The 55015-nt window shown below is 72.6% G+C and carries 56 protein-coding genes (2 of these 56 running past the window's edge); 42 read left to right on the top strand and 14 right to left on the bottom strand.

Translation table 11 applies throughout. The features are described from left to right. Positions 1 to 867 carry the 5' portion of a cytochrome P450 gene (locus ACIBNE_RS34675; RefSeq protein WP_399278811.1) on the bottom strand. It extends 390 nt beyond the left edge of the window, so the window shows 867 of its 1257 coding nt (coding positions 1–867); it begins with the start codon at positions 865 to 867; its stop codon lies beyond the left edge, outside the window. 111 nt (positions 868 to 978) lie between these two features. Next, positions 979 to 1953 (bottom strand): NAD-dependent epimerase/dehydratase family protein, encoded by a 975-nt coding sequence (locus ACIBNE_RS34670; RefSeq protein ID WP_399278809.1) that lies wholly within the window; start codon positions 1951 to 1953, stop codon positions 979 to 981. Between the two features lie 163 nt (positions 1954 to 2116). On the opposite strand from ACIBNE_RS34670, the gene ACIBNE_RS34665 reads away from it, so the two are divergent. Next, positions 2117 to 2878 carry a glucose 1-dehydrogenase gene (locus tag ACIBNE_RS34665; RefSeq protein ID WP_399278807.1) on the top strand — a complete coding sequence of 254 codons (762 nt, stop codon included), beginning with the start codon at positions 2117 to 2119 and terminating at the stop codon, positions 2876 to 2878. Between the two features lie 106 nt (positions 2879 to 2984). Here the strand turns inward: ACIBNE_RS34665 and ACIBNE_RS34660 are convergent, their stop codons facing one another. Beyond that, the gene (locus ACIBNE_RS34660; RefSeq protein WP_399278805.1) at positions 2985 to 4058 is read right to left on the bottom strand and encodes a ScbA/BarX family gamma-butyrolactone biosynthesis protein; all 1074 of its coding nucleotides are present in this window, start codon (positions 4056 to 4058) and stop codon (positions 2985 to 2987) included. 233 nt (positions 4059 to 4291) lie between these two features. On the opposite strand from ACIBNE_RS34660, the gene ACIBNE_RS34655 reads away from it, so the two are divergent. From ACIBNE_RS34655 to ACIBNE_RS34600, 12 genes are all read left to right on the top strand, one after another. Continuing rightward, positions 4292 to 4936, top strand: a complete 645-nt coding sequence (locus ACIBNE_RS34655) for a ScbR family autoregulator-binding transcription factor (RefSeq protein WP_399278803.1) — start codon at positions 4292 to 4294, stop codon at positions 4934 to 4936. Between the two features lie 141 nt (positions 4937 to 5077). After that, complete coding sequence (locus ACIBNE_RS34650) at positions 5078 to 6718, top strand: class I adenylate-forming enzyme family protein (RefSeq protein ID WP_399278801.1); 1641 nt, start codon at positions 5078 to 5080, stop codon at positions 6716 to 6718. Continuing rightward, positions 6715 to 7185, top strand: coding sequence for a hypothetical protein (locus ACIBNE_RS34645; protein WP_399278799.1), 471 nt, complete (start codon positions 6715 to 6717; stop codon positions 7183 to 7185). Before ACIBNE_RS34650 ends, ACIBNE_RS34645 begins: the two co-directional genes overlap by 4 nt. Positions 7186 to 7310: 125 nt before the next feature. Beyond that, positions 7311 to 7625, top strand: coding sequence for a LysR family transcriptional regulator (locus ACIBNE_RS34640; RefSeq protein WP_399278797.1), 315 nt, complete (start codon positions 7311 to 7313; stop codon positions 7623 to 7625). A 15-nt stretch (positions 7626 to 7640) separates the two neighbouring features. Beyond that, a complete protein-coding gene (locus ACIBNE_RS34635) occupies positions 7641 to 8549 on the top strand; it encodes a LysR family transcriptional regulator (RefSeq protein WP_399278795.1) in 909 nt (302 codons plus the stop codon). Between the two features lie 184 nt (positions 8550 to 8733). Next, on the top strand, positions 8734 to 9078 hold the full coding sequence (locus ACIBNE_RS34630; protein ID WP_399278793.1) for a hypothetical protein: 345 nt from the start codon (positions 8734 to 8736) through the stop codon (positions 9076 to 9078). 32 nt (positions 9079 to 9110) lie between these two features. Further along, positions 9111 to 10211 carry a hypothetical protein gene (locus ACIBNE_RS34625; RefSeq protein ID WP_399278791.1) on the top strand — a complete coding sequence of 367 codons (1101 nt, stop codon included), beginning with the start codon at positions 9111 to 9113 and terminating at the stop codon, positions 10209 to 10211. Positions 10212 to 10296: 85 nt separating this feature from the next. Beyond that, positions 10297 to 10833, top strand: a complete 537-nt coding sequence (locus ACIBNE_RS34620) for a flavin reductase family protein (RefSeq protein WP_399278789.1) — start codon at positions 10297 to 10299, stop codon at positions 10831 to 10833. A gap of 5 nt (positions 10834 to 10838) precedes the next feature. Further along, positions 10839 to 12377: an FAD/NAD(P)-binding protein gene (locus tag ACIBNE_RS34615; protein ID WP_399278787.1), complete on the top strand. Its 1539-nt coding sequence runs from the start codon at positions 10839 to 10841 to the stop codon at positions 12375 to 12377. Between the two features lie 49 nt (positions 12378 to 12426). Beyond that, complete coding sequence (locus tag ACIBNE_RS34610; RefSeq protein ID WP_399278785.1) at positions 12427 to 13242, top strand: class II aldolase/adducin family protein; 816 nt, start codon at positions 12427 to 12429, stop codon at positions 13240 to 13242. A 130-nt stretch (positions 13243 to 13372) separates the two neighbouring features. After that, entirely contained in the window at positions 13373 to 14749 is a 1377-nt protein-coding gene (locus ACIBNE_RS34605; RefSeq protein ID WP_399278783.1) for a 3-deoxy-7-phosphoheptulonate synthase, read from the top strand. Then, the gene (locus tag ACIBNE_RS34600) at positions 14746 to 15855 is read left to right on the top strand and encodes a hypothetical protein (protein WP_399278782.1); all 1110 of its coding nucleotides are present in this window, start codon (positions 14746 to 14748) and stop codon (positions 15853 to 15855) included. Before ACIBNE_RS34605 ends, ACIBNE_RS34600 begins: the two co-directional genes overlap by 4 nt. 97 nt (positions 15856 to 15952) lie before the next feature. Here the strand turns inward: ACIBNE_RS34600 and ACIBNE_RS34595 are convergent, their stop codons facing one another. Further along, positions 15953 to 17212 (bottom strand): histidinol-phosphate transaminase, encoded by a 1260-nt coding sequence (locus ACIBNE_RS34595; protein WP_399278780.1) that lies wholly within the window; start codon positions 17210 to 17212, stop codon positions 15953 to 15955. A gap of 467 nt (positions 17213 to 17679) precedes the next feature. Between ACIBNE_RS34595 and ACIBNE_RS34590 the strand changes: the two genes are divergently transcribed. The 5 genes from ACIBNE_RS34590 (at position 17680) to ACIBNE_RS34570 (ending at position 22612) form a co-directional block, all read left to right on the top strand. Continuing rightward, positions 17680 to 18645 carry an AraC family transcriptional regulator gene (locus tag ACIBNE_RS34590; protein ID WP_399278778.1) on the top strand — a complete coding sequence of 322 codons (966 nt, stop codon included), beginning with the start codon at positions 17680 to 17682 and terminating at the stop codon, positions 18643 to 18645. Then, positions 18642 to 19454 (top strand): class I SAM-dependent methyltransferase, encoded by an 813-nt coding sequence (locus ACIBNE_RS34585; RefSeq protein WP_399278776.1) that lies wholly within the window; start codon positions 18642 to 18644, stop codon positions 19452 to 19454. Before ACIBNE_RS34590 ends, ACIBNE_RS34585 begins: the two co-directional genes overlap by 4 nt. After that, positions 19451 to 21151, top strand: coding sequence for an AMP-binding protein (locus ACIBNE_RS34580; RefSeq protein WP_399278774.1), 1701 nt, complete (start codon positions 19451 to 19453; stop codon positions 21149 to 21151). Before ACIBNE_RS34585 ends, ACIBNE_RS34580 begins: the two co-directional genes overlap by 4 nt. Positions 21152 to 21296: 145 nt before the next feature. Then, a complete protein-coding gene (locus ACIBNE_RS34575; protein ID WP_399278773.1) occupies positions 21297 to 22004 on the top strand; it encodes a ScbR family autoregulator-binding transcription factor in 708 nt (235 codons plus the stop codon). 41 nt (positions 22005 to 22045) lie between these two features. Further along, complete coding sequence (locus tag ACIBNE_RS34570) at positions 22046 to 22612, top strand: DsbA family protein (RefSeq protein WP_399278771.1); 567 nt, start codon at positions 22046 to 22048, stop codon at positions 22610 to 22612. 119 nt (positions 22613 to 22731) lie between these two features. Here ACIBNE_RS34570 and ACIBNE_RS34565 read toward each other — a convergent pair whose 3' ends face one another. Beyond that, a complete protein-coding gene (locus ACIBNE_RS34565; protein ID WP_399278769.1) occupies positions 22732 to 23190 on the bottom strand; it encodes a MarR family winged helix-turn-helix transcriptional regulator in 459 nt (152 codons plus the stop codon). 132 nt (positions 23191 to 23322) lie between these two features. Between ACIBNE_RS34565 and ACIBNE_RS34560 the strand changes: the two genes are divergently transcribed. Continuing rightward, on the top strand, positions 23323 to 23940 hold the full coding sequence (locus ACIBNE_RS34560) for a TetR family transcriptional regulator (protein WP_399278767.1): 618 nt from the start codon (positions 23323 to 23325) through the stop codon (positions 23938 to 23940). Positions 23941 to 24071: 131 nt separating this feature from the next. Here the strand turns inward: ACIBNE_RS34560 and ACIBNE_RS34555 are convergent, their stop codons facing one another. Beyond that, the gene (locus tag ACIBNE_RS34555; RefSeq protein WP_399278765.1) at positions 24072 to 24770 is read right to left on the bottom strand and encodes a TetR/AcrR family transcriptional regulator; all 699 of its coding nucleotides are present in this window, start codon (positions 24768 to 24770) and stop codon (positions 24072 to 24074) included. A 108-nt stretch (positions 24771 to 24878) separates the two neighbouring features. Between ACIBNE_RS34555 and ACIBNE_RS34550 the strand changes: the two genes are divergently transcribed. From ACIBNE_RS34550 to ACIBNE_RS34500, 11 genes are all read left to right on the top strand, one after another. Beyond that, positions 24879 to 25814, top strand: a complete 936-nt coding sequence (locus tag ACIBNE_RS34550) for a DMT family transporter (RefSeq protein ID WP_399278764.1) — start codon at positions 24879 to 24881, stop codon at positions 25812 to 25814. 22 nt (positions 25815 to 25836) lie between these two features. Beyond that, entirely contained in the window at positions 25837 to 26664 is an 828-nt protein-coding gene (locus tag ACIBNE_RS34545; RefSeq protein ID WP_399278762.1) for an MBL fold metallo-hydrolase, read from the top strand. Positions 26665 to 26829: 165 nt separating this feature from the next. Next, the gene (locus ACIBNE_RS34540; RefSeq protein ID WP_399278760.1) at positions 26830 to 27519 is read left to right on the top strand and encodes a DsbA family protein; all 690 of its coding nucleotides are present in this window, start codon (positions 26830 to 26832) and stop codon (positions 27517 to 27519) included. 263 nt (positions 27520 to 27782) lie between these two features. Continuing rightward, positions 27783 to 28952, top strand: coding sequence for an aminotransferase class I/II-fold pyridoxal phosphate-dependent enzyme (locus tag ACIBNE_RS34535; protein WP_399278758.1), 1170 nt, complete (start codon positions 27783 to 27785; stop codon positions 28950 to 28952). After that, entirely contained in the window at positions 28942 to 29580 is a 639-nt protein-coding gene (locus ACIBNE_RS34530; RefSeq protein WP_399278756.1) for a DUF6190 family protein, read from the top strand. Before ACIBNE_RS34535 ends, ACIBNE_RS34530 begins: the two co-directional genes overlap by 11 nt. 11 nt (positions 29581 to 29591) lie before the next feature. Continuing rightward, positions 29592 to 30380 (top strand): dihydrodipicolinate synthase family protein, encoded by a 789-nt coding sequence (locus ACIBNE_RS34525; RefSeq protein ID WP_399278754.1) that lies wholly within the window; start codon positions 29592 to 29594, stop codon positions 30378 to 30380. Next, positions 30377 to 31252 carry an iron-containing redox enzyme family protein gene (locus tag ACIBNE_RS34520; protein WP_399278752.1) on the top strand — a complete coding sequence of 292 codons (876 nt, stop codon included), beginning with the start codon at positions 30377 to 30379 and terminating at the stop codon, positions 31250 to 31252. Before ACIBNE_RS34525 ends, ACIBNE_RS34520 begins: the two co-directional genes overlap by 4 nt. After that, complete coding sequence (locus ACIBNE_RS34515; RefSeq protein ID WP_399278750.1) at positions 31242 to 31589, top strand: Rieske (2Fe-2S) protein; 348 nt, start codon at positions 31242 to 31244, stop codon at positions 31587 to 31589. The genes ACIBNE_RS34520 and ACIBNE_RS34515 overlap by 11 nt, the downstream gene beginning before the upstream one ends. Positions 31590 to 31681: 92 nt before the next feature. After that, a complete protein-coding gene (locus ACIBNE_RS34510; protein ID WP_399278748.1) occupies positions 31682 to 33166 on the top strand; it encodes a purine-cytosine permease family protein in 1485 nt (494 codons plus the stop codon). Between the two features lie 166 nt (positions 33167 to 33332). Beyond that, the gene (locus ACIBNE_RS34505; protein ID WP_399278746.1) at positions 33333 to 34295 is read left to right on the top strand and encodes a PDR/VanB family oxidoreductase; all 963 of its coding nucleotides are present in this window, start codon (positions 33333 to 33335) and stop codon (positions 34293 to 34295) included. Between the two features lie 278 nt (positions 34296 to 34573). Beyond that, on the top strand, positions 34574 to 35725 hold the full coding sequence (locus tag ACIBNE_RS34500; protein WP_399278744.1) for a PQQ-dependent sugar dehydrogenase: 1152 nt from the start codon (positions 34574 to 34576) through the stop codon (positions 35723 to 35725). A 16-nt stretch (positions 35726 to 35741) separates the two neighbouring features. On the opposite strand, the gene ACIBNE_RS34495 is transcribed toward ACIBNE_RS34500, so the two are convergent. After that, a complete protein-coding gene (locus ACIBNE_RS34495; protein ID WP_399278742.1) occupies positions 35742 to 36512 on the bottom strand; it encodes a GntR family transcriptional regulator in 771 nt (256 codons plus the stop codon). After that, complete coding sequence (locus tag ACIBNE_RS34490; protein WP_399278740.1) at positions 36509 to 37054, bottom strand: GntR family transcriptional regulator; 546 nt, start codon at positions 37052 to 37054, stop codon at positions 36509 to 36511. The genes ACIBNE_RS34495 and ACIBNE_RS34490 overlap by 4 nt, the downstream gene beginning before the upstream one ends. 156 nt (positions 37055 to 37210) lie before the next feature. Here ACIBNE_RS34490 and ACIBNE_RS34485 point away from each other — a divergent pair, with 156 nt between their 5' ends. The 5 genes from ACIBNE_RS34485 (at position 37211) to ACIBNE_RS34465 (ending at position 42926) form a co-directional block, all read left to right on the top strand. Beyond that, the gene (locus ACIBNE_RS34485; RefSeq protein WP_399278738.1) at positions 37211 to 37630 is read left to right on the top strand and encodes an ATP-binding protein; all 420 of its coding nucleotides are present in this window, start codon (positions 37211 to 37213) and stop codon (positions 37628 to 37630) included. A 71-nt stretch (positions 37631 to 37701) separates the two neighbouring features. Next, positions 37702 to 38346: an HAD-IA family hydrolase gene (locus ACIBNE_RS34480; RefSeq protein WP_399278736.1), complete on the top strand. Its 645-nt coding sequence runs from the start codon at positions 37702 to 37704 to the stop codon at positions 38344 to 38346. A gap of 135 nt (positions 38347 to 38481) precedes the next feature. Further along, on the top strand, positions 38482 to 39978 hold the full coding sequence (locus tag ACIBNE_RS34475) for a multicopper oxidase family protein (RefSeq protein ID WP_399278734.1): 1497 nt from the start codon (positions 38482 to 38484) through the stop codon (positions 39976 to 39978). Positions 39979 to 40067: 89 nt separating this feature from the next. Next, a complete protein-coding gene (locus ACIBNE_RS34470) occupies positions 40068 to 41339 on the top strand; it encodes an MFS transporter (protein WP_399278732.1) in 1272 nt (423 codons plus the stop codon). 150 nt (positions 41340 to 41489) lie between these two features. Beyond that, positions 41490 to 42926, top strand: coding sequence for a hypothetical protein (locus ACIBNE_RS34465; protein ID WP_399278730.1), 1437 nt, complete (start codon positions 41490 to 41492; stop codon positions 42924 to 42926). 43 nt (positions 42927 to 42969) lie between these two features. Here the strand turns inward: ACIBNE_RS34465 and ACIBNE_RS34460 are convergent, their stop codons facing one another. Next, on the bottom strand, positions 42970 to 43449 hold the full coding sequence (locus tag ACIBNE_RS34460) for an SUKH-4 family immunity protein (RefSeq protein ID WP_399278728.1): 480 nt from the start codon (positions 43447 to 43449) through the stop codon (positions 42970 to 42972). A gap of 65 nt (positions 43450 to 43514) precedes the next feature. On the opposite strand from ACIBNE_RS34460, the gene ACIBNE_RS34455 reads away from it, so the two are divergent. Then, positions 43515 to 44153: a LysE family translocator gene (locus ACIBNE_RS34455; RefSeq protein ID WP_399278726.1), complete on the top strand. Its 639-nt coding sequence runs from the start codon at positions 43515 to 43517 to the stop codon at positions 44151 to 44153. A 148-nt stretch (positions 44154 to 44301) separates the two neighbouring features. Next, positions 44302 to 45558, top strand: a complete 1257-nt coding sequence (locus ACIBNE_RS34450; RefSeq protein WP_399278725.1) for a GNAT family N-acetyltransferase — start codon at positions 44302 to 44304, stop codon at positions 45556 to 45558. Between the two features lie 93 nt (positions 45559 to 45651). On the opposite strand, the gene ACIBNE_RS34445 is transcribed toward ACIBNE_RS34450, so the two are convergent. Further along, a complete protein-coding gene (locus ACIBNE_RS34445) occupies positions 45652 to 46032 on the bottom strand; it encodes a VOC family protein (RefSeq protein WP_399278723.1) in 381 nt (126 codons plus the stop codon). Between the two features lie 181 nt (positions 46033 to 46213). Between ACIBNE_RS34445 and ACIBNE_RS34440 the strand changes: the two genes are divergently transcribed. Then, on the top strand, positions 46214 to 46342 hold the full coding sequence (locus ACIBNE_RS34440) for a hypothetical protein (RefSeq protein WP_399278722.1): 129 nt from the start codon (positions 46214 to 46216) through the stop codon (positions 46340 to 46342). A 46-nt stretch (positions 46343 to 46388) separates the two neighbouring features. Here ACIBNE_RS34440 and ACIBNE_RS34435 read toward each other — a convergent pair whose 3' ends face one another. Beyond that, positions 46389 to 47168 (bottom strand): helix-turn-helix domain-containing protein, encoded by a 780-nt coding sequence (locus ACIBNE_RS34435; RefSeq protein ID WP_399278720.1) that lies wholly within the window; start codon positions 47166 to 47168, stop codon positions 46389 to 46391. A 237-nt stretch (positions 47169 to 47405) separates the two neighbouring features. On the opposite strand from ACIBNE_RS34435, the gene ACIBNE_RS34430 reads away from it, so the two are divergent. Continuing rightward, a complete protein-coding gene (locus ACIBNE_RS34430) occupies positions 47406 to 48074 on the top strand; it encodes a DUF4097 family beta strand repeat-containing protein (RefSeq protein WP_399278718.1) in 669 nt (222 codons plus the stop codon). Positions 48075 to 48257: 183 nt separating this feature from the next. Next, positions 48258 to 49385 carry a methyltransferase gene (locus tag ACIBNE_RS34425; protein WP_399278716.1) on the top strand — a complete coding sequence of 376 codons (1128 nt, stop codon included), beginning with the start codon at positions 48258 to 48260 and terminating at the stop codon, positions 49383 to 49385. On the opposite strand, the gene ACIBNE_RS34420 is transcribed toward ACIBNE_RS34425, so the two are convergent. Beyond that, positions 49361 to 50767 carry an MFS transporter gene (locus ACIBNE_RS34420; RefSeq protein ID WP_399278714.1) on the bottom strand — a complete coding sequence of 469 codons (1407 nt, stop codon included), beginning with the start codon at positions 50765 to 50767 and terminating at the stop codon, positions 49361 to 49363. The genes ACIBNE_RS34425 and ACIBNE_RS34420 overlap by 25 nt on opposite strands. A gap of 65 nt (positions 50768 to 50832) precedes the next feature. On the opposite strand from ACIBNE_RS34420, the gene ACIBNE_RS34415 reads away from it, so the two are divergent. Next, the gene (locus ACIBNE_RS34415; RefSeq protein ID WP_399278713.1) at positions 50833 to 51828 is read left to right on the top strand and encodes a helix-turn-helix domain-containing protein; all 996 of its coding nucleotides are present in this window, start codon (positions 50833 to 50835) and stop codon (positions 51826 to 51828) included. 8 nt (positions 51829 to 51836) lie between these two features. Here the strand turns inward: ACIBNE_RS34415 and ACIBNE_RS34410 are convergent, their stop codons facing one another. Both ACIBNE_RS34410 and ACIBNE_RS34405 read right to left on the bottom strand, forming a co-directional pair. After that, positions 51837 to 53351, bottom strand: a complete 1515-nt coding sequence (locus tag ACIBNE_RS34410) for a serine hydrolase domain-containing protein (protein WP_399278711.1) — start codon at positions 53349 to 53351, stop codon at positions 51837 to 51839. 149 nt (positions 53352 to 53500) lie between these two features. Next, the gene (locus ACIBNE_RS34405) at positions 53501 to 54613 is read right to left on the bottom strand and encodes a zinc-dependent alcohol dehydrogenase family protein (protein WP_399278709.1); all 1113 of its coding nucleotides are present in this window, start codon (positions 54611 to 54613) and stop codon (positions 53501 to 53503) included. 112 nt (positions 54614 to 54725) lie between these two features. On the opposite strand from ACIBNE_RS34405, the gene ACIBNE_RS34400 reads away from it, so the two are divergent. Beyond that, positions 54726 to 55015: the start of a winged helix DNA-binding domain-containing protein gene (locus ACIBNE_RS34400; protein WP_399278707.1), read on the top strand. 928 nt of this gene lie beyond the right edge of the window; 290 of the gene's 1218 nt are visible here — the first part of the coding sequence; it begins with the start codon at positions 54726 to 54728; its stop codon lies beyond the right edge, outside the window.

Below are 55015 nucleotides of genomic sequence, written 5' to 3'. Positions count from 1 at the left end.
GTCCACGACGTCCGCCCAGGTGGACTGCGCCGTACGGACCAGGGCCAGCTGGTACGGGTGGGTGAGGACGTTGACCACGGCGTGCCCGAGCAGGTTCACCACGGTCTCGTGGCCCGCGCATATCAACAGGAGCAGGCTGTCGCGGAGTTCGTCCTCGGAGAGGCACCCGCCGTTCTCGTCGCACGTCCCGACCAGGGTGCTGGTGACGTCCGTGCCGGGTTCGGCGCGCTTGACCGCGATCAGCTCGTCGATGAGTGCGTAGGCCGTACGGGAGTTGGCGGCGGCCTGTTCCGTGGTCAGATCGGTGTCGAAGATCCCGTCGGCCGCCTCGCGGAACGCGTCGTGCATCGAGTCCGGCACGCCCAGCAGCACGCTCAGCACGTGCAGGGGCAGCCGCCAGATGAAGCGTTCGCGCAGGTCGACCGGTTCTCCGGGCGGGAGGTCGGCCAGCTCGTCGAGCAGCTGGTGGGCGATGCGCTCGACCTGCGGGGAGATGGCGCGCGCCCTGCGGGCGGTGAACGCGGCGCCGATCAGCCGCCGCAGCCGGGTGTGCTCGGCGCCGTACGAGGTCAGCGCGTTGCGCACGTCGACCCAGATGCGCAGCGGCCAGCTGTCGGGTATCTCGCCGCGGATGAAGTCCGGCCAGTGGCGGTACGCGTCCTTGGAGACCCGCGAGTCGATCAGCAGCCGCTTCGCCAGCGCGGTGTCGGTGACCGCCCAGGCGCGCACGTCCCCGGGCAGGGCGACGGGCGTCGCGGGGCCGCGGGCCCGCAACTCCCTGCCCTCCGCGTGGATGTCAGCCCCGGTGGCGTCGAGGACGTAGGGACACCTGGCGGTGCCGAGCTCGGGGCGAGGTGTGGTGTTCATGACTCTCCGATCCCGTGTGCCGTAGCCGTGCATGACTCTCCGATCCCGTGGATAGCGGTGCGCGGTGCACACCGGTAGACGCGTGCGTGTGGGGGCGGGGTGGGTGGAGCGTCAAGCCGGGTGGTCCGGCGGGAGGTGGCGGCGGTACCAGGGCAGCGCGTCCGCGAACCGCGCGCCGAACTCCTCGGCGGGGCAGGAGCCGAGAAGCTGCCACAGACGTGACGAGTCGTACCAGCGGTCGGTGGTGAGCGAGTCGAGTCTGCGCCGCCACACGGCCTCGTCGGGCCCGGCGCCCAGCAGTTCCAGGGCGTCGGCGGACCGGACGGAGCCCCGGGGCTGCGGCAGCGCGAGCCCGTGGGCGACGGCGGAGAGCAGTTCGCGGACCCGTACGGGCCTGGGGTGCGCCGCGTGCAGCGCGCTGCCCGACGGCAGGGCGGGGCGCCCCGCCAGCTCGGTCAGCGCCCAGGCGAGGTCGTCCACGTGGATGAGCGACAGCCTGGCGCGGGCGCCGTCCACCCAGTGCGGCACGGCGGTGAGCAGCCGCACCAGGGAGGGGACCACCCAGGTGTCGCCGGGGCCGAACACCAGGTGCGGGCGGACGACGACGCCGCCGGCCGCGAGGACCTGGCGCTCGCCTGCGAGCCGGGTGACGCTGGTGACGGAGGCCGGGCCGAAGGGCAGCTCGCCCTCGGCGGCGCCCCGGTGGACCCCGTCGCGGTACACCGCGGTGGTGCCCAGCTGCACGATCCGGGAGACCCCGGCGCGCGCGGCCTCCGCGAGCAGCGCGCGGGTGCCCGCGTCGTTGACCGTGCGGCACTCCTCCTGGTCACCGCCGATCAGCGAGGCCAGATGGAGCACGGTGTCCACGCCGTCGCAGATGCCGCGCAGCGTCGAGGGGTGCGCGAGGTCCCCGCGTACGGTCTCCACCGCCCCCGAGCGCACCAGCTCCTGCCGCACGCCCCGGCGGTGGAGCAGCACGCGCACCACCGGGTCTGCGTCGTCCCGTCCCGGTGCGGTGAGCCGGGCCACGACGCGCGATCCGACGAATCCGGTGGAGCCGATGACGAGAACGCGTCTCCTGGCCATGTGCTCGTCCCCTTCCGTGGGCGGTGGTCGTTTCTTCGTGGTGGCCCCGCTCCAGCGGCGATCGGCCAAGCCGTTCACCCCATCGGGGATCGCAATGGGATGGATCGAGACAAACTCGTTCCCGGAAGATCAACTGCAACTGTTCCTCCATTACGTTGCTGTCATGGCGACAGATCTTCTTGCGGGTAAACACGCCTTGATCACGGGAGCGAGCAGCGGCATCGGGGCCGCGGCCGCCCGGGTGTTCTGCAGAGAAGGAGCGGCCGTCACCCTCGTGGCACGTAGGGAGGAGCGCCTCGCCGAACTCTGTGCGGTGCTGCGGGCCGAGGGGCACGCGGCGGCGTACGTGGTCGCCGACGTCGCGCGCCGTACGGACGTCGAGCGGGCCGTGGACCGGGCAGTCGCGCACTTCGGGCCCCTGGACGCGGCGTTCAACAACGCGGGCACCGGCGGCCGTCAGACGCCGATGCACCTGATGACCGACGACGTCTACGACACGATCATGGACACCAATGTGCGCGGGGTGTGGAACTGCATGCGCCTGGAGATCGCGGCGATGCTCGGCCGCGGCGGCGCCATCGTGAACAACGCCAGCACGGCGGGGCTCGTCGCCACTCCCGTCGCCGCCCCCTACACCGCCTCCAAGCACGCCGTCCTGGGTCTGACCAAGGCGGCGGCCGCGGAGTACACGGCGCACGGGATCCGGGTCAACGCGGTGGCGCCGGGTACGACGCGCAGCGAGCTGGTCGAGGAGTGGCTCGACCAGGACCCCGTGATGGAGCAGCAGTTGCTCGCGTCGGCGCTGATGCCCCGTACCGCCGCTTCGGAGGAGATCGCCGAAGCGGCGGCGTGGCTGTGCAGCGATCGCGCCTCATTCGTGGTGGGCGCGACGATGCCGGTGGACGGCGGATGGACCGTCCGGTGAGCCGGGTGCCTGCGACGTACCCGAGCACTGTTCGGGGTGGGGGCGGGCGCGGCCCGTGCGGCGGCCCGGGAGCCGTCGTACGGGCGGTCCGCGGTGGCGGTCCTGTTCAGCCGGCGGTGGGGTCGCCGTCGAACTGGGCCGTGAAGAGCGAGTTGCCGTCCTGGAGGCCGGTGACCCGCAGGCCGCCGTCCCCCGTGGGCTGCGCCTCGATCCGGATCGGCACGCCGAACTCCGCGTAGCGCGTGAAGGAGAGTTCGGACGAGCCGGGTACGAAGGGGGCGCGCAGGGCGAGCGACTGGGCCGCCTGGTGGGCCGCCTCGACCAGGACCATGCCGGGTATGTGGTCGTTGGCGTGGTCGAAGAGCGAGGGGTTGCTGGTGTCGGCGCGCAGCAACCACTGCCCTTCGCACTCGCCGGGCGACAGGACGACGTCCCGGTGCTCCTTGCGGCAGACCGAGGCCGGTTCCACCGCCGTGGGCAGGTCCTGGGGGAGCGGCGCGGGCAGGTCGAGCGGCACGGCGCCGCCGCGCATCCTGCGGTAGGCCGCGGGGGACATCAGGGAGTAGCGGGTGCTGCCCGCGGCCACGATCCGCTCGCCCCTGCGGAGCACCATCTGGAGCGTGACCTCGCCGGGGGAGCCGCCGCGCATGCGCAGGTCCGTGACCTGCACCTCGACGTCGATCATCGCGTCGGTGCCGCCGGTCAGCAGCCGCCTGGGCCAGGCGCGGTGGCGCAGGTCCCACATGACGAAGTGGTGTCCCGTGGGCACGCCGAGCTCGGCGTACGAGAGCAGGAGACCGCACTGCCTGATGGTCTCCAGGATCAACTGGGAGGAGTAGCGGCCCTCTTGCGGGCCGAAGTAGCGGTGCTTGAGCGGCCAGCGGACGCCGACCGTGAACTTCGTGTCGCTGTGGCGTTCCCACCCGACGGGCAGCACGTCGGCCGCGCGGGTGCGGTTGACCAGGGACTTCTCCACCGGCGGGCGGAGCCGCTCGGCGGGTATCTCGACCGGTATCTCGACCGCTATGTCGAGGGGTATGTCGAGGGGCATGGCGAGTGGAACGGCGCCCGGGAGGTCCACCGGGGCGCCCAGCGGAGCGTCCAGCGTGATCACAGCAGGCTCCTCCGTCGTCGCGGAGCGTAATTGCTGCGGAAGCACGGCGTGGGTGTGCAGGGTCATGTCTCCCCCTCCGAGAGGCCGCCTGAATCGGCCTCAGAAGAACCACTGACGACTGAACAACTCATGTGCGGGTGTTGTGCGCATGGAGCATGACGGTCTTCGTGCTCTGGCCGTCTTGACGGGGCAGGCAGTAAGATACGTGCTTGCGGGTTTGTTATTCAATGGCAACCCTGTCATTGCACGGTAAAGCCGCCCGCGGGGCGGCGGTGGGCAGGATGGGAGTGGGAGTCCGCATGGCACAGCAGGAGCGTGCGGTCAGGACCAGGCAGGCGATCCTGGAAGCGGCGGGGGCGGTCTTCGCGGAGCGGGGTTACGGCTCCGCGCGGATCTCCGACGTCTACAAGCGGGCCGGGATGACGAAGGGCGCGTTCTATTTCCACTTCACCTCCAAGGAGCAGCTGGCCCAGGAGGTCCTCGACGGGCAGGTGTCGCAGCAGACGACCTATCTGCCGCTGTACCCCCGGGAGGTGAAGCTCCAGGAGCTCGTGGACTCCGCCCTGCTCGTGGCCCACAGGCTCACCTTCGACAGCCTCTTGCAGGGCAGCATCCGGCTCTCCGTGGACCAGGGCAGCGTGCTCGACAGGCGCCGTCCCTACCGGTCGTGGATCGACTTCCAGGTGGCCGTGCTGACGGAGGCGCAGGAGCGGGGCGAGCTGTTGCCCGGGGTGGACATCGAGGTGACGGCCGAGGTGCTGGTCGGTGCCTTCTCCGGGGTGCAGCTTCTGGCGGAGGTGATGACGGGGCGGACCAACGTGGAGGAGCGGATCGCCGATCTCTATCGGGTGATGATGGCGTCCCTCGCCGTTCCCGAGGTCTTCGCCAGGCTCGACATCTCCCCCGACCTGGGCAAGCGGTTGATGGCCGAGGGTCTTGCCTGACGGTCCGTCAACTCACCTGTGGGCATCGGATCTTCCGATGCCCATTGATAACAGGCACTCGGGTTTGTTTATATCGAGTGGGCTCCCAGCGGGAGCCGCGGACAGCGGACAACGGGTGGCCCTAGCCGAGGGAGCAGTCACATGATCAAACTTGACGACATCCGGCGTCATGCGGCGGGCGACCCGGACCGGATCGCCCTCGCTGCCGGTGGGGCGAGCCTGACCTGGCGGGCGCTCGCCGACGTCGTCGAGGGCGCGGCGGCCGGCCTCGTGCCCGCGCTGCCGTCCGACCGCCCCGCCCGCGCCGTGCTCCTCACCTCGGAGAGCGGCTGGGAGGCCGTGGTCGCACTGGCCGCCTGCGCCACCCTCGGCATCCCCTGCGCCCCGCTCGACCCCGGCCTCGGCGAGGCCGAGCTGGGGCGGCTGCTCGGCCGGATCGAGCCCTGCGCCGTCTTCGTCGGCGGCGGGGCGGGACGGCTGCTGGAGCGCTGCGCCTGGCCGGGCGGCGACGGGGTGTTACGCGTCTTCCTCGACGAGGAGTCCGCCACCGACCGCAAGCCCGCGCCGTCCGCGCGGCAGCCCGTCACCTTCGCCTGCCTCCAGGCGGCCGAGCCCGTCGGGCAGCTGCCGCCGCCGCAGCCGTACGAGTCCCTGAGCCTCGCCCCCTGCGGGGAGACGAACCGGATCGCCGTACGGAAGACCTCCACCGAGGGACGCCAACTCATCGACCTGGTCGACGAGTTCGGCTTCGACGCCGACGACGTGCACCTCTTCGCCGCACCGCTGTGGGAGCCCGTCGCGCTCGGCCTGGCCCGCGCGCACCTGGCCCTCGGCGCCACGGTGGTCCTCGCCCCCCACGACGACCCGGCCGGTCTGGCCCGCGCCATCGGGGACGAGCAGATCACCACCGCGGTCGTCGCGCCCGACACGCTCACCGCGCTGCTCGCCGGGCCCGCGGGCAGGCCGGTCGCCGAGTCCGCGCGGCTGCGCTGCGTGCTGACCCTCGGCCGCCACCTGGGCCGCTGGGTCGTCAACACCGCCTGGGAGCGCCTCGGGCCGGTGCTGCACCTGGTGCACGGCACGGCGGAGACCGGGCTCAACACCGTGCTGACGCCGGAGGAGTCGCTGGTCGCGCCGCTGCGCTCGGGGCGGCCCACGCTCGGCAACACCTTCCTGGTCGTCGGCGACGACGGCGAACCGCTGCCCGAGGGACAGGCCGGCAGGATCGCGCTCGCGGGCTACCGGCTGATGGACCACTACCTCGACGGGGACGCCGAACTGCCCCGCGTCGAGGTCGGGTCGGCCGGGTCCGCGCGGGGCGGCGGGGCGGGGGAGCGGGAGCCCTTCCGGCTCACCGGCGAACTCGGCCGCATCGACGAGCGCGGGCGCCTGGTCGTCACGGGCCGCACCGCCGAGGTGGTCGCGCTCGCCCGCGACTCGGACGCCGACACCGCGCTGTTCCGGCTGGAGTCGGACCTGCTGAACCTGCCGTGCCTGCGGGACACCGCCGTGATGCGGGTCGACCTGCCCGAGCTGGGCGACGCCCTCGTGGTGCCGTTCATCGCGGTCGCGGTCGGCCGCGAGGTGACCGGGCGCGCCGCGCTGACGGCCGCCTGCGCCCGCCGGGTGCCCTTCCTGCCCGCGCACGTGATCCCGGTCGACACCATCCCGTACAGCCCGACGGGCCGCATCGACACCGCCGAGCTGCTGGAATCGGTGCTGCCGATCATCACGCTCAACCTCCAGTTGGAGAAGGCCGTCCAGCAGGAGGTGTCGGCATGAGCTGGTACGCGAACGAAGGGTACGAAGAGCACGGAGAGTACGGGGGGTACGGAGGGTACGGGGAGCACGAGCCGTACGGCCCCGGGGGCGACGGGATCGACGAGGGGCGGTTCGGCGGCGCCGAAGGCGGCCCCGGCGGCCTCGAAGACGGGTTCTTCGCCCTGGAGCGCGAGATCCTGGAGCTGCCCTGCGTCCGCGAGAGCGCCGTCCTGCTGACCTCCCTGCCCGACCTGGGGGAGACGGTCCTGGTGGCGTTCGTACCGCTCGACCCCGACCAGGAGGCGGCCGGGCGGCGCGCCGTCCTGGCGGCCTGTCAGCGCCTGCTGCCCTGGGTGTTCGCCCACGCGCTGGCGACCGACGAGATACCCCGCAGCGCCACGGGGAGCGTACGGGCCCCGGCGCTGCTCGACCGGCTGCTGCCGCAGATCGCCCGCGACCTGATGTCCCCCGTGGCCATGTCCGACTGACGATCCCCCTCCGCGCGGAAGTTCCGCGCGGAGGTCTGCCGCAAGAACATACCCGCTTGCGGGTTTGTATTCATAGGACACGTACAGGGCCGAGCGGCCCAGGAGCCGCAGGAAGGAGCCGCGACATGCAGCTGCAGCAGCTGCGCGCGTTCTGCGAAGTGGCGAGGGAGCAGAGCTTCACCCGGGCCGCGCGCAACCTCCACTACGCGCAGTCGAGCGTCACCGCCCAGATCCAGAACCTCGAAGTCACCGTGGGCGTACCGCTCTTCCACCGCGGCGGACGTCACGTGACGCTCACCGAAGGCGGTCACAGCCTGCTGCCGTACGCCGAACGCATCATCGAGGTCGCCGAGGAGGCCCGCAGGCGGGTCACCGAGGCCCCGCGGGCGCCCGAGCGCCGCGCACCCCGCCCGTATCCCACCCCCAGCCGCGCGGCCTGACCCGCGGAGGAACCCATGGACATCCGGCAGCTCACCACGTTCCAACGGGTCGCCACCCTGCTCAGCTTCACCAGGGCCGCGGCCGAGCTCAACTACGCCCAGTCCAGCGTCACCGGGCAGATCAAGAGCCTGGAGAACTCGCTGGGCGTCCTGCTCTTCGACCGACTCGCGGGCGGCATCAGGCTGACCCCGGCCGGGCTGCGCCTGCTGCCCTACGCCGAACGGCTGATCGCGCTCGCCGAGGAGGCGCGCGGCGTGGCGGGCGGCCAGGGCCTCTCGGGAACACTGACCATCGGCACCACGGAGAGCGTCATCTCCTACCGGCTGCCGCCCGTCCTGGAGTTCTTCCACCGGCGCTTCCCCCGGCTGCGCGTCGTGGTCAGGGACGGCAACTGCCTGGACACCCTGCACGGGCTGCGCCAGGGCACGCTCGACATCGGGCTGCTCACCGTGCCCGACACCGACCACGCGGGGCTGCACACGGCCGTCCTGGGCCCCGAACCGCTCGTGGTGGCCGCCGCGCCCACGCACCCGCTCGCGACGGCCGGCCCGATCGGGCTCGACCAGCTCGGCCAGGTGCCCGCGCTCGCCCCCGACGGCGGCTGCCGCTGCTACCGGGAGCTGTTCGAGTCGACCCTGTGCGAGCACGGCACGACCCCGTCCCTGGTCCGCGGATTCGGCAACATAGAGTCCACGAAGCAGGGCGTGGCCGCCGGGCTCGGCGTGGGGCTGCTGCCCGCCGCGGCGGTGGCGTCCGAGATCGCCGACAAGTCGCTGGTCGCCCTCGACTGGCAGCCGCCCTTCGAGCTCTTCGCCCAACTCGTGTGGCGCCGCGGCCAGGGACTGCCCAGGGAGCACCAGGTCCTCGTGGACCACACCATCGCCTTCATGACCTCGGAACAGCCCCGGCTGGTCGCCGCATAACCCCGGCGGACCGCCGCACAGCCGGTGCCCGATTCCCGCGAACAGCGCCATCATCAATTCCCAATCGGGCTGTCCGATTTCCCGATTCGCCGAGGCCAATGGGGTATTCATTGACCTCGCGGCGGCCCGTCTGGTCGACTGAAACCCGTTGAGAAACGGGCCTGAGACGAGGAGACGAGTTGTCATGTCGGACCCCGCAGCCACCAGGCCGGCGAAGGAACTTCTCGAACGGCTCTATGCCGACGACACCGAGCGCGACGCGGATTTCGACGCCACCGGGGATCCCGTGCTCATGCGGTTGCGGGACGCCTGCGACACGGGCGACGAAGCACTCCGGATGTTGATGTCCAACCTCGCGTTCACCAAGTTCACCGGCGACACGGACGAGGCGGCCAAGGTCGCGGCGGCCCTCGGCGCGATCATGCAGTACATGGTCAACGAGGTGCTCGACGGACTTCCGACCACCACCGTCGCCGATCTGCGCGACGCGGCCGACGCCGCCGGCTGGGACATAGAGATCCTCGGCTGAACGGCACATTCAGGCACGGGGAGAGGGATATCGTGAGCGAGCAATTCTCCATAGGCCAGCTCGGCTGGCAGGAAAACGCGCGGACCGGGGCGGGAAACTCATCGTGCGCCGCCTACTTCCCCGGACCGCGCCCGGCCGCACTCGTCTTCCACGGCGAACGTGAATTCAGCTACGGACACTACGGAATTCACCTCGGCCAGGCCGACGTCCTCACCTTCATGGGCCCGGCGCAGCAGCGGATCACCGGCACCTTCATCGACTGCCGCGCCGGGTCGCCCACCGCGGGCACCCTGGAGCGGCGGGAGTTCACCCCGTCCGTACGCCGTGCGCTGCGCATCCCGCCTGGCGTGGCGCACACCTTCGAGGGCCTGGAGCACGTCCACACGCTCAACACGTACGAGCTGTACCTGCCCGAGCCCGAGGAATGGGTGCACGGGGAGCTCCAGTGGCGGCCCGACGCGGACATCATCAACGTCCCGTTCGGCGTCAAGCGCGACGAACTCCCGTACTTCACGCCCAATCCCCACCCGGCGGGCGCGCTCTGGTACGAGATCGTCGCCGCCAGGCAGCGCGAGATGATTCCCAGGCTCGCCCACGCCTACCCGCTCACCCGCGAGCTGCGGTTCGACGACGGCGACGTCCGGCGCATCGAGTTCCGCCGCAGGCTCGACCGGGTCCAGGCGGCGGGCGGGGACGGCTGGCAGCCCGTCGAGGGCATCGACGGCGTCGGCTGGGGGAGCCACCCGGTCGTGCGCAGCGGCCCGCACTCGGGCCTCAGCGCGCTCCTGGACCCCGAGCCGATGTACGTGGCCGACCACTCGGCCAACGCCCCCGAACACCGGGCCCACCGCGTCCACCTCGGCCAGGAGGACCGGCTCACCTTCCTCGGCCCGAGCCACCACCGGGTGACGGCACACCTCCTCGACACCCGGCCGGATTCACCCACGTACGGCATCGAGACCACCCACGTCTTCGGTCCCGACCCCGAGCGCTACCTGCTGCTGCCCCCGGGCGTCGGCCACTTCTTCGAGCACCCGGAGCCGGTGCACACCGTCAACCGGCCCCACGTGCTCTCCCGCACGCCGGACGCACCGCACGTGTCGTTCGAGCGGGCTTTCGAGTCCATCCAGTAGCTCTCCGCACCTCCGCACTCCAGGACCTCCTGTGTCCCAGCAGACCTCTGCTCTCTCCACCGTCCCACTCTTGGAAGGAACCACCATGGGCCAGCACGAAACGGCGGACTCGGCGGACCGCGACGAGGCCGCCGCGGAGCTCCAGATGCCCCGCACCATGCGTCACTTCGAGGCGGGCACCTGCGTCGTCACCACCTACCGGCAGGGCGAGGACGGGCGGCGCGAGGTCGTCACCGCCGACTCGGTCACCTCGCTCGCGCTGGAGCCGCCGCTGGTGTGGCTGAGCTTCCGCAGCACCTCGGACTTCCTCGCCGACCTGATGAAGTCCCGGGTCTGGGGGATATCGATCCTCGACACCGAGAGCCCGCAGGACGCGCAGGAGAACGACAACGTCGAGTGGATGGTCTGCCGCTACCGGGACCACCTCCCGGCCGGTGAGCAGATCATGGTCGTCGGCGAGATCACCGTGTCCGGCCAGCACGAGCTGCACACCCCGCTGCCCGTCCCGAACGCCGTGCGCCGCACGGACGAGGAGCGGCAGGACGAGGAGCAGCGCCAGAACCGTCAGGACCGGCAGGACGGCCAGTCGCGGGACGAGCGCTCGCAGACACAGCGGGTGTGATCCACATGTCGCGTGGACTATCGATCGGCGTGGTGGGCGGCGGCGCGGCCGCCGTCTGCTTGATCGACGCGCTGACCTGGGCCGACAGTGAGCCCGGCACCCTGACAGTCTTCGAGCCCTCGCCGCACTTGTGGCGCGGCCGCGCCTACCAGATGGACACCGAGACCCTGCGGGTCAACGCCACGCCCGACGACATGTCGGTGCGCTACGACGACCCCGGGCACTTCGAGCGCTGGCTCGAATCCCGGGACCGCGTCTCCGGCGTGCGCGACGGGGTCGACCGGCTCACCGGGGTGCGCTTCGCCCCGCGCACGGTCTACGGCGAGTACCTGGAGCAGACCGCGAACGCCGCGCTCGGCGAACTGCGCCGACGCGGCTGGCGCGTCGACATCATCGGCGAGTCGGTCACGTCGGCCCGCAGGCTGCCCCACCAGGTGCAGCTGCGGGCCGGCGCCGGGCACACCCGCACCTGCGACTACGTCGTGCTGTGCATCGGCGGCGACAGCCCCAAGGACGTCTACGGGCTGGGCGGCACCGAGGGATTCGTGGGCGACCCCTACCCCGTCTCCCGCACGCTGGCCGACGTCGGCGAGGACGAGCACGTCGCCGTCATCGGCAGCGGGCTCACCGCCGTCGACATCATCCTGGCCCTGGCGGCGCAGGGGCACCAGGGCCGGATCAGCCTGCTGTCGCGGCGCGGGGTCCTGCCGGGAGTGCGGCAGCGGCCGGTCGACTTCACGCTGCGGCACCTCACGCCGCAGCGCGTGAAGTCGCTCGGCCGCACGCGGCGCGGCTTCTCCGTCGAGGACGTCGCCGCCGTGCTGCGGGCGGAGTTCAGGGACGCGGACGAGGACCTGGACGCCGTCATCACCGAGATCATCCGGGTGGACCTGGAGGATCCGGTGGACCGGCTCAGGCGCCAGATCGGCGAGGTCGACTCGCCCCGGCTCGGGATGCGGATCCTGCAACGCGCCGTCCCCGAGAGCGGCGCCGACACCTGGCCGGTGCTGCGCGAACAGGACAAGGTCCAGCTGCTGCGCGCGCACTACCGCACGATCATGAGCCTGTGCTGCCCGATGCCGCCCAGCAGCGCGTCGGTCCTGCTCGGGCTCGTCGAGGAGAAGCAACTGGACCTGATCACCGGGCTCCAGGACATCGCCCCGGCGGAAGGCGGCGGCTTCGACATCGTCGCGGCCGACGGCAGCGAGTTCCACGCCGACCGCGCGGTCAGCGCGGTGAACGCCGCCGAGGGCCGGATCCCCACCGGGGCCCTGCCGCTGGTGACGTCCCTGATGCGCGGCCGCGCCGCCAGCAGGCACCCGCTCGGCGGGCTCCGGCTGGCCCCGGCCACCAGCAGGCTCGTCACCGACAGCAGGCCGGACCCCCGGCTGTACGCGCTGGGCAACATCGCGGCGGGCGAGCTGTTCTTCACCTTCGGCGTGCCGTCCCTGGTGGACCGGAGCCACGACATCGTCACCGCGGTGCTCGACCACGCCGACACCGTCAGGGCGGCCAGGGAGGAACGCGACCTGGTCGCCGCGTGACCCGGGGCCCGATGCCCCGGGGCACTCCCTCGAAAGGAACACCCGTCCCATGAGCACCACCACCCGAGACGAGAGCACCACCTACCTCGCCGACACCGCGACAGGGCTGCCCATCCCGGACAACCCGCGGTTCGCGACGTACGCCGAAGAGCGGCGCCACCGCAAGCAGCGACTGGCCGCCGCCCTGCGGCTGTTCGGCAAGCACGGCTTCGCCGAAGGGGTCTCGGGCCACGTATCCGTACGCGACCCGGAACACCCCGACGAGTTCTGGGTGAACCCCTTCGGCCTGTCCTTCAAGCACGTCAGGGTCGCCGACCTCATCAGGGTCGACTCCACAGGCCGGGTCGTGGAGGGCACCAGGCGCGTCAACCCCAGCGCCTTCGTCATCCACTCCAGGATCCACGCGCTGCACCCCGGCGCGACGGCCGTCGCCCACGCCCACACGGTCAACTCCCGCGCCCTGGGAGCACTGGGCCAGCTGCTCGAACCCCTCGACCAGGAGTCGGCGGCCTTCTACGGGCGACAGGTGCTCTACGACGCGTACCACGGTCCCACCGTCTCGCTGGAGCAGGGCCAGGACATCGCCGAGACCCTGGGCGACAACCGGGCGCTGCTGCTGCGCCACCACGGTCTGATCACCGTCGGCGGCTCGCTCGACGAGGCCGTGTACTGGTTCTTCACCTACGACGGCTGCGCCCAGGTGCAGCTGCTCGCACAGGCGGCCGGCACCCCGCGCCCCCTGACGTACGAGCAGGCGCTGGCCGCCCGCGCCGGGTTCGGCGACGAGCAGCTGGGCCGGTTCAGCTTCCAGCTCATGTGGGACGAGATCGTCCGCGAGGAGCCGGACCTGCTCGACGAGGAGTGATCCCCGTACCCCAGAAGCCCCCCACGGCGTCCACGGCACGCCCCACACGTGCCGCGTTCCACCCGGGGCGTCCCCCGCCGCCCCGGATCCCCGAAGCCCAGCCCCTACGACGGATTGAGGCCACGACACGATGAACGCCGACCCGATATCCCGGGCCGCCGCTTCCTGGCGCGCCCGGCCCGCGGCCCTCCAGCCCCGGTGGCCCGACCCGGCCGCCCTCGACGAGGCCACCGGGCGCCTCGCCCAGGAGGAGCCGCTGGTGAGCCCGGCGGACTGCGACAGGCTGCGCGGGCGGCTCGCCCGCGCGGCCCGGGGAGAAACCTTCATCCTCGCGGGCGGGGACTGTGCCGAGACCTTCGACGGCAGCTCGCCTGGCCAGGTCAGGGCCACGGCCACCACCCTGCTCGAAATGGCGGCGGTGCTCGCCTGGGGGACGGGCGTTCCGGTGGTCCCGGTCGGCCGGATGGCCGGACAGTACGTCGTGGCGTGCGACCGCTCCACCGAGACGCGCGCGGGCGTCGAACTGCCCGCGTACGCCGGGGACGCCGTCAACGACACCCTGTTCACCGAAGCGGCGCGCACGCCCGACCCGAGCCGCCTCGTGCGCGCCCGCGACGTCGCCGCCGCCACCCTGGCCGCCGTCCGGCCGCTCACCGCCGAACCGCACTCGCCCCTGCGCGACGACCCCGCGACCCGCCCCGCCTGGTGCGACACCACCGAGTTCTACGTCGGCCACGAGGCCCTGCTGCTGGACTACGAGGCCGCGCTCACCCGCGCCGACCCGGCCACCAGGACCCCCTACGACCTCTCCTCGCACCTGCTCTGGATCGGCGGGCGCACCGCGCGGCCCGACGGCGCCCACGTGGAGTTCCTGTCCCGGGTGGCCAACCCCGTCGCCCTGCGCGTCGACGCCGCGACCCGCGCCGACGACCTGGTCGAGCTGGCCGAGCGGCTCGACCCGGACCGCGCGCCCGGACGGCTCACGCTGATCGTCTCGATGGGCCACCTCAGGGTCCGCGACCTGCTGCCGCCGCTGATCGAGCGGGTCACGGCCGAGGGCCTGTGCGTGACCTGGCTCAGCGACCCGGTCGAGGCCAACACCTTCCGCGCGAACGGCGACCTGACGGACACCGGCCGCAGCTGCGGCGGCACCAGGACCTGCCGCTTCGACCACGTACTGGCCGAACTCACCGGCTTCTTCGAGGCGCACGACGCCCTCGGCACCCCCGCGGGCGGCATCCACCTGCGCTTCGCGGGCGAGCACGTCACCGAGTGCCTCGGCGGCAGCGGCGCGGGCCGCGTCGACGCCCTCACCCGCGGCTACGCGTCCGCAGGCGGCCCCCGCCTCAACCGCGCCCAGGCCATCGACCTGGCGTTCAAGGTCGCCGACCTGCGCCGGGGCAGCCCCCGCCGCACGGGCCTGCCCGACCTCCCGCACCGCGTCCACCGCCCCGCGGCACCGGCGGACCGCGCCGGGACCTCCGGACCGATACCGGTGGACCGGTGAGCGCCACGGCGGCGTCCGAAGCGCCGCTCATCGCCGGCTGGGTCGCCCGCGGCCCCGCCGCGCTCGCGACCGCCTTCACCGACCGGGTGCTCCGCGTGCTCGCGCCCCGGGACCGGGAGGCCGCCGCGCACTACACCAGGTCGCTGCGCTCCGCCTGGCACACCGGGCCCGCGCCCTGGCAGCGCACGGCCCCCGTGGCGTACCCGGTGCCCGACACGGACGCCGTCGAGCGCGCCGACTGGGACTGGCGACCCGTGCGCCGCGCGCTCGTCGAGGAGCTGGGCAGGTCGCGGCAGCCGTCCGCCTGGGTCGTCAGGCCCGGCGCCGTGCCCTGGCCGGGCGCGGGGACGCAGCGGGTCGTCACCGTGTGGATGACCACCGCGCAGGGCGGCGTGCCCGTCGACTGGCAGCTCGTACGGCCCGACCGCGGCCCCGCGAACGCCCTGGCCGCCAGGACGTCCGCGGCCCTGGAGTCCGCGCTCGACGCCTGGACCTTCAGCGCGCGGCCCGCCCCGCTCGTGCTCGACGTGCGCGACGCGGGGCTGCGCGGCGCGGTGGAGACGCTGTCCGTGCACGACGCGGGCTACCTGCTGCGCATCAACCACTCGACCTGCGTCTACCCGGCCGTGCGCACCGCCGTGCGCGGCCTGCCCGCGCTGGCCACCGCGCGGCAGTTGACGCTCTCCGCCGACCACACGGGCCACCGCGCGCTGCACACCGTCGCCATCGGCAGCGGCCCGGCCGCCGTCCGGCGCGACATCCTGCAGACCGGCTGCGACGTGCCCTGGGGCCACTCGCAGCGGCGCCACGTGCTGTTCGCCGAGCGGGACCCGGACGACAACAGGCGCTGCGCCTTCTGGCTCACCAACCTGGAGCGGTACGACGCTTCGGGGCTCGCGCGCCTGGCCCACGCCTCGTTCCTCACGGCCCGCTCCATGGAGGTCGCCGCGCGCCGGGCCACCGGATCCGGCTTCGCTTCGGTCGATCCCGACGCCCGCGAGCGCCACCTCACGCTGGTCTCGCTGGCCCACGCGGTCGCCCTGCTGCACCCCACGAGGCCGCTGCGCAGGCGCCCGGCAGTGGTCGGGGCCAGGACGGCCCGCTGAAGCCGGTGTCCGACACACCTGCTCCGACGAGGCAGCGGGACCGGCCGCGTCCGGCCCCGCGCCCACCACACCGGGCGCCCGCGCGCGGGCGGCGCGATCAGCTCGCGGCCGCCGCTCGCAGCAGTCCTCCGTCGGCCGCCACCCGCAGCAGCCGGTCGTTGGCGTCGGCCGTCCCGACCGACACCCGCACCCCTTCGCCCGGGTACGCCCGCACCGCGATACCCGCGGCCGCGCAGGCGTCGGTGAACGCGGCGGTGCCGCCGCCCAGGCGCAGCCAGACGAAGTTCGCCTGCGAGTCGGGCACCGTGAGGCCCGCGCCGCGCAGCCCTTCGACCAGCCTGGTCCGCTCGGCCACCACCGAGTCGATCCGCTCGGCCAGCTCGCGCTCGGCGCGCAGCGAGGCGAGCGCCGCGGCCTGGGCGAGGCCGCTCACCGCGAACGGCAGGCAGCGCGCGCGCACCGCGGCCGCGAGCGCGGGGTGCGCCAGCGCGTAGCCGACCCTGAGCTGCGCCAGCCCGTACGCCTTGGAGAAGGTGCGCAGCACCGCGACGTTGGGCCGCGCCCGGTGCAGGGCGACCGCGTCGGGCACCTCGGGGTCGCGGACGAACTCCCGGTACGCCTCGTCGACGACGACCAGCACGTTCGGCGGCACCCGGTCGAGGAAGCGCTCCATCTCGGGGCCCCGCACGACGGTCCCCGTGGGGTTGTTGGGGTTGCACACCAGGACGACCCGGGTCCGCTCGGTGACCGCGTCGGCCAGGGCGTCCAGGTCGTGCGCCTCCGCGCGCAGCGGCACCGTCACGGAGCTCGCGCCCGCCGCCCAGGCGATGCGCGGGAACGCCTCGTACGACCGCCAGGCGAAGAGGACCTCGTCACCGGGTCCGGCCACCGCCGCCACCAGGTCCTGGACGACGCCCGCCGAGCCCGTGCCGGGCACGACGTGCGAGGCGGGCACGGAGTGCCGCTCGGCGAGGGCGGCGACGAGCTGTGCGCAGCCGGGGTCCGGGTAGCGGTTGAAGCGGTACAGCTCGGCCTGGACGGCCTCGACGACCGAGGGCAGCGGCGGGAACGGGTTCTCGTTGCGCGAGAGTTCGTCGGCCGGCGGGAGGTCGTCGACCGGGGGGAGGCCACCGACCGGGGGGAGGCCGTGGACCTGGGGGAAGCCCGCGGCGGGGGGCGTTCCGCCGGTCGGGAGGAGGACGTCGGGTCCGGTGGGCGCGCCGGGGGGGACGGGCCCACCGGACCCGGTGGGGGAGACCGGTGCCGTCGGGGGACGCGGCACCGGCGCGGAAGCGGACGTGAGCCGGGGGAGGGGCAGCGGGGCGGCGGGGGGCGTCGGCGTGGGCAGGGGCGTCATCGCTCCGGATCTCCAGTTCTCCGCCCTCCGGGTCGGGGAGGGACGGCGCCGTAGGGGATGGTCGCCGCGTCGGGCGCGGTCCGGCCGTGTCGTGGCGTGGGTGTGGTCGACACGGCCGGCCCCGCGGCCCGACGCGGCGGGGTCCTGGCGTGGAAGGGTGCGCCAGGGTTCGAAGGGGCACCGGGTCCTGGGTGCCCGGCCCGCCCGTCCCCGCGGGCTCCTCGTAGCGACGGGCCCTCGGACTGAAACGACGTTAGGAACCACCCACCGCCCCGAGTTGCCCGTTCGCGCACGGCTTCTGTGCGGATCACGCCCCGTGCGCGGACCGGCCCGCGCACGCCCCCGCGTCGGCCCTGGCAGGGCCCCCGCGAGCCGGGTCATCGAAGCTTCCGATGGCCAATTGAATACCGGCAAGCAGGTATGTTGCACTCGCTGGGACAGGTTCTCCCGGCCACGGAGGGTGAGAAATGCCGCGCATCAAGACGCGCACCACCCCGTACCACCGCACGCCGCACGCTTCCGCCCCCGCCGCCACCACGTCCGGCAGCGTCCAGGTGCTGCGCACGCCCGACGAGGAGCTGCGCGGCACGGCCGCCCGCCACCTGCTCGGCGACGTCCGGCTGCGCACGGTGACCTCGGGCCCCTGCGAGACCATCAGCCCCGCCTGTCCCGCCGACGTCGCCGACGAGGGGTTCGTACGCCTCCTGCGGCCGCTCTCCGGAGAGCTCTGGGTGCTCCAGGACGGCCGCAGCGCGGTCCTGCGCGCCCCGCAGTTCGCGTTCTGCGACACCACCCGCCCGTACCGCGTCGTCATGCCCGAGGCGCTGACCCTCGTCGAACTGCTCGTGCCGCACCGCAGGGTGGGCATCAGCCCGCGCCACAGCGAGTCGCTGACCGTACGGCCCTGGTCCGGCACCGAAGGCATCGCCGCGCTCGCCGCCGGGCTGCTCGCCGGACTCGACGGACACGGCACCCGGGACCTCATCGCGCTCGACCTGCTCGGCTCCGGCGTCGCGGGACTCACCGCGGCGCTGCTGGCCGAACGCATGCAACTGGCCCCGGAAGACGGCGAGCTGCGCCCCTCGGTGCTCATGCTGCGCATCCAGTCCTTCATCCGGGAGCGGCTGGCCGACCCCGGCCTGTGCCCCGCCCTCGTCGCCGACCACCACAAGGTCTCGCTGCGCTACCTCCAGAAGATGTTCCAGGAGCACGGCACCAGCCCGGCGCGCTGGATAAGGGACGCCCGCCTCGACCAGTGCCGCGCCGAACTGGCCGACCCGCGCTGCGACCACCTGCCGGTCGCGGTGGTCGGCGAACGCGCCGGGCTCTACGGCGCCGCCCACTTCAGCCGGGTCTTCCGGGGCCGCTACGGCATGACGCCCCGGGACTACCGCAGGGCGCGCACGTCCGCCCGGACGGGGGCCCAGCGGTGACGAGCTTCGAGTTCCCCGGCGCGTACTACGAGATCATGCGCAAGGACTTCCGCGACCTCGCCGCCGAGACCAGGCTGCTGGCCTCCTGGCTGCCGCCCGGCGGCAGCGCGCTCGACCTCGGCTGCGGCACCGGCAGCAACCTGCGGGAGCTGGCCGGACTCGGCTACCGGGGCGTCGGCGTCGACCAGAGCGCCGCGTTCACCGAGCACGCCAACGCGGTGCCCGTCGAGGGACTGCGGTTCGTCCGCGCGCGGGCCGAGACCTTCACCACCGACGAGCGCTTCGACCTGGTCTACAGCCTGTTCCTGACCCTGAACCAGCTGCCGAGGGCCGAGCTGCCCGCCGTCCTGCGCCGGATGCGCGCGCTGCTGAAGCCCGGCGGGCACGTGCTCCTGGAGTTCGGCCCGGTGGGCGGCGGCTTCGGCGGGATCGGCGTCTACGGCGGTGGCGTCGGCGGCGGCGCCGCGGGCTCGCTCGGCGGCACCGACGCCTTCGGCGGGTCCCAGACGATCGACCACCACCGCGCGGGCGGCGTCCTCGTCACCCGCCTCGCCCGCCGCGCCGCCGCCGCGACCGAGGCCTGCTGGCGCGGCGAGGAGACCCTGCTCATAAGGGATGAACAGGGCCAACTGGCGCTCTACGAGAACGTCGTCGAAGAGGCGGTACTGACCCGGCGCGAGGTCGCCGGGCTGCTCGCCGGGGCGGGTCTGGCCGCCGTGGCCGAGTACGGCGGCTTCCACAAGGAGCCCGCCCCCCTGCACGGCCAGGGCCCCCTGGTCGTCGTCGCGACGGAGGTGTCCGCCCGATGAACCCCCGCACGCTGACCCACCTCGTCAGCGCCCGCGCCCTCTCGCTGCTCGACGGCGGGCCCGCGCCCGAGCTCGAACTCTCCGACCTGGGACAGGCCCTGGTCCGCGCCGCGGGCGCCCCCGGCACCCAGGGCCTGTGCTTCGTGGCCTCCGACGGCACCGAGACCTCGCTGAGCTACGCCGAACTGCTGCGCGACGCCTCCCGGATCCTGGCCGCGCTGCGCGCCGCGGGCACCGCGCCCGGCGAGACCGTACTGCTCCAGATCGACCGCGCCCCGCAGCTGCTCGCCGCGTTCTGGGGCTGCCTGCTCGGCGGCTTCGTCCCGCTGCCCGTGCCCGCGCACGGCGCGGCCGACCACGAGCTGGACGCCCCCGTGCTGCTGCACCGCGTCTGGACCGGCCACGGCAGGCCCCGCGTGATCACCTGCGCGGGCGGCCGCCTCGCCCCCGACACCACCGCCGACCTGCGCTGGCCCGAGGCCCACCTGGGCGAGGTCGCCGTCCTGCTGCGGCACTCCCCGGACAACACCCACCACCGGGCCCGCCCCGACGACCTGGCCGTCCTGCTGCTCACCTCGGGCTCCACCGGGGCGCCGCGCGCGGTCGCGCTCAGCCACCGCAACGTCCTCAGCCGCAGCGCCGCCACCATCGCGGCCAACGGGCTGGGCCGGGCGAACCGCAGCTTCAACTGGATGCCGCTCGAACACGTCGGCGGCCTGGTGATGTTCCACCTGCGCGACGTGATCCTGGGCTGCCACCAGGTGCACGCCCGCACCGACTGGATCATGCGCGACCCGCTGCGCTGGCCCGCCGCCGTCGACCGGCACCGGGCGAACACCACCTGGGCGCCCAACTTCGCGTTCGCCCTGGTCAACGACCGCGCCGAGGGACTGCGCGGCAAGGACTGGGACCTGAGCTGCCTGCGCTACATCATGAACGGCGGCGAGGCGGTCCGCGCGTCGGTCGTCCGCACCTTCCTCGGCCTGCTCGCGCCCTACGGGCTGCCGGGCGACGCGATGCGCCCCGGCTGGGGCATGTCCGAGACCTCGTCGGGCGTCGTCGACTGCGACTTCGCCGCCGACTGCGCGGGCGACGAGCGGTACGTCCCGGTCGGCAGGCCGCAGCCGGGCACCGCGGTGCGGATCGTCGACGACGCGGGCCGGGTCGTCCGGGCCGGCACCACGGGCCACCTCCAGGTGTCGGGGCCCGCCGTGACCAGGGGCCACTACGCGGCCGGAGCGCTCGACGGATCCTGCCTGACGCCCGACGGCTGGCTGCGCACCGGCGACCTCGCCCACGTCAGGGACGGCGTGCTCGCCGTGACCGGCAGGGCGGAGGACGAGGTGTGCCTGGGCGGGGCGACGTACCACGGCCACGAGATCGAGGCGGTGGTCGAGGAGCTGGCGTTCGTCGAGCCCAGCTACACCGTCGCGAGCGCGGTGACGGGACCCGCGGGCCGCGAGGAACTGGCCGTCTTCTTCCACCCGCGTACGGGCGAGGCCGACGCGGCGGCCCTGGCGGCGGTGCGCGCCCGGGTGCGCGACCGCCTCGGCGTCGACGTGCGGCACGTGGTGGCCGTCGACCGGGGCGACGTGCCGAAGACGGGCGTGGGCAAGCTGCGCAGGTCGCAGCTGCGCAGCCGCTTCGAGCAGGCGGGCGCGGCGCACGGCGCGGTCCTCGGCAGGGCGGCCGGATGAGCCGCACCGGGCTCCGGGAGCGGTGCGGGATCAGGCAGCGGCATCGGCAGCGGTACGGGCTCCGGGAGCCGTACGGGCCGCGAAGGCACGCGTGCCACGGGAGCGGCGCGTGTCAGAAGTGACAACTACCAGAGCTGGAGGGCGCATGGTGAAGCAGCAGAGGGCGCGGCGGACCCGGCAGGCGCTGATCCTGGCCGCCGCACGGGCCTTCGACACCGAGGGCTACGACCGGGCGTCGCTGACCCGGATCGCCGTGTCGGCCGAGGTCACGAAGGGCGGCCTGTTCTTCCACTTCCCGTCCAAGGAGAGCCTGGCCGAAACGGTCCACCAGCGGGCCCACCTGCTGACCGGCGAGGCGGTCAGGGCGGTCGCGCAGCCGTCGACGCACCCGGTGCAGGAGCTGATCGACGTCTCGCACGCGGTGGTCGCGCTGCTGGAGCACGACCCGGTGGTGCGCGCGGGCGCGCGGCTGTGGCGGGAGGGCGCGCCCGAGACGGGCCGGCTGCCCGAGGACACCTGGTACTCCGCGTGGCTGGAGCGCACGACGGCGCTCCTGAAGGAGGCCGAGCGGGACGGCGCGCTGCACGAGCGGGCGGACGCGGCGACGGTGCTCGACGTGGTGGCCCACGTCCTGGTGGGGCTTGAGATGTCCCTGCCCAGGGACGAGGTGCCGCGCCCGGGGCAACCCCCCTTCGCCTCGGGCCCGTTGCGGCCCCGGCTGGCCCGCATCTGGGACGTCCTGCTGCCGGTCCTGGCGCCGCCGGGCGAGGCGGGCGGGCTGTGTCCCGAGGGCCGCGCGCACCACTACCACCCGGGGCAGGACGCCCCGTTCGCAGCAGCACAGGCGTCGTAGGCCGGGCACGGCACGCGGCGTAAGAGGAAGGGAACTCTTCGATGACCGGGACGATCGACTTCTGGTTCGACTACACCTGCCCGCTCAGCCTGCTCACGCGGCGCGTGGTGGCGGACGCGATCAGGGGCACGGGCACCAGGATGACGTGGCATCCCTTCGAGCTGCGGCCCGGCGGCTCGGTCTGGCCGGTCTTTCCCGACAAGGTCTGGGAGAACGCGGTGATGCCGCTCGCTGAGCGCATCGGCGTGGTGCTCACCGGGCCCCCGCCGGTGCCGATCCCGCCCACCAGGCTCGCCTTCCAGGGACTCCAGTACGCCCTGGACAGGGACCTCGCCGACCACTACAGCGACCGGGTCTTCGCGGCGTACTTCGTCGAGCGGCGCGACATCGCGGACATGGCGACGCTGGCGGGCGTGGCGCGCGCGACCGGACTCGACCCCGAGGAGTTCAGCACGGCGGCCGTCTCCGAGGACCTGGCGGAGCGCCACCGGCAGGCGCTGCGGCGGGCGGAGGGCGCCGTGAAGGTCATCCCCACGCTGGTGGTCGGCTCCAGACGGATCGAGGGAGTCCCCAGCAAGGACCAGATCGCACGGCTCGTCGCGGCGTGAACGGGCCCGCGGGGCGCCAGGACCCCGCTTCAGAGCCCCCGGCACCGTCGACACACCCGGCGCCCGTGCCGCCCTCAGCGCCCGTGCCGCCTTCGGTGCCCGCGACGCCTTCGGCGGCCTCAGCGCCCGAGGTGCTCCAGGGTGCGCTCCAGCGCGTCGAGCAGTTCGTCGGCCAGTCCGTCGGGCAGCCGCCGGAGCAGCCGCGCGTGGCCGTCGTCCACGGACGCCCCGATCGACCCGGCCAGCGCCGCGCCCTCCTCCGTCAGCTGCACCCAGCTGCTGCGTCCGTCGCTCTCGTTGGCCTCCCGGGTGAGGTATCCGGAGGTCGCGAGGCGGCGCACGATGTTGCTGGTGCCGCCGGAGGAGAGGCCGCAGGCGGCGGCCACCTCACTGGGCGTCAGGCGGCCGCCGCGCGCCCGGTGCAGCGCCTGGACGACGTCGACGTCCGCGCGCGTCAGCCCGGCCTGGGCCGCGGCCTTGTCCGCCGCTTCGTCGAGGACGGCGCCGAGCTGTGCGGTCTGCCGCACCAGACGCTGGGCCGCGCCGGCCGGCCCGGGAGGGGGGCTCTTGGAGGTCATGACCCCAGCATGCCCGCCCGAGTGCGCTCTCGACCACGAAAGCTTTTAAAAAAACCTTTCGCGATGAGATACCTCTGCTACTCTTCCTTTCAGGAAAGCTTTCTGGAAACCGTTCTGGACGGGGGAAGCGGCATGGCGGTACAGCAGCGGGCGGAGCGGACGCGCCAGGGCATCCTGGCGGCCGCGGCACGGGTCTTCGACGCGTACGGCTACGAGGGCGCGTCGCTGGCCAGGATCGGCGCCGAGGCCGGAGTGACCACCGGCGCGCTGATGTTCCACTTCCGCACCAAGGCGGACCTCGCGGACGCGGTCAGGCAGCACGCGCGGGCCGTGACCCAGAAGGCGGTCGAGACCGCGGGCGGCGACGGCACGGCGGTGCGCAAGCTGGTCGCCGCCACCCGTGCGCTGGTCCGCCTCTTCGAGACGGACGAGGTGGCCAGGGTCGGCGAACGACTCGCGCGCGACCTCGGCCCCGCCGGTACGGGCACGGACCAGGAGTGCCCCTGGCGGCGCGAGGTGACCCGGCTGATCAGGTACGCCGCCGCCGAGGGCGCGCTGCGCCCCGGCACGGACGCCGCCGCCGTCGCCGCGCTCGTCAGCTACATCGTCACCGGCGTCGAGCTGGCGATCCGCCGTCCCGCCGCCCCGGCCGACGAGCCGTGGCTCGGCGAGACGGGCGCGCTCGACGGTTCGGCCGAAGAGCGGCTGGAGCGGATCTGGGACCTGCTCCTGCCCGCGCTGGAGGTGTGATGGGCTCCTCGTCGCACGACGGATTACGCGGTGGCCCGCGGGGCGCGTTGCGGGCAGGACTGCGCGGCGCCCTGCGGGGCGGGCTGCGCGGCGGTCTGCTCGGCGCCTGCCGCAGGTTCGGCCTCAGGCGCTCACAACGCGCCTGCCCCGCCCAGCAGTTGCCGGGCGCTCCAGCTCAGGCTCAGGGCGATGCGCTCGCGGGAGAGTCCGCGGACGTGCCGCTGGAACTGGTAGAGATCCGGCGCGACCGGGGCGAGCAGCAGGTCGACGACCGCGTCGGGATCGGCCACGTCCGCGTCCTTGAGCAGGGCGAGGACGTGCACGCGCCAGAAGCCGTACGCCCCGGTGGCGAAGCGGGCGGACCCCGTCTCCGCGCCGAGCGCCAGCGGAAGGTGCTGCTCCAGCAGATCGGTGGCCGCGAGGTAGAAGGCCGCCAGCCGCTCGGGGGCCGGTGCGCCGGGCCCCAGCGGCGGTGGACCGTAGATCAACTGCCCCTGCAGCCGCCGTTCGTGCTCGTCGAGCAGGGCCACCGCGATGGCAGGGGGGTCGGGGAAGCGCCGGTAGAGCGTGGCCCGCCCGACCCCGGCCGCCTTCGCGATCTGGTCCATGGTGACCGACCGCGGGTCCCCTTCGCCGAAGAGGCGCCGTGCCGCCTCCAGGATCTGCCGGCGGTTGCGGGCCGCGTCCGCCCGCTGGCGGGGAGCCTCCGGCGGATGGTCCGGCACGTGGCCGGGCAGCGCGCCGGGCCACAGCGTCCCCGGCCCCTGGGCCCCCGTCCGCACCGAGGGGTCCGTCACTCCCGGTCCGTGGCGCTCATCGGAGTTGCTCATGGTCCGACCCTACTTTCCCCATCAAGAAATGGACACCTTGTCCGCTTGTCCGTTCCGTGCTTAGATTAACCGGACACGGTGTCCAGTTACCCGTTCGAGGAGAATCGCATGCACACCGCGCTACTCGCCGTCGCCCTCCTGGCCGGCTGCCTGTTGGCCGTCCAGGCGTCGGTCAACCTCCAGCTGAACTCGGCAGTCGGCACCCCCTACGGCGCCTCGACGATTCAACTGGGCGTCGCCACCGGCCTGCTGGCCGTCATCGCCGTCGGCGCCGGGGCGCTCGGCGCCCTCGGCAAGCTGCCCGACGTAGAGGGCTGGCAACTGCTCGGCGGGCTCGCCAGCCCGCTCTACATCACCAGCGGCATCCTGTTGTTCCCCAGGCTCGGCGCACTCGCCTCCGTCGGACTCTTCGTCACCGGCCAGATGTTCGCCTCGCTCGCCCTCGACCTCTTCGGCCTGTTCGGCCTGGAGCAGAAGAGCCTCAACGCCGGCATCGTCATCGGCGCCGCCGCCGTCGTCGCGGGCATCGTCGTGATCATCAGGGGCCAGAAGGCACCCGCGGGCGCCGGTGCCAAGGTCTCCGGCGTCGCCCGCCTCGGCTGGCTCGCGCTCGGCATCGTCGCCGGTGGCGTCCTGCCGATCCAGGGCGCGGTCAACGCCAAGCTGAAGGCCTCGCTCGACTCGCCGATCGCCGTCGCCGTCATCAGCTTCGTCGTCGCGACCTTCACCATCGCCGTGGTGCTCCTGGTGCTCTACGCCACCCGCCGCACCCCCAAGCCCAAGGTCGACACGCTCACCAAGATGCCCTGGTGGGGCTGGCTCGGTGGCGCCTGCGCCGCGGCCTACGTCACCGGCACCTTCCTGCTCATCCCGGAGATCGGCGCCGCCGTCACCATCGCCCTGACCGTCACCGGCCAGCAGCTCACCTCGGCGCTGATCGACCACCGCGGTCTGTTCCGGCTGCCCCAGCGCACGCTGACCGCCCCGCGCCTGGCGGGCCTCGCCCTGCTCATCGCGGGCTCGCTCACCATCCAGCTCGTCTGAACCGACCACCGGAGAACGCCCCATGCGCGAGATCTACACCGCGGGCCCGGACATCAGCGTCCTGCCCTCGATCCTTCCCATACCGGACCTCGGGGACCAGCCCGTCAACGGCTTCCTGCTGCGCGGCGCCGAGCCGCTGCTCGTCGACACCGGCATGCCGGTCGACCGCGAGGGCTTCATCGAGGCCCTGTGGTCGCTCATCGACCCGAGCGAGCTGCGCTGGATCGCCGTCACGCACGACGACCGGGACCACACGGGAGCGGTGGCGGCCCTGCTCGACGCCGCCCCGCAGGCCAAGCTCATCACCAACGGAATATCGCTCACCCGGCTCACCGAAGAATTCGCCATCCCCAAGGAAAGGGTGGTCACGGCGAATCCCGGAAACCGGTTCAAGATCGCCGACCGGGAATTGAGCTTCTACCGGCCGCCCACCTTCGACTCGCCCGGAACCCTCGCCGTATTCGACCACGCGGACGGCACGCTGTTCAGCTCTGACAGCTTCGGGACCGTACTCCAGAATTACGCGCAGGATATCTCCGACATTCCGGAGGAGGAATTCTTCGCGGGATTCGACGTGCTGAACAGGGCCATAGCGCCGTGGACCGCGCTGGTGGACGTGCACAAGTTCCAGAAGTCCGTGCGCACGCTCGCGAAGCTGCGCCCGGCCCGGCTGCTCAGCGGGCACGGACCGACGGTCGAGGGCGAGCGGGTCGACTCGCTGTTCAGGGCCATGGCCCGAATACCCGAGCTGCCGGCCTGGCTGCCCGGCGCCGACCTCGACCTGGAGGCCGCGCTCGACGCCCACGAGGCGTCGGCCGACGCGGCCGCCGGCACCGGCGAAGCGGCGTGAACGGGCCGGCCGGATCCCCGGTACCCGGCGACCGGCCGGCCCGTACCCGGACAGGACACAGCACCACGGCAGCACAGCACCACGGCAGCACAGAACCACCGCAGCACTGCACCACCGCAGCACCGCACAACGACGCAGAGCAGACCGAACAACCGAGGAGCCCTCGTGCCCGAAACGTCCCTGACTCCCGAGCCCGGCACAGTCGTCGTCTACTCCGACATCTGGTGTTCCTTCGCCCACATCGCGATCCACCGCCTGCACGCCACCCGCACCCGGCTCGGTCTTGAGGACAAAGTCAGCTTCGACCTGCGGGCCTTCCCGCTGGAGATGCTCAACGACGCGCCCAGCCCGCGCCCCGGCACCGACAGCGAGGTGGCCCGGATGGCCAGCCTGGAGCCGGCCGCCGGCTGGCAGCTGTGGCAGGCCAAGGACTGGCTCTACCCGTCCACGACCCTGCCCGCCCTGGAGGCCGTGCTCGCCGCCAAGGAGCAGAGCCTGAAGGCGTCCGAACAGCTCGACCTCGGGCTGCGCCGCGCCTTCTGGGCCGAGTCCCGCACCATCACCCACCGCAAGGTGATCCTCGACGTCGCCAAGGAGACCGGCGCCGTCGACGTCGACGCGCTCGACGAGGCGCTGAACGACGGCCGTGCGCGCAAGGCCCTGTCCGAGCAGACCGCGCTCGCCCGTACGGACGCGATCGTGTGCAGCCCGCACATCTTCCTGCCCGACGGCACCAGCCACGCCAACCCGGGCATCGACGTGGGCTGGGAGGGCGCGTACGGCATCGGCTGGCCCGTCATCAAGTCCGACGACCCCAAGGTGTACGAGCAGCTGCTGGAGAGCGCCGCGGCCTGACCTTCACCCGTACGGCACCTCCACGAAAACAGGCATTCCGCTGATGCGGAATGCCTGTTTTCGTTTGCCTTGGAACCGCGGGAAACATAATGGTGATAATTGGTTGCGCAACTCTTCCGTAATCAGGGCTCCCGAAAGTCTCAGTAAAGTAATTGGTGTCGGACCGGAAGAACGAAGAGAAAAACGAGAACCGCAAGCCGGCCGCACCTCGAAATTCCAAGCGGAATATCCGAATCAACGGAATTCAAAAAGGGAGCACTGTCATGCAGAAGGCCGATGTCAGCACTTTCGTCGACCTCACCCAGCACGAGATCGAGGCCCTGAAGACCCGCTTCAACCTGGCGGACGCGCACACCCACCAGCGTCAGTCGGCGACGCAGCGCAAGATCGTCGCCAGCCTCCCGGACCTCTGGTACGAGTCCGAGAGCAAGCAGCAGGCGCACTTCGAGGCCCAGTTCATCGACGCGTTCTTCCGCCTCCACCAGCAGCCCACGGCGCTGGAGATCGACCGCACCCTCCTCTCGTACTCCGCGAGCGTCGCGACGATGGTCGCCGGCATGTACCTCAAGCAGCGCGACCTCTCCGTAGCGCTGATCGAGCCCTGCTTCGACAACCTGGTCGACCTGCTCCGCAACATGCAGGTGCCGATCTCGCCCTTCCCGGAGCACACCCTGCACAAGACCGAGGAGATCTACGACGCGCTCGTCGAGCACGTCGACGCCGACGCGATCTACCTCGTCGACCCGAACAACCCGACCGGCTTCACCCTGCTCGCCCAGCGCCTGGAGGGCTTCCGCGAGGTCATCAGGTACTGCGTGGACCACAACAAGGTCCTCGTCATGGACTTCTGCTTCGCCTCCTTCGCCCTGTGCGACGAGGGCGTCGGCCGCGTCGACATCTACAAGCTCCTGGAGGAGTCCGGCGTCACCTACATGGTGATGGAGGACACCGGCAAGACCTGGCCGATCCAGGACGCCAAGGCCGCGATGATCACCCCGAGCCAGGACATCTACAAGGAGGTGTACGACCTCCACACCAGCGTCCTGCTCAACGTGTCGCCGTTCGTCCTCAACATGGTCAGCCACTACATCGAGGACTCCATCAACGACGGCATGGCCTCGGTCCGCGACATCTTCACCACCAACGCCGAAGCCGCCAAGGTCGCCCTCGCGGGCACGATCCTGGAGTACCAGGAGCCCGTCGTCGGCACCAGCGTCGCCTGGTTCAAGATCAAGAACGAGGCGCTGACCTCCACGCAGCTCCAGGCCGACCTCTTCGAGGAAGAGGTCTACGTCCTCTCCGGCACCTTCTTCTACTGGAAGAACAAGGACCAGGGCGAGCGCTACATCCGCCTGGCCCTGGCCCGCGAGCCCGAGATCTTCGCCGGCGCCATGGAGCGGATGCGCAAGGTGGTCGAGCGGTATGTCGACTGACCGGACGAACGAGACGACCCAGACCGTGACCGCCGAGACGGAGGTTCCCGACACCGTGACGACCGACGCCGCTACGACCGAGACCGTGACGACCGAGACCGTGACGACCGACGAAGCGACCGCCGAAGCCCCGAAGTACAGCACGTTCATCGACTTCACGATGTTCATGGGCATGCACAGCGAGAACGAGGAGATCCGCAAGGCCGCCAAGGCGTTCTTCGCCGAGCGGCTCGGCAACACCTCCGTCGTCCTCAGCTGGGAGCAGGTCGGCCGCTGCGACGACTACGTCTGGGGCTTCAGCCGGGAGATCCAGGACGCGTACTACCCGTTCATGGACGTGCTCCACACCGACATGGACATCGTCCGCTTCGGCTACACCCAGGCCGACGTGGACCGCGCCTTCACCGCCCCCGAGCTGATCGGCCTGCCCGCCTACGAGCGGCTGCTGCTGGCCCAGACGCTCAACCACGGAGGCACCCTGCACACCGCGAGCCCCCGGCTGAAGGACCGCACGGACCTGCCGGTCGTCCCGCTGACGGCGCCGGACGGCGAAGCCTCCTTCCCCGAAGAGCTGGAACGCCTCTACCACGAATCCCTGGTGCTCTCCGTGGCACCGGACGAACTCTAGGAGCACTGATCATGTACTCCGGTACGATCGTCCCGCTGATCACCCCCTTCGAAGAGGACCGCACGGTCTCCGAGAAGAGCGTCGCTCAGCTCGTCGAATCCATCCGTGACGACGTCTCAGGACTGATGCCGGCGCTCACCTCGGGCGAAGGCTGGAAGCTCGACGCACAGCAGTGGCACGACGTCGTCGCGCACACCGTCCAGCACTCGACGGGCCTGCCCGTCCTGGCCGGCATCCAGCTCCCCGACACCGCGTCCGTCATCGAACGGGCCCGCACGGCGGCCGACATCGGCGTCGACGCCGTCGTGGTCACCACCCCGTTCGGCAAGACCGTCACCCAGGACGACATCCTCGACCACTACCGCGCCCTGCGCGCCGCCGTGTCCACCCCGATCTTCCTCTACAACGAGGAGGCCCTGTCCGGAAACCGCATCGAGTTCGAGACGCTGCTGCGCATCTGTGAGATCCCCGGCATCGTCGGCATCAAGGAGTCCAGCGGCGACCCCGCCTTCACCCGCAAGATGGCCGAGGCCGAGACCGGCATCCCCGTCTTCGAGGGCTGGGAGAACCTGCTCGTCGACGCCAAGGGCGTGGACGGATTCATCGGACCCCTGGCCAACCTCGAACCGGCCCTGAGCAACGCGATGCTCGCCGACCCCACCCCCGAGCGCCAGGCCGAGATCAACGCGGTCTGCGAGCGCTACGGAGTCTTCCTCGACGACTGGTACCGCTGGGTCAAGAAGGAACTGCACCTGCGCGGGGTCATCACCTCCGACACGATATTGGGGGACGCGCCGTGACCTCCCCCACCTTCGCCGTCTCCCCCATCACCTACACCGACCACCTGGACCTGACGGACCAGCGCGAACTCCACGACCTGTACGGCCAGGTGACCGACCTGGCGGGCTACGCCAAGATGATCGAGATCGAGGAGCGGTGGATCAACCCGCTCGCCGCCTCGTACGTGGAGAGCGCCCCGCACTTCGACAACCCCGGCCACCTGCTGCGCACCATGAAGGACTTCATCGCGGAGGAGGAGGTCGCGTCCGAGGACGACCCCGACGGGAAGTTCCTCGCCGAGGAAGCCACGCTCGACCAGTTCAAGACCGTCGTCGAGCAGTTCGCCCTCGACGGCCTGACCGAGTCCGAGGCCCTGCTGCACGCCGTGCCCCGGCTCTCCTACCGCTCGGGCATGGCCGCCTTCCGGGTCCTCATCGACGAGCTCGGCTGCGGCAACGACGACAAGGCCCACTCCCAGCTCTACCGCGACCTGCTGACCGAGCTGGGCATGTCCATCGACGTGGCGGACTACCGCGACCTGACGACCGCGGCCAACTACGGCTACGTGAACATGTTCCACTGGGTCGCCAACCGCGCCCCCGAACCCGAGTACTTCCTGGGCTCCTACACCTACTTCGAGACCAGCGTGCTCTTCGGCTTCAAGCCCTTCGAGGCGGCGGCCAAGCGGCTGGGCATCTCCAACGGCTCGTACTACTCCGAGCACCTGTACATCGACACCTACCACAGCAACCACATGCGGACCGCGGTCCGCACCCTGGAGAACCCCGACCTGGCCAAGGTCTGGGCCGGAGTGCGGCTGACCAGCGACATCGTCGCCGCTGCCAACTCAGCCGCCATAGCTCTCGCACGGGAGGTCAACCATGAGCCGTGACCACGCCGACGGCGGCGAGCGCCGCGCCCCGGCCGTGCACCAGGTCACCGAGGACCTCGTACTGGTCGACGTCGCCAGTCGCCGGGTCCTGGCGGCCGCCATGTGCCCGCACCGTCAGGGAAAGCTGAAGTTCGGCTACGTCGACGACGAGAGCCTGCGCATCAAGTGCCCCCTGCACTACGCGACGTTCGACCTCGACAGCGGTGAACGCGTCGCCGGCCCGGCCTGCGACCCCCTGCGGATCTACGCCGTGCTCCCCGAGGACGGCGTCAAATCGTCCGACCTGTCCGCCCTCGCGGGCCCGCCACCCACCACACCACCCGAGGGGACGACATGACAGTGACCCCGACCGGGGCGGCGCCCGGCACGGCGCCGCCCCCGGCGGGGGCTCCATCGGGAGCCCCCGCAGCGGCAACGGAGACGGACGCGGTGACGACCACTGTCACCGCCCCCGTCACCACCCCCGTCACCACCCCCGTCACCGCCGGCACCCCGGCGGTGACCCCCGCGGGCACCTCCGTCGACGACGGCACCACCCCGGTGCCCGAGGCCCAGCGCACCTCCACCCCCGGTGACTTCGGGTGGATCTGGCCCTCGGCCCAGTTCTCCTTCGGCACCGTCGTCCTCGGCGCACTGCCCGTGATCTTCGGCCTCGGCTGGTGGTCATCCGTGACGGCGATCCTGGCCGGTGTCGCCGTGGGCACCGGGCTCCTCGCCCCACTGGCCCGGTTCGGGCTCCGCACCGGCACCAACGACCCGCTCTCCAGCGGCGCCCACTTCGGCGTACGGGGCAGGGTCATCGGCAACGTCCTCACCGTCGTCGTCGCCCTCGGCTTCTTCGCGATAGCCGTGTGGACCGGCGGGACCGCCGTCATGGTCGCGGGGAACAGGATGTTCTCCACCCCGACCGGATCCGGCGCCCTCACGGTGTCGATGCTGCTGACCGCGGTGCTGGTGATCCTGGTGGCCGTACGCGGCCACGCCGCACTGGTCAGCACCTACCGCATCACCGCGGTCGTCGGCGGCATCGTCCTCGTCGCCGTCGCCCTGGCCCTCGCACCCGACTTCGACCCCGGGTACGCGGGCGGGGAGTTCGCCCTGGGAACCGAGCTGCACACCTGGCTGCTCGCGGCCACCGCCGCGGCCACGGTCCCGCTGTCCTACGCCCCCTTCCAGGGCGACTACACCCGCTACATGCCCTCGGCCACCGAGCCGGGGCGCGCGGTCCGCAGCAGCGGCGTCGCGATGTTCTTCAGCAGCCTCTTCGCGCTCCTCGTCGGGGCGTACGTCACCACGCTGCTGCCTTCGCCCGACGTGCCCTGGCTCCAGGGGCTCACCGACGTGGTACCCGGGCCCTTCGCCCTGGTGGTGGCCCTGTTCGGGTTCGCGGGAACGCTTCCGCAGGCCGCACTGTGCCTCTACGCGGCCGGCCTCTCCGCCAACTCGGTGTTCTGGCGCGCGTCCCGCGCCAAGGTCACCGGCGCGGTCGCCGCCCTGGCCCTGGTGGTGCTGTACCTCGGCGCCGTCGTCTACGGAGCCATGGACGCGATGTCCGCGTTCGTCACGCTGCTCCTCACCGTCGTAGCCCCGTGGGCCGCCGTCCTCATGGTGGGCTACTCCCTCCACCGGGGCCGCTACACGGCGGAGGACCTGGGCACCTTCGCCACCGGCGGCGGTGGCCGCTACTGGTACAACGCGGGCTTCAACCCGCGCGCCGTGACCGCCTTCGTGGCGGGCTCGGTGGTCGGTGTCCTCTGGGTCAACAACCCCCTGTACGTAGGGCCGTTGGCCAATGCGACCGGAGGCGTCGACCTGAGCCTCCCGGCCTCCTTCGTGGTCGCGGCGGTGCTGTACTGGGTGCTGGCCCGGGTCTCCCCCGAGCCCTCGACCCGCCCCGCGGTCCAGGCCGACTGACAAGTCCCCGTCCCTCCGACCCCGTCCCTCCGACCCCCGTCCCTCCGACCCCCTGTGGCCCCCTGCTCCCGCCACGGAAGCAGGGGGCCACTCGTCCCACTCCCCGAAGTCCTCTTGCCCCCCTTGCCCCCATAACTGACGCCGCCGTACCCAAAGGACCGAACCGATGACTGCTGAACAGGAACTCCTCGTCCAGGAGACCCGCCAGGAGGCGGACGGAGTCCTGGGCCTCCTCCTCACCCATCCCGAAGGCGCGGAGCTGCCCGCCTGGGAGCCCGGCGCCCACCTGGAGCTGACGCTCCCCTCGGGCCTGGTCCGCCACTACTCGCTCAGCGGCGACCCGGCCGACCGGAGCGTCTACCGGCTGGGCGTCCTGCGGGTGCCCGACGGGCGGGGCGGATCGGCGGAGCTGCACGACACGGACCTGACCGGCCGGCGCCTGACCGTACGCGGCCCGATCAACCGCTTCCCGCTGGCCCCCGCCGAGCGCTACCTCTTCATCGCGGGCGGCATCGGCATCACCCCGCTGCTCCCGATGGTCCGTCAGGTCGCCGCCGACCCCGACGCGGCGCCCTGGTCGCTGGTGTACGGCGGCCGCTGCCTCACCTCGATGGCGTACCGCGACGAGCTGGCGGACCTGCCGGGCGACGCGGTGACCTTCGTACCGCAGGACACCGACGGCTGCCCGAACCTGGACCTCCTCCTCAAGGACCTCGCGCCCGGCACCGCCGTCTACACCTGTGGCCCCGAGGGGCTGCTGCGCGCGGTCGAGGAGCGCTGCGAGCGCTGGCTGCCGCCGGGGACGCTGAACCTGGAGCGGTTCGGCGCGGGCCCGAAGCCGGAGAAGCCCGCGGTGCCCGACGGCGCCTTCGAGGTGGCGCTCAGCCGCACCGGCAAGACCCTGCTGGTCCCGCCGGACCGCACGCTCCTCGAAGTCGTGCGCGAGGCGGTGCCGAAGGTCGCCTCCGGCTGCGAGGAGGGCTTCTGCGGCACCTGCGAGACGAAGGTGCTGGGCGGCGAGCCCGAGCACAACGACACGGTGCTCACCGACGACGACCGCGCGTCCAACACGACGATGATGATCTGCGTGGGCCGGTCGAAGGGCGGACTGCTCACGCTGGACCTGTGAGGGCCCCGGTGGACCGGGGGCGAACGGCGCGCCGCCGTCGCCCCCGGTCCGCGCGTTCGCCCCGGAAGACGGCTCCGCCCCGGAAGACGGCGAAGGTAGCGAAGACGGCGAAGATGGCCGAAGTCATGGTCTACACCAACCACTCCCGTCCCCGTATCCTCACCCGTGGCCAGTAGCACACCGTCCCCCCACCCGTGCTGCGTGCCGGCCCCGGGCGACGCGTCCGCGAATCCGCCCCGAGCAGCCGGGTGACCTCCCCAACCCCCAGGAGGATCACGGTGAAAGTACGCACCGGAAGTTCGGCGATCGTCGGCGCCCTCTGCCTGGTCGCCTCCCTGGCGTTCAGCACGGCGTCCGCCGAGGAGGCGAAGGCCCCCCGTCCGATCGCCCCGAAGGTCGCGCTCACGAAGGTGGCCACGGCCCAGAACCCGATCGCGGGCACCGCGGGTCCGGGCGGCACTGTCTGGATCGCCGAACGGGCCGGGACCGTACGGGTCCTGGGCCACGGCGGCCTCGGCGCGCCCGTCCTCGACATCACGGCCGAGACCACCACCGACGGCGAGCGCGGCCTGCTGGGGATCGCGTTCGACCCGAAGTTCGCGCACTTCTACATCTCGTACACGAACCTCCAGGGCACCAGCACCGTCGACGAGTTCGCGGTGCGCCGCGGCAAGCTCCTGCCGAGCACCCGGCGCACGGTCCTCACCCAGGAGCAGCCGTACGCGAACCACAACGGCGGCGACATCAAGTTCGGCCCCGACGGCTACCTCTACATCGCCTTCGGCGACGGCGGCTCGGGCGGCGACCCGCACGGCAACGGGCAGAACCTCGACACGCTGCTCGGCAAGCTGCTGCGGATCGACCCCAGGGGCGGCAGGCCGAGCGGCAAGCCGTACGCGATCCCGGCGGACAACCCCTTCGTGACCGCGCCCGGGACACGGCCCGAGATCTGGTCGTACGGGCTGCGCAACCCGTGGCGCTTCTCCTTCGACGCGCGCACGGGCGACGTGCTGATCGGCGACGTCGGCCAGAGCGAGTGGGAGGAGATCGACTGGTCCCCGGCGCGCGGCAAGGGCGGCGAGAACTACGGCTGGTCCCAGATGGAGGGCACCCACCCCTTCCGCGGCGGCACGGAGCCCGCGAACCACGTCCGCCCGGTGCACGAGTACGACCGCAACGGCCTGGGCTGCTCGGTGACCGGCGGCTTCGTCTACCGGGGCGGCGCGATCCCCGCGCTCAGGGGCCAGTACGTGTACGCCGACTACTGCGACGGCACGCTGCGCACCCTGCGCATCAGGAACGGCAAGGTGACGGAGAGCGGCGACCTGGCGGTGGACGGCGGCTCGGTGTCCTCCTTCGTCCAGAGCGCCAGGGGCGAGCTGTACGTCCTGGACCTGGGCGGAGCGGTCAACCGGCTGGACCCGGCGTGAGGACGGCGGTACGGGCTCACGCTTCCGGCGCGAACTCGTACCGCAGCTCGTAGAGGTGCCCCGCCTTCACCATGACGGTGACCTCGACCGGCCGCCGGTCGTCGCCGTACACGACGCGCAGCGTACGGAGCACGGGGAGGTCTCCCGGTAGACGCAGGAGGCGGTACTCCTCCTGGGTGGGGACCCTGGCCGAGACCCGGTCGACGCCGAGCCGGGGCGGGTGCCCCAGCTCGGCGAGCAGCGTCGGGGTACCGCCCTTGATCTTCCGCCTCTCCGCGAGAGGCGTACCGCGGGCGATGGCCAACGGATAGTAGGAGGTGACGAGTTCGGCGGGCTCGCCGTCGATCGAGAGCACCTGGCTGCGGAACTGCGCGTGCTCCCCGTCGGCGAGCCCGAGCGCGGCGGCGACATCGGCCGGAGGCCGGACTTCCCCCACGTCCAGCAGTGTGCTGCGGGGGTCGGCACCGAGCTTCGCCAGCTCGGCGAGCCACGGGTAGGGCTCGCCTGGGCCGGCCGGATCGAGGGAGGAGGCGGGGCGCACGGTCCGCTGGCGGTTCTCGCGGACGGTGACCGCGGCTCCGGCCCGGCCGACGACCAGCTCCTCCTCCTTGAGGAGCTGGATCGCCTTCTGGATGGTCGCGTTCGAGGCGCCGAAGCGGTCCTTGAGCTGCGTCGTCGACGGCAGCTTGGCCCCGGGGGCCAAGTCGCCGCCCATGATTTCGTCGCGGAGGTCGGCGGCGATCCGCTCGTGCAGGGAGCGCCGGTCTTCGTGGAGGGGCACGGTCATCCGATCGCGATCTCGTAGCGCAGCCGTTGGCGGTGCGCGGGCATGGTCATCAGGTCGGCCTGGACGGGGCGGCCGTCCCCGTCCAGGGTGACTCGCGCGATCCGCAGCACCGGCTCGTCGCCACCCATGCGCAGTGCCTCGCGCTCGGCCGCGTCGGGCATCCGCGCGGTCACGTCCTCCCGGACCTTGACCCCGACGTGGCCGAGCGAGGCGAGCAGCGTGACGGCGCCGCCGGGGATCTTCGCGGTCCCGGCGAGGCGGGTGCCCGCCGCGATGGACGCCGGGTAGTAGGTGTCCGTCAACTCGCAGGGCACGCCGTCGAGTTCGATGACCCGGCGGCGTACGACGACGGCCTCGCCCACCGTCAGTCCGAGCAGCCCCGCCACGTCCTCGGGCGCGGGCACCTCCCCGGCGTGGACGATGCGCTGGCTCCCTTTGCCGCCCCGGGCCGCGGCCTCCTCGGCCCAGGCGTCGGGCCGCCCCTGCTCGCGGGGCAACAGATACGGCATCGAGACGCTGACCCAGGCGCTGTCGTCGCTCATGGTGTCCTCCTGCGCGGTCGGGGGTCCTGCGCTGCTGCTTCACACGGTAGGCGACAGGGACCCGACATCCGTTCCCCTTGTCATCCTTGCTGCTTTTCGCGAATAGCGATACGTTCGCCCTCATCGTACAGCCCAGGATCAAGGCGGTGGTTCACCGTGCCCCTGTCACGGCAACGACGTTTTCCCCGCGCACGGCGCTCAGTCCCGGAGGCCCGGTCCTTCGCGCGGGAGGTGCTGACCGAATGGGGCGTCGCGCGAGGGCTGGACGACATCTGCCTGTGCGTGTCCGAGCTGGTCACGAACGCCGTACGGCACGGAGCCCCGCCGGGGCGAGAGTTCGCCCTGACCCTCGTAGGGGAGGGCGAGCTGATCCGCGTCGAGGTGCGGGACAGCGGCGGCGGAACACCGCGCGTCACGCACGCGGGGCCGGAGGACTGCACGGGGCGCGGACTCCAGTTGGTGACGGCCCTGGCGAACGACTTCGGCGTCACCGAACACGCGATCGGCAAGACGGTGTGGGCGTCCTTCAAAGGGACCGCGCCGGGCGAGGGCTCTCGGTCGAACGGGCGGTCCTGAGGCGTCGCGGCCGTCAGTGCGCGGTAGCGTCGCCGAAAAGACTCCCCCCTGAGGGAAGGAGCAGCCACCGGATGCCACACAGGACTGATGTCGCCGACAGGCGCGGCCTGATCCTCGACTTCGCCGGGGTGCTCACCGCCAGACCGACCGACGTCCACCGTGCCTGGTGCGTGTCTGAAGGGCTGGACCCGGGCGCCTGGCGCGACACCCTGAACGGCCACCCCGAGGGGCGGCGGCTGTACACGGCGCTTGAGGTCGGGGAGATCGGGCAGGTCGAGTGGAACGAGGGCACGGCCGCGCTGCTGGGTGCGCACGTGGATCCCGTGAACCTCATGGGGCGGGCCTGGACAGGGGTGCCTGCTGCACACCGGATGGTCGCGTTCGCACGCGCCGCGCGAGCTGCCGGTCATCGACTCGCCCTGCTTTCCAACAGCTTCGGTCTCGATCCGTTCAATCCGTACGAGCACGTGGGGATCTGGGACCTCTTCGACGTGCACGTCGTGTCCGAGCTGGAAAGGGTGGCGAAGCCCGACCCCGCGATCTACCGGCTCGCCCTCGACCGCATCCGACTACCCGCCGAGCGCTGTGTCTTCGTGGACGACCGTTCGGCGAACCTCCCGCCAGCCGCCGCACTGGGAATCACCACGGTGCACGTCACGGACGAGGAGGCGGCCGTGGCCGAGCTCGCGGCGCTGCTCGGTGTCCCTGTCGGGTGAGCCAGCGGTCCTGCCTCGCAGTCCTGCGCGCCGCCCGGCGCACGTGACGCTCGGAAGGCGGGCAGTCAGTCTTACTTTCTCCTCGGGACTGTGGCGTTTGCATTCATTTCGGTCCGCATGAGGGACGTTGGATCCGTGTCGTACCGGAAGAGCCTCTCCCGTTCCCCGTTCCCGCGTCGGTCCGTGCTGACCCGGCGGGGGTTACTGCGGGCTGCCGGGAGCGGTGCCGGGGCGCTCGTGCTCGGGGCCGGGACCGGGGCGGGGGACGGGGCTGCCGGGGGCGGGGCCGCCGCCTTCGCCGCCGACGCGTTGTTCGGGGTGCCGTTGCGGGTCGCGCGTACGCTGCGCGCCCACCCCCGGCGTACCGGCAAGGGCGTCGAGTACGACCTGTACCGCCTCGTCACCCGCGAGTCGACCACCACGATCGTGCCCGGCACCACCACCCGCCTGCGCACCTTCAACGGCGAGCCCGTCCCCGTCATCCGCGCCACCCAGGGCCGCCCGGTCGTCATCCAGCAGGTCAACCAGCTGGACGTGCCGTTCGCCATGCACCTGCACGGCGGCCACGTCGCCGCGCACTACGACGGGCACCCGGTCAACGAGCTGGCCCCCGGCGCCAGCCGCTTCTTCCAGTACCCCAACAAGCAGCGCGCGTCGAGCATGTGGCTGCACGACCACTCGCACCACGCGCACGCCGAGAACATCTACCGGGGCGCGGTCGCCGGGTACCTCCTGACCGACGACTTCGAGCGGAAGCTGCCGCTGCCCAAGGGCGCGTACGACGTCCTGCTGCACCTGCGCGACGCGAACGTCGCCCCCGACGGGACCCTCGTCTACGAGCAGACCGGCGGCGCGGCCGCCCGCACGGTCTTCCTGGTGAACGGCTCGCCCCGGCCGTACTTCCGGGTGGCCGCCCGGAAGTACCGTTTCCGCTTCACCAACACCTCCAACGAACGCGGCTTCCTGCTCCAGCTGGGCGACGGCGACGAGATGACGCACATCGCGTCCGACGGCGGGCTGCTGCCCGCGCCCGTGAAGACCGGGTCCCTGTGGCTCTGGCCCGCCGAGCGGCAGGAGGTCGTCGTCGACTTCTCCCGCTACCCCGTCGGCTCGAAGGTCGTCCTGAAGACCCTCGCCACCAACGGCGACGAACCGCCCGAGATCATGCGCTTCGACGTCGCCCGCCGCGCGGCCGACGCCAGCTCGGTCCCCGACGAGCTGCGCCCCAACCCCGCGCTCGGCGCCCCCGCCGTCGAGCGCTCCTTCACGATGTCCTTCGACCCGGCCGCCGGCCACCACCTCATCAACGGCAAGCACTTCGACCCGGGAAGGGTCGAATTCCGGCCCAAGCTCGGCACGACGGAGATCTGGACGATCCACAACGCCGACACCGGCTTCGGCATCCCGCACTCCTTCCACGTGCACCTGGAGCACTTCCAGGTCGTGGACAGGGACGGCCGGGCGCCGGGCCCTGGCGAGGCGGGGCTGAAGGACACGATCACCGTGCTGCCGGGCACCAAGGCCCGGGTGAAGGTCAGGTTCACCGACTACAAGGGTCGGTTCATGTACCACTGCCACATGATGGGGCACCTGACCATGGGAATGATGGGGCAGATGGAGGTCGTGGACTGACGGACCGCCCGTCCCTTTTGACGGAGACCCGTCCCTCCCGGCGGAGACCCGTCCCTCCCGGCGGGGAGCGGAGAGCGGGGAGCTGAGGGATGGCGGGCAGACGATCACTGGGGCGGGGCTTCGACCTCCTCTGGGCGGCGTACGCGGTCAGCACGTTCGGCACGTGGCTCGCGTTCGACGCCTTCGCCCTGATCGCGATCCTCGTGCTGCACGCCGGACCGGCCGAGGTGTCGGCACTGGCGGCCGCGGGCCTCGCGGTCGGCGCGGTGGCGGCCGTGCCGCTCGGGCCGTGGGTGGAGTTCCGCCGCAAGCGGCCCGTGATGGTCGCGATGGACCTGATCAGGTGCGCCGCGCTGCTGAGCGTGCCCGCCGCGTTCGCGCTCGGACACCTGGGCCTCGCACAGCTCGCGGTCGTCTCGGTGGTCGTCGGCGCGGCCGACATCGCCTTCAGGGCGGCGAGCGGCGCCTGTCTGAAGGCGCTCGTACGGCCCGAGGACCTGCTCGTCGCCAACGGCAGGTTCGAGTCCACGACCTGGACCGCCACCATGCTCGGACCGCCGCTCGGCACGGCCGCGATCGGGTTCTTCGGACCCGTACCGACCGTCGTCGCCAACGCGGTCAGCCACCTCCTCTCGGCCGCCGGGATCCGCGCGATCGGCGGGGACGAGCCGCGCCCCGAACGCACCGGGGCGCCGACCCGCTTCCGGGCCCGCGACCTGGTCGAAGGGTGGCGGTACATCCTCACCCACCCGACGCTGCGCCCGCTCTTCGCCAACACGGTCCTGGTCAGCGCCCTGATCATGGCGACGTCGCCGCTGCTCGCCGTCCTCCTGCTCGCCGACCTCGGCTTCGCGCCCTGGCAGTACGGCCTCGCGTTCGGCGTGCCCTGCGTCGGCGGCCTGGTCGGCGCGCGGCTCGCGCCCCGGTTCGTGGTGCGCTTCGGACGGCACAGGACCCTGCGCGTCGCGGGGACGCTGCGGGCGTGCTGGCTGCTCGGCCTCGCCTTCGTCGGCCCAGGCCCCGCCGGGCTCCTCCTCGTCGTGCTCGTCGAGTTCGGGCTGATCACCTGCATGGGCGTGTTCAACCCGGTGTTCGCCACCTACAGGCTGGAGCGGACCGCGAAGGACCGGATCGCCCGCACCCTCACCGCGTGGACGATCACCAGCAAGCTGACCGTCGCCGCGCTGACCGGGCTGTGGGGGCTGCTGGCGGGGCTGACCGGGACGCGTACGGCGATCGGGATCGCCGGGCTCCTGATGCTGGCGACGCCGCTGTTGCTGCCCCGGCGGGACAGGGCTGAGACGGGGGCGGATGTGGGGGCGGAGGCGGAGGCGGAGCGGGGGGCCGACGCGCGGAAGTGAGGCGTACGCCGCCGAAAACCGGCGCGAAACCGACGGCCGCGACACTCGTCGAAACGCGGTGCGCGGTGCGCACCGCGGGGCGCGCGGCGTACGACGCACGGCGTACGGGCGCACCGAGCACGCGGTTCCGCGACGGAGGGGAAGGCCGCCATGACCCGGTTCAGGCACGCGAACGTCACGGTCGAGGACATCGAGGACCTGGTGGCCGACCTTCAGCTGGAGCGCGCGGGTCTCGCGGGGCGCGACCCCGAACCGGCCGCGGCGCGCGCGGCGCGCTTCCGTGACGAGGCGGCGTTCCTCGGACTGTCGCGGCTGGTCGCGGAGTTGACCGGGGCGACCGGGACGACTGGGGTGAGCGGGGCGACTGGCGCTGAGGGTGGGGCGTACGCGGCCGGTGCCCCCGCGTACGACGCCGCCGACGAGGACGCCCGCCGCGCCGCGTACCGCACGCTGCTCGCCGCCGAGCGCGCCGGTGCGGACGAACTGTGGCGGTCGCTGAGCGCGGGCCGGGTGACGGGCCGGGGGACGGACCGGGGCGACGCGTGCTCGGGGCCCGTACTGCCCCCGCTCCCCGGGGCGTACCGGCAGAACACCGCGTCGGCGGCGGCCGCGGCCGTACGGGACCTGGGGCCGATCGCGCGGGGCTGGGCGCGCGCGGCGGGGCTGCGCCAGGACGCCGGGACGGAGCCGTACAACTGGCCCTGGCTGCGCACCGGCAGGGGGCTCGTGACCGGGCCCGCGGCCGTGGCGCTGCCCCGCCACGACGAGCTGCTGTCCGCGCTGGTCGAGCGGTTGCGGGGGTACGGGCTGCTGCCCGCCGCGCACCGGATGCGGCTGGTCCCGGCGGGGGAGAGCGGGGTGCGGGCCACGCCCGTACGGCTGCCGGGACTCTCGCTGCTGGGCGTCGAACCAGAGGTCGTCCCGGCGACGTTCGAGCGGCTGCCGCACGCGCTCGGGCACGTCGCGGAGCACGCGGCGCGCCCGTCGGGGGGCCGGCTCGCGGAGCGCTGGGAGCTGTGTCCGCTGCGCTCGGAGGGGTGGGCGCTGCTCGTCGGCCGCCTCACGCAGTCGCCCGCGTTCCTGATGGGGCTCGGCCTGGAGGAGCGGGACGCGCGGGCGGTCGCGCGGTTCCTGGTGACCGGTGAGCGGTTCGACCGGGGGCTGTTGGCGGCGGACCTGGTGCTGGCGGAGTGGCTCGCGGAGTGCCGGGACGCGGCGGGCGCGCTGGCGGCCGCGGCGGAGGTCGGCGCGTGGACGGGCCTCGGGCGGGCGCCCGAACTGTGGCTGCGGCGGCAGACCGGGGTCGCGGCGGCGCGGCGCCGCTTCGAGGGGTACGCCTGGCGGGACGCGGCGCTCGCACAACTGACGGCGGCCCACGGGGCGGACTGGACGGAACGCGACGGGGCGTGGGAGGCGTTGACGGGGGCGCTGTCCGGGACGGAGAGCGCGGTCGACTTCCTGGCCGCACTGCGCGGCACGCCACCCCGGGGCACGGTCCCGGCCCGGGGGAGCGGCCCGACTGGGGGGAGCGGTCAGGAGCGGGGGAGCGGTCAGGAGCGGCGGCTGATGGTGGCCGCGGCGGCGTGAGCGCACCCGTACCCGTAACCCCGTACCCCGTGCCCGTACGCGGTCACGTGCTCATGCCGTAGCCCAGTTCCTCCGCTCCGACGCACCAGAAGGAGTTCTCGTCGGCGACCGCGTCGGGGTCCGTCGCCCCGAAGCGTTCCAGCAGTGCCTCGGTCAGTGCGTCGGCGGCCTGTTCCGCCAGGTCCACCGCCTCGTCATCGGGCAGGTCGTCGCCGGGTCCCTCGTACGCGGCGGCCTCGGCGGCCGCTTCGGCGTAGGCGCGGTTGAAGGCGATGAACGCCTCGACGCCGGTGTTCAGCAGGTGGGGCGGGGCGTCGTCCGGCAGGCACCACAGCGAGCCGTCGTCGTGCCGTACGCCGAGCGCGCTCACTCCCGGGTCGACCGCGACCAGGGAGTACCGCGCGCCGTTCGTCGTGCGCTCGGGGAAGGGGGCGTGCTGCCACGTCCCGGGATACGGACAGCCGGTGCGGTCGGCGCCTTCGGCGTACCGGGCCAGGAGCGGGGCCAGTTCGGTGCTGGTCATGCCGGGAACCTAACCCGGGCCACTGACACTCCGGGGCGGGCGGGGGTGTCGTAGGCTCGCCCTCCATGTCCGTAAGCACTTCGCTGTGGTCCTTCGCCCTCGTCGTGGGGCTCCTCACCCTGACCCCCGGTCTCGACACCGCCCTGATCCTGCGCACCTCGGCCGTCGGGCGGCGCAGGAAGGCCTGGGGCGTCGTCCTGGGCATCCAGTCGGGCACCCTCATGTGGGGCGCGCTCACCTCCCTGGGCGTGACCGCGCTCCTCACGGCCTCGCACCTCGCCTACACGGCGTTGCGCTGGGCCGGCGCCGCCTATCTCGTGTGGATGGGCGCCCGCATGCTGCTGGCCACCTTCCGGGGCCTGCCCGCGACCGGCGACGACGACGGCGACCTGCTCAGCGGGAAGGACTCGGTCGCCGCTGGCTGGCGGCAGGGGACGCTCACCAACCTCCTCAACCCGAAGGTGGGCGCCTTCTACGTCGCCGTCCTGCCCCAGTTCATCCCCGCGGGCACCAACCACTTCGCCATGGGGCTGCTGCTCGCGTCGGTGCACGTGCTGCTCGGTCTGGTGTGGTCGGCCGTCCTCGTCGGGTTCGCCCGCGCGGTGCACGGCTGGCTGCGCAAGCCCCGGGCCCGGCTGCTGCTCGACCGGATCACCGGGAGCGTCATCGCGGCCTTCGGCGTACGGCTGGCGCTCAGCGACTGAGGAGGCGCGCCCGGCCTGGCTCTGCCCGGTCCAACCCGGCTCGGCCCGGCTCCGCCGTAATTCGGTTGACCGGGCCACGGGTCGGCGCTGCATGGTGGCCCGGGGCCACGGGGCGTGGCACCCGTATCCCGAGGAGGCAGCGGCAGCGATGGAGATCCGTTCCACGACCGACGAGGACTTCGACGTCCTCATCGACACGGTCCACTCCGCGTTCGGGCTCGACCTGGAGACCCCGAAGGACGGCGGCGGGCTCTGGTGGTCGGCGATCGAGGCGGAGCACGGCCTGCTCGCCCGTACGCCGGAGGGGCGGCCCGTCGGCACCATGGCCTCGTACCCCTTCGAGCTCACCCTGCCCGGTGAGGTCCTCGTCCCCGCCGTCGGACTGACCTCCGTCGGCGTCCTGCCCTCGCACCGGCGCCGGGGCGTGCTCAGCGCGCTGATGCGGCACCAGTTCACCGCGTTGCGGGAGGGCGGCGAGTTCCTGTCCGTGCTGCTGGCGTCCGAGGCCCTGATCTACGGCCGGTTCGGCTACGGCCCCGCGACCCGCACGTCGCGCCTGACGGTGCAGCGCCACCGCTCGGCCCTCGCCGTTCCCCGGGCGCGCGGGCCGCTCCCGGCCGGTTCGACCAGCGGCTCGGTTGACGGCCCGACCGGCGGCTCGGTCGACGTGCTGCGCCGTGCCGAGTGCGGCGAGATCCTGGAAGAGGTCTACGACCGGTACCGCCGCGCCCAGCCCGGTGCGCTGTCCCGGTCGCGCCGCTGGTGGACCTCGGGCGGAGGACAGCCGCCGGTCGCCCCGGCGCCGCGTTACGTCGCCGTCCACCGGGACGCCGACGGAGTGCCCGACGGGTACGCGAGCTATGCGATCGACCGCACCGGCGACGTCAGCACGCTGACGGTCGACGAGACCGTCGCCGTCGACGACACCGCCTTCACGGCCCTGGCCCGGTTCGTGCTCGAACACGACCTGGTCTCCCGGGTCGTGTTCAAGCACGTTCCGCCCGGACACCCGCTGCGCTGGCAGCTCGCGGACTTCCGCGCGGGCGAGGTGAGCGGGGACACCGACTGGCTCTGGGTGCGGCTGCTGGACGTTCCGCGCGCCCTGACCGCGCGCGGCTGGTTCGCGGACGGCGAGCTCGTACTCGACGTGGACGACCCGTTCCTCGGCGAGCGCGGCCGCCACCTGCTGACCGTCCGGGACGGCAAGGCCGAGTGCGTCCCGACGGACCGGGACCCAGACCTGTCCCTGGACGTGCGCGACCTGGGTTCGGTCTACCTGGGCGGCACCGCCCCGAGCACGCTCGTGCGCGCGGGCCACATCAGGGCCCACCGGCCGGACGCGGTCCAACTCGCCGACGCCCTCTTCCGCGGCGAGCGTGCCCCGCACTGCCTGCACTGGTTCTGACCGCACCGATCCCGCGTCCGCACCCGTCCCGCGTCCGCACCCGTCCTGGTTGTGGCTCCGGCTGTGCGCCCTGACGGGGTGCGGACGCGGGACCTACGGGGTGGCGGCCCGGTCGGAGTCGCTGCGCAGGACGCAGAATTCGTTGCCCTCGGGGTCGGCGAGCACGACCCAGCCCGCGCCGTCGGGCTCGCGGCGGTCGGCGACGAAGGAGGCGCCGAGGTCCAGCAGCCGGGCCACCTCCTGGTCGCGCGAGGTGTCGGGGCGCAGGCACAGGTGGATCCGGTTCTTGACGGTCTTGGGCTCGGGCACCTGGTTGAAGTACAGCACCGGGCCCTCGGCCAGTGTCACCTGGGTCTCCCGCGCGCCCGGCACGTCCTCCGGGTGCAGCGGACAGCCCGTCACCCCGCTCCAGAACCGGGCCAGCCCGTAGGCATCTGCACAGTCGATCGCCACGTTCTGTATCACCGAGATCATGGACGCGAGATTACCGAGATCACGGCGCGCGCCTCCCCGGTCTCCGCGCCGCGCGCCACCCGATCGCCGCCCTCGCACCCCTCTCCAGCAGGAACTTGAGAAGAACTAGAGAGAAAATCGAGATGCCCCCGGCACGCTGTTCGTCCGAGGGAACACCGCCTGATCTGGACGGAGAGCCGCCGTGCACCAGAACCACGAGAAGTCCCGCCGCCAGTTCCGCGACATCCCGCCGACCGCCCCGCCGCTGCTCCTCGCGGGCGCGGACGACGAGGACGCGACGGAACCCCACCTGGTGCGCGGCATCGACTGACGGCGCGGTGGTTCGACCCGTACAGATTCGACCCGTACAGACGTGGCTATTCGCGCTCCGGATCCTCCGGACCCGCTCCGCCCTCCGGACCCGCTTCGGCCGCGTTCTCCGGAAGCTGCTCGGGCTTCGTGTAGAGGACCTCCCGGGCCTGTTCCGCCGCGCGGATGATGCTTTCGCCCACGAAGTCGACGAAGCGGGCGATGTTCTCCAGGCGGACCGCCGCCGGGGTGCCCGAGCCGAGGACCGTGACGCCCTTGCGTGCGGTTTCGGCCAGTTGGGCGTGGGAGCGGGCACCCGCCACCATCGACTGGTACCAGACGTCGTCGTCCACGACGTACCGCTCACGGCGTTCGTCGCGTTCCCTGCGGATGAGGTTCAGACTCTCCAGGAACGCGACCGACTTGGAGACGGACGCCGGACTGACCTGAAGATGCCGGACCAGTTCGGACGCGGTGATGCTGCCCGCGTCCGTGGTGTATAGGCAGGTCAGCACCCGGGAGGCCATCTTGGGCAGGCCCGACTGGGCGAAGACGGCGGTGAACGCCTCCTCGAACTCGCGCACCGACTCCGCGTCGCGCCCGTGTCCCTGCGGGGGCGCCTGGGTGTCACGGGGCGCGGTCTGTCTGCGGCGGTGGGCGCGGCGTTCGGTCGCGCGGTGGGCCGCTTCGGCGCGGTAGGCGGTGGGGCCGCCGTTGCGCATCACCTCGCGCGTGACCGTCGACGTGGGGCGCTCCAGGCGCCTGGCGATCTCGGCGTAGGCCAGGCCGTCGGCCAGCCCCAGGGCGATCTGCCGACGTTCCTGCTGGGTGAGCCTGCCTCCCGGCATCGCGGCCTCCTTGTCCTTGCTCCGTCTGTGCTTCCGGTGCGGTCAGCATAGCTTTCACTCTTAATTCATTGCAACGCACTCGCGTATTGCGTTGCGTTGATATTGATTCCATTGCAATGGTTTCTCTACTCTGACCTGCAGTAATGACAATTCTGCGCAACGATCGTGTTGCTCTAATGATGAATGCAACGTAGCTTTTCCCTTGTCGGAAACAGAGACCAGCACAGGAGAGACACCATGGAGAAGTTCGCCACCACCGCCCCCGTCGCCGCCGTCCTCGACATCCCCGCGGGCCGCGTCCGGTTCATCGCGGCCGACCGGGCCGACACCGTCGTCGAGGTCCTGCCGGCCGATTCCGCCAAGGGGCGCGACGTGAAGGCCGCCGAGCAGACCACGGTCGAGTTCGGTGACGGCGTCCTGCGGATCGCGGCCCCGGCGCAGCGCCAGCTCCTCGGCGCCGTCGGCTCCGTCGAGGTGACCGTTCAGCTGCCGACGGGCTCCCGGGTCGAGGCGAAGGCGGCCGGCGCCGAACTCCGGGGCGTCGGACGGCTCGGCGACGTCGTCTTCGAGGGCGCGCAGGGCGAGATCAAGCTCGACGAGGCGGCGAGCGTCCGCGTCACCACCGAAGCGGGCGACGTCGCGATCGGCCGCCTGGGCGGCCCCGCCGAGATCACCACCAAGAAGGGGAACATCCGCATCGCCGAGGCCGTGCGCGGCGAGGTCGTGCTGCGCACCGAGGCGGGCGACGTGTCGGTCGGCGCCGCCCGCGGAACCTCCGCCACGCTGGACGCGGGCACCGGATACGGCCGGATCCGCAACACGCTCAACAACGTCGAAGGCGCCGCCGCCGGGCTGAACATCCGCGTGACCACGTCTTATGGCGACATCGAGGCCGACAGCCTCTGACGGTGACGACCCCCGAAACCCGTCGGCGGCGGCGCCGAGTGGCAAGAACCGGACTCCCGGCGTCCCACGGTGTTGCCGTGGCGCGATCATCGCGATAGTCGTTCTGCGCATACCGACACCGACCGGTCGGTAACCGCAGACCGTCACACGGCGGTCGAAACCGCAGGGGGAAGGGGAACGAACGTGGTCCAGGAATTCAAGGCGGAGGGTCCCGCTCCGCTCGATCGAACCATGGAGGCGGCCTTCGCACCCATGACCGCGCTGATACTCCGCGCCGCCGTACGACTCAGGATCGTCGAACTGATCGGCGCGGCATCCGGAACAGCACCCGGAACAGCACCAGGTACGGCATCCAGTACGACGGGCAGTACGGCATCCGGTACGGCGTCCAGTACGGCCGGCACGTCGTACATCGACGTCGCCCGAGCCGCGGGGACCCACCCCGAATCCACCCTCCGGCTGATGCGCACCCTCGCCGCCCTCGACCACCTGCGCGAGGACGCACCCGGCACCTTCTCCGTCACTCCCGCCGGAGCCCTGCTGGACCGGGACCACCCGGGCTCGATGGCCGCCCTGATCGAGGTCTTCACGGACCCGGTGACACTGCGCGCCTTCGACCACCTGGACGACAGCGTGCGCAGCGGAGAGCCGATGTTCGACGCGGTCTTCGGCACCGACGCCTTCTCGTACCTCCATCGGCACCCCGAGCTGACCGAGCGGTTCAACACGGCGATGAGCTGCTTCACCGGCCAGATCGCGGCGGCCCTGCCCGAGGCGTACGACTTCGGGCGGTTCGGCACCGTCGCCGACCTCGGCGGCGGCGACGGCACCCTCATCTCGGGCGTGCTCCGCGCCCACCCCGGGCTCAACGGGATCCTGTACGACACCGAGGCGGGCCTCGCCCAGGCGCCCGCGACGCTGAAGCGCAACGGCGTCGCCGACCGGTGCTCCCTCGTGCCCGGCGACTTCTTCCGCTGGGCCCCCGAGGGCGCCGACCTCTACATCCTCAAGAGCGTGCTGCACGACTGGTCGGACGACCGGGCGGTGACCGTCCTCGCCAACTGCCGCGCCGCGATGCCGCCCGAGGGGCGCGTACTGATCCTGGAGTCGGTGCTGCCCGAGACCGTCGCGCCGGACGGACCGAAGGCGCCGTACATGACCGACCTCAACATGCTGGTCAACGCGGGCGGCAAGGAGCGCACCCGTCGCCAGCTCGACGAGGTGTGCGAGCGGGCCGGACTGACCATCACCGAGACCGGCGAACTGCCCGCGCCCCGTGCGTTCTGCTACTTGGAGGCACGCGCCCTCTGAGCTCCCGAGCCGTGCGTTCCCGAGCCGTGCGTTCCCGAACCATGCGCTCCCGAACCGTGCGTTCCCGGACTCCAGGTCCCTGAACTGCCCGGCTCCCGGCGGCCGGTGCCGCGTCCCGCACGGGACACGGCACCGGCCCGAAGGCCTCCCGCCCCGCCGCCCCGCGCCACCTTGACCGCCCCCGCCAGCGCCACCGCCCCGAGCACCGCGACCAGGGCGCACACCCCGGGCCACCCCACACGCTCCCAGGCTCGCGCCCCCGTCCAGGAACCCGCGCTCCCGCCGAGGTACGCGCACGTCATGTACGCGGTGCTCAGGCGCGAGCGCGCGTCGGCGCGCAGCGCGTAGATCCGTACGGTGTTGGCGACCGAACCGCACTGCATCGCCACGTCCAGGACCAGCGTCCCCGCCACCAGCCCCGCGATCCCCACCGCACCGCCCAGCGTGCCCAGCGCCAGCACCGGCACCGACGCGAGGACCCCGACGAGGCACACCAGGTTGACCGCGTCGGGCCCGCGCCGGTCGACGACCCGGCCCGCCACCGGCGTACAGAGCATCGTCACCGCGTTGACCAGCGCGAGCGTCCCCGCCGCCCGCGCGTCCAACCCGTACACCGGACCCGTCAGCAGCAGCGCGACCGCCGTCCACACCGCCGAGAACCCGGCGAACACCGCGGCCTGGTAGCCGCACGAGCGCCGCAGCCCCGCCTCGGCGCGCAGCAGCCGCAACGGCTCGGCTAGCAGCGCCGGATACCGCTGCCGCGACGTCGGCGCCGTCACCGGAAGCGCCCGCGCCAGCACCGCCGCGACCAGCAACGACAGGGCCCCGGCCAGCAGATAGGGGGCCCGCCAGCCCAGCCACTCGCCGAGCGCCCCGCCCGCGGTCCGCGACAGCAGCATCCCGGCGATGCACCCGCTCAACAGCGTCCCGCTGACCTGCCCGCGCCGTTCCCGCGGCACGAGCCCGGCGGCCAGCGGGCCCAGCACCGGGGCGACCACCGTCGCCGCACCGACCGCGACGCTCGCCGCGGCCAACGGCACCAGCCCCGGCGCGGCCCCCGCCGCGAGCAGCGCGAGCCCGGCGGCACAGAGCAGCGCCACCATCAGCGGGCGGTGCGGCAGCCGGTCGCCGAGCGGCACGAGCAGGAAGATCCCCAGCGCGTACCCGCACTGCACCGCGGTCACCACCAGCGCCGCCGTCCCCTCGGGCACTCCGAGCCCGGACGCGACCAGGGGCGCGACCGCCTGCGGGAAGTAGACGTTGCCCACCGCGACCCCGCAGGCGAGCGCGAGCAGCAGAACGGTCCCCCGGCCGATGGGGGCGTTCCCCGTGCGGGCATTCCCCGTGCGGGCATTACTCGTTCCGGTGTCCGTGTCTCTCATACGGGAAGTGCAGCCGGAACCGCGCCCCCTGCCCAACGATGTAGCCCAGCGCTTAACGTTCGAACGTGATCAGCTTTCTGCTCGGCGCCGACGACCTCGCGGACACCCGGTTCGCCATCTCGCCGTTGCAGGAGGCCATGGGCAGTCTGTGGGCACTGAGCGACCCGGGGCGCTACCCGCTGCACGCCCCCTGGCGCCGCGCCGTCCTCGAACGGCTCGATCCGCGCGACGCACGCGTGCTCCTCGCCCTCGTCGGGCCCCGCTTCGCGCTGCCGGACTTCCTGACGCCCCGCCCCACGAACTTCGCGCCCACCCTCGACGAGGAGCTGGCCGCCGTCGCCGCGACCGGACCCGACGTCGTACGCCGCGACCTGCGCGCCACCTACGCACCGCACCCGCTGCCCGCGCTGTTCGCCGCCGTGGACGCCCCCGGCGACGAGCCCGTCCTCGCGCTGCGCGACCGGCTCGGCGCGCTGCTGCGCCGCTACTGGGATCTGGCGTTCGCCCCGGACTGGCCGGCCATGCGCCTCGTACTGGAGGCCGACGTCACCCACCGGGCCCGCAGCCTCGCCACGGGCGGCGCACGTCGGCTCTTCGACGAGCTGCACCCCAACCTGCGCTGGGACAGGGGAGCCCTGCACATCGAGCAGATGATCGGCAGGCACCGCGTCGCGGCGGACGGCCGGGGGCTGCCGCTGGTGCCCTCCCTCTTCGCGTACAAACCCGTGCCGCCGCTCAGCCCTGACGTGCCGCCGGTGCTCACCTATCCGAGCCGGGGCGTGGCCACGCTCTGGCAAGCGGCGCCGGAGCCCGTACCGCGCGGGGCGCTCACCGCGCTGCTCGGCGGCCCGCGGGCGCGGCTGCTCGGCCTGCTCGACGAGCCGCTGCCGACGGTCGAACTGGCCCGGCTGCTCGCGGTCACCCCCAGCGCGGTCTCCCAGCACCTGCGGGTGCTGTACGGCGCCGGGCTGGTCACCCGGGTCCGGGACGGCCGCCAAGTCCTCTACCGAAGGAGCGAGTTGGGGGACCTTTTGGCGGTCGACCGTGCCGGAGCCGGGTGACACCGACCTCAGCCCGCGCGGCTCGGCCTCGGTATCGACGCGGCGGGCGCTGCCCCGGCGATCGGTGCGGCCAGTGGCGCGGACAGCGGCGCGGCCAGTGGCGCCGGTATGGGTGCCTGTATCGATGTCGACGTCGGTGCCTGCTTGTCGAACATCGCGCACATCGCGCCGGACACGAGTGCCCGGGAGGCCTCGGTGAGCTTCGCGGGGAACGCCTCCGGGTACTCGGCGAACGCCTCCGTCGTGACGACGACCGTGGCCGTACGGCTGCCCGTCGAATCCGTGATGTTGACGCTGAGGTAGCCCGGTATGCCGCCGTCGTGCGTCCACACCGTGCCGCACGGGGACGTGGTGGTCATGATGCCGAGCCCGTAACCGGGTCCGTCAGGCAGGTCCGGTATCACCGGCACCGTGGTGCGCAGCTGCGCCAGCTGCGCGGCGGGCAGCAGCCTGCCGGACATCAGCGCGGCGTAGAACCGGTCCCAGTCGCGCGCGGTGGAGACCACGGCCCCGGCCGCCCCGCCCCACGAAGGGTTGTTGTCGGTCACCTCCACGTGCCCCGCGCGGTTCGGCCCCGCGTACTCCCGCAGCTCGGCCGGCACCCCCGGCGGCATGTGCGCGGCATCGGGTTCGTACCCCCTGGCGTGCGGGCCGCGCAAGGTGGAGTCCGTGGCGTAGTAGGTGTGCTTCAGGCCCAGCGGGCGGGCTATCCGGTCGCGTACCAGCGAGGCCAGACTCCTGCCCGTCGCCTTCTCCAGGACGGCGCCCACCGCAGCGTAGTTGGTGTTGCTGTACGCCCAGGAGGTGCCGGGCGGGAACAGCGGATCGTGCTTCACGCCCACGGCGAGCAACTGCTCGGAGGTCCACGGCCGCTGGTCCTTGCCCAGGATCGCCGGCGTGAGCGCGGGGTCCGCGGTGTAGTCGGCCAGACCACTGGTGTGGTTCAGCAGCATGCGCAGCGTGATGGCCCCGCCGTCGGGCACCTGGCCCGGCAGCCACTTCTCCACCGGGTCGGTCAGCGCGAGCCTGCCATCGGCGACCAGTTGCAGCACGAGGACGGCCATCATGGTCTTGGTGTTGGAGCCGACCCGGAATCCGTCGTCGGCCCGCAGCCGCTGCTCCTTCGCCGCCCAGGGCGCCTGTTCGGTGATCTCGACGGGCCGCCCCCGTCCGTTGTTCACGCGCACGATCACCCCGGGCGCCCCCGCGGCCACCATGTCCTTCGCCAACAGCTCAAGCCGGGAACGCTGACGGGCCTCGTCGCCGCTCGGGAGGGTCGCAGCGCCGCTCGGGAGGGTGGAAGCGCCGCTCGCCGCGTCGACCGGGCGCGCGGCTGCCTGCACCGGCTGGCCGAGGGTGACGGCCAGCCCGGCCGCGGCCAGTAAGGAAGCCACGGCAGCGCGCCGGGCACGCCGTCGTCGGTGGGCGGTCCTGGCCGAGGGATGTTCGTACGCGCTGCCGTACGCATCACCGCTGTACACATCACTGCCGTACGCATTGCTGGACTGCGACTCTGCTGTCATGCAGATCATCGTCGCGCCCCGACACCCCCGAGGTCACTGAGGAAAACCGTACGACTGAGGTGGTGCATGCCCCAGTTCGCAGCTGTGGCGCCCCGTACCCCTCGCCCCCCGTACCCCTTGCCCCTGGGTCCCTCGCCCCCCCGCACCCCTCAGCGGCCCACCGTCACCACGATCTTCCCCACCTGTCCCCCCGCCTCCATGTACCGGTGCGCCTCCGCGATCTCCTCCAGGTCGAACACCCGGTCCACCACCGGCACGAACGCCCCCGACCGCAGCCCCGAGGCGATGAACGCCGCCGCACGGCGCAGCCGCTCCGGGTCGCCGGTCGTCTCCGGCAGCACGTAACTCCGCATGCTCCGCCCCCGCATCGTGCTCATCGGCGGGAACGGCGTCGGCTCCCCGCTCAGCCCGCCGTACACGATCAGGCTCCCGCCCGGCGCGAGCGTCTCCGCCAGCGGCACCACCCCGGGGCCCGCCACCGGGTCGAAGACGACCTCCGTGCCCCGGCCGCCGGTCAGTTCGCGCACCCGCTCCGTCACGTCCTCCTCGTCGGTGACGACCACCGCGGCCGCCCCCGCCTTGAGTAGCGCGTCCCGCTTGGCGGCGGTCCGCGTCGTGGCGATCGGCGTCGCCCCCAGGTGCCGGGCGACCTGGATCGCGGCCACGCCGACGCTGCTGGACGCGGCGGTCAGGACGGCCGTGTCCCCCGCGCGCAGCCCGCCCGCGTCCACCAGCGCCCCGTACGCCGTCAGGTACGCCATCCACACCGCGGCGCCCTCCACCGGGCCGAGCCCTTCGGGCCGCCGGAACACGTGGGCCACGGGGACGATCGCGCGCTCGGCGTACACCGCGTAGTCGTTCATGGAGAACCCGGGCACCACGCTCACCTCGTCCCCGACCGCGAACCCCGTGACACCGGGACCCACCGCCTCGACCGTGCCCGCCGCCTCCACGCCGAGCCGGCCGGGGAACTCCCTGACGGGCTCGATGTACTGGCCGCTGCGGAACAGCACCTCGGCCCGGTTGAGGCCGATCGCGTCCACCCGCACCCGAAGCTCGGCCGGCCCCGGCTCGCCGATCTCCACGTCCTCGATCCGCAGTACGTCGGGCCCGCCGAACTCGTAGAACCGCACGGCCCTGGTCGTCCCGTTCTCCACACCCGTCGTGCTCGCCGCACTCGTTCCGCTCGCCGCGCCAGTCCCGTCCGCCGCACCCGTCCCGCTCGCCGCGCCAGCTCCGCTCTTCGCACCCGTCCCGCTCATCGTGCAACGCCCCTCGCCCCGGGGCCGAGCCCCGGCTCTAAGTACGACATCATTCGAACTACGATGAAGACCGTACAACGGAAATCGATCGCCCGTACGGCAGAATCCAGCCATGACGATCACCGCCCGCGCCCTCAACCGCGCCACGCTCGCCCGGCAGTTGCTGCTCGCCCGCGAGTCGATCGGCGTCGGCGACGCGCTGCGGCAGGTCGTCGCGCTCCAGGCGCAGCAGCCCGCGTCCCCGTACCTCGCCCTGTGGAACAGGGTCGAAGGCTTCGACCCCGCCGCCCTCGACGCCGCCGTGGCCGAATCCCGCGCGGTCAAGGCGACGCTCATGCGGATCACGCTCCACCTCGTCGATGCCGACGACTACCGCGACTTCCGCGAGGCCGTCGAGCCGAC

It is taken from the genome of Streptomyces sp. NPDC050504 (genome assembly GCF_044458065.1).
Lineage (GTDB): Bacteria > Actinomycetota > Actinomycetes > Streptomycetales > Streptomycetaceae > Streptomyces.
The sequence above is the reverse complement of the archived record's forward strand: the minus strand, read 5'-3'. Positions and strand labels throughout refer to the sequence as shown.

Excerpts from the sequence above, each read along its gene's own strand:
- ACIBNE_RS34465 (WP_399278730.1), top strand. The coding sequence starts at position 41,490 with ATGACCCGGTTCAGGCACGCGAACGTCACGGTCGAGGACATCGAGGAC.
- ACIBNE_RS34450 (WP_399278725.1), top strand. The coding sequence starts at position 44,302 with ATGGAGATCCGTTCCACGACCGACGAGGACTTCGACGTCCTCATCGAC.
- ACIBNE_RS34460 (WP_399278728.1), bottom strand. The coding sequence starts at position 43,449 with ATGACCAGCACCGAACTGGCCCCGCTCCTGGCCCGGTACGCCGAAGGC.
- ACIBNE_RS34515 (WP_399278750.1), top strand. The coding sequence starts at position 31,242 with ATGAGCCGTGACCACGCCGACGGCGGCGAGCGCCGCGCCCCGGCCGTG.
- ACIBNE_RS34570 (WP_399278771.1), top strand. The coding sequence starts at position 22,046 with ATGACCGGGACGATCGACTTCTGGTTCGACTACACCTGCCCGCTCAGC.
- ACIBNE_RS34435 (WP_399278720.1), bottom strand. The coding sequence starts at position 47,168 with ATGCCGGGAGGCAGGCTCACCCAGCAGGAACGTCGGCAGATCGCCCTG.
- ACIBNE_RS34550 (WP_399278764.1), top strand. The coding sequence starts at position 24,879 with ATGCACACCGCGCTACTCGCCGTCGCCCTCCTGGCCGGCTGCCTGTTG.
- ACIBNE_RS34610 (WP_399278785.1), top strand. The coding sequence starts at position 12,427 with ATGAGCACCACCACCCGAGACGAGAGCACCACCTACCTCGCCGACACC.
- ACIBNE_RS34505 (WP_399278746.1), top strand. The coding sequence starts at position 33,333 with ATGACTGCTGAACAGGAACTCCTCGTCCAGGAGACCCGCCAGGAGGCG.
- ACIBNE_RS34590 (WP_399278778.1), top strand. The coding sequence starts at position 17,680 with ATGCCGCGCATCAAGACGCGCACCACCCCGTACCACCGCACGCCGCAC.
- ACIBNE_RS34640 (WP_399278797.1), top strand. The coding sequence starts at position 7,311 with ATGCAGCTGCAGCAGCTGCGCGCGTTCTGCGAAGTGGCGAGGGAGCAG.
- ACIBNE_RS34630 (WP_399278793.1), top strand. The coding sequence starts at position 8,734 with ATGTCGGACCCCGCAGCCACCAGGCCGGCGAAGGAACTTCTCGAACGG.
- ACIBNE_RS34575 (WP_399278773.1), top strand. The coding sequence starts at position 21,297 with ATGGTGAAGCAGCAGAGGGCGCGGCGGACCCGGCAGGCGCTGATCCTG.
- ACIBNE_RS34455 (WP_399278726.1), top strand. The coding sequence starts at position 43,515 with ATGTCCGTAAGCACTTCGCTGTGGTCCTTCGCCCTCGTCGTGGGGCTC.
- ACIBNE_RS34530 (WP_399278756.1), top strand. The coding sequence starts at position 28,942 with ATGTCGACTGACCGGACGAACGAGACGACCCAGACCGTGACCGCCGAG.
- ACIBNE_RS34555 (WP_399278765.1), bottom strand. The coding sequence starts at position 24,770 with ATGAGCAACTCCGATGAGCGCCACGGACCGGGAGTGACGGACCCCTCG.
- ACIBNE_RS34605 (WP_399278783.1), top strand. The coding sequence starts at position 13,373 with ATGAACGCCGACCCGATATCCCGGGCCGCCGCTTCCTGGCGCGCCCGG.
- ACIBNE_RS34480 (WP_399278736.1), top strand. The coding sequence starts at position 37,702 with ATGCCACACAGGACTGATGTCGCCGACAGGCGCGGCCTGATCCTCGAC.
- ACIBNE_RS34495 (WP_399278742.1), bottom strand. The coding sequence starts at position 36,512 with ATGACCGTGCCCCTCCACGAAGACCGGCGCTCCCTGCACGAGCGGATC.
- ACIBNE_RS34645 (WP_399278799.1), top strand. The coding sequence starts at position 6,715 with ATGAGCTGGTACGCGAACGAAGGGTACGAAGAGCACGGAGAGTACGGG.
- ACIBNE_RS34445 (WP_399278723.1), bottom strand. The coding sequence starts at position 46,032 with ATGATCTCGGTGATACAGAACGTGGCGATCGACTGTGCAGATGCCTAC.
- ACIBNE_RS34615 (WP_399278787.1), top strand. The coding sequence starts at position 10,839 with ATGTCGCGTGGACTATCGATCGGCGTGGTGGGCGGCGGCGCGGCCGCC.
- ACIBNE_RS34490 (WP_399278740.1), bottom strand. The coding sequence starts at position 37,054 with ATGAGCGACGACAGCGCCTGGGTCAGCGTCTCGATGCCGTATCTGTTG.
- ACIBNE_RS34535 (WP_399278758.1), top strand. The coding sequence starts at position 27,783 with ATGCAGAAGGCCGATGTCAGCACTTTCGTCGACCTCACCCAGCACGAG.
- ACIBNE_RS34545 (WP_399278762.1), top strand. The coding sequence starts at position 25,837 with ATGCGCGAGATCTACACCGCGGGCCCGGACATCAGCGTCCTGCCCTCG.
- ACIBNE_RS34670 (WP_399278809.1), bottom strand. The coding sequence starts at position 1,953 with ATGGCCAGGAGACGCGTTCTCGTCATCGGCTCCACCGGATTCGTCGGA.
- ACIBNE_RS34420 (WP_399278714.1), bottom strand. The coding sequence starts at position 50,767 with ATGAGAGACACGGACACCGGAACGAGTAATGCCCGCACGGGGAATGCC.
- ACIBNE_RS34405 (WP_399278709.1), bottom strand. The coding sequence starts at position 54,613 with ATGAGCGGGACGGGTGCGAAGAGCGGAGCTGGCGCGGCGAGCGGGACG.
- ACIBNE_RS34595 (WP_399278780.1), bottom strand. The coding sequence starts at position 17,212 with ATGACGCCCCTGCCCACGCCGACGCCCCCCGCCGCCCCGCTGCCCCTC.
- ACIBNE_RS34560 (WP_399278767.1), top strand. The coding sequence starts at position 23,323 with ATGGCGGTACAGCAGCGGGCGGAGCGGACGCGCCAGGGCATCCTGGCG.
- ACIBNE_RS34525 (WP_399278754.1), top strand. The coding sequence starts at position 29,592 with ATGTACTCCGGTACGATCGTCCCGCTGATCACCCCCTTCGAAGAGGAC.
- ACIBNE_RS34470 (WP_399278732.1), top strand. The coding sequence starts at position 40,068 with ATGGCGGGCAGACGATCACTGGGGCGGGGCTTCGACCTCCTCTGGGCG.
- ACIBNE_RS34660 (WP_399278805.1), bottom strand. The coding sequence starts at position 4,058 with ATGACCCTGCACACCCACGCCGTGCTTCCGCAGCAATTACGCTCCGCG.
- ACIBNE_RS34430 (WP_399278718.1), top strand. The coding sequence starts at position 47,406 with ATGGAGAAGTTCGCCACCACCGCCCCCGTCGCCGCCGTCCTCGACATC.
- ACIBNE_RS34580 (WP_399278774.1), top strand. The coding sequence starts at position 19,451 with ATGAACCCCCGCACGCTGACCCACCTCGTCAGCGCCCGCGCCCTCTCG.
- ACIBNE_RS34410 (WP_399278711.1), bottom strand. The coding sequence starts at position 53,351 with ATGACAGCAGAGTCGCAGTCCAGCAATGCGTACGGCAGTGATGTGTAC.
- ACIBNE_RS34650 (WP_399278801.1), top strand. The coding sequence starts at position 5,078 with ATGATCAAACTTGACGACATCCGGCGTCATGCGGCGGGCGACCCGGAC.
- ACIBNE_RS34665 (WP_399278807.1), top strand. The coding sequence starts at position 2,117 with ATGGCGACAGATCTTCTTGCGGGTAAACACGCCTTGATCACGGGAGCG.
- ACIBNE_RS34655 (WP_399278803.1), top strand. The coding sequence starts at position 4,292 with ATGGCACAGCAGGAGCGTGCGGTCAGGACCAGGCAGGCGATCCTGGAA.
- ACIBNE_RS34620 (WP_399278789.1), top strand. The coding sequence starts at position 10,297 with ATGGGCCAGCACGAAACGGCGGACTCGGCGGACCGCGACGAGGCCGCC.
- ACIBNE_RS34565 (WP_399278769.1), bottom strand. The coding sequence starts at position 23,190 with ATGACCTCCAAGAGCCCCCCTCCCGGGCCGGCCGGCGCGGCCCAGCGT.
- ACIBNE_RS34635 (WP_399278795.1), top strand. The coding sequence starts at position 7,641 with ATGGACATCCGGCAGCTCACCACGTTCCAACGGGTCGCCACCCTGCTC.